Here is a 57,671-nt window from a genome sequence, read left to right as displayed (position 1 = left end):
CTTGCGCGGTTTAAAACTATGATCGCCATCCGCTAAATAACTGACTTGTACCTGTGATGATAAATTATATGAGCCAATATCTTCTCGGGTACCAAAGGTGTCCCGTTCGCCTTGCAATATTAATACGGGTTTATTCATTACCAACAAATGTTCAGTACGTAACTTCTCAGGTTTACCCGGAGGATGAAAAGGGTATCCCATACAGATACAGCCTAATGCACTCGACTCTTGCAATAACATACTGGCCATTCTGCCCCCCATCGACTTGCCACCAATAAAGATGGGTAACCTATCGTCAATTTCACTCAGTACTGTTTTAAAGTGAAGCAGTAATTTCTCGGCTCTATCCGGTGGTCGCCTTTTACCCAAGTCTTCAGCCAATTGCATGTAAGCAAAATTAAAACGCACTACGTTAATATTGTGTTTGGCCAAGCCCTCGGCCATTAGTTGCATAAAGTCACTATTTTGCCCGGCACCCGCGCCATGGGCGAAAACAAAAGTTGCAATAGGGTTTGTTGCTTTATTAAGTAGGGGCTGTTGATCTATCATATATCACCGAGACTGAGGTCATTTATTTGGATACCAAGGCGTTTGCCTTGAAGTTTAGTCATTCTAAACGAAAGATAAACAACGAAGGTAGGCGAATAAATGGCCCAGCCCGCAGGGTTTTCCTCAAAACGCCCTCACTCATCGTTAAAACCTGTTTATTTGGATGACCAAACTTCACAGGTTTCGCCTTGATTGAGGACATTTTGAGGAAAATCTCGATGACATATGAAAGATCAATAGCCCCTTAAGTATTGATCATCTTGCTCTTCTTTTACTTGTGCCAATAACCATTCACGAAATGCAGTGATTTTACCTAAATCAGCCTGAGACTGATGGCAGACTAAATAATAAGCACTTTTAGTGATTAACTTTTCCTCGAATGGACATATTAATCGTCCCGCCTCAATTTCTGGTCTGGCTAAAAAACTGTAACCTAGAGCGATCCCTTGCCCTAAAGCCGCCACTTGTTGAACTAATAACGAATGACTAAAAATCGGCCCATGATTAACATTCACTCCCAATACGTTGAAATGTCGTATCCACTCCTGCCAAGCGTCTCTAGAGGAGTCGTGTAATAACGTATGTTGCGACAGATCGTCCAACTTCTTTAGAGGTTTACCTCCTTGTATCAATAAAGGGGAACACATAGGGGTCAGATATTCGGTATGTAACTTATCAGCTGCTAGACCTGACCATTTGCCCTTGCCAAAATAAATTGCGACATCCACATCATCGGTTAAAAATCCCTCATCACCGTCTACCGCTTTTATCCGTAGATCGATATCTGGATTTAACTGACTAAATTTGCTGATCCTAGGCACTAACCACTGGATCGCAAAACTTGTTTGCAACGCTACGGTAATGGCTCCCTTCTCCCCTTTTGCCACTAATCGCTGAGTTGCATCATTTAGCGACTGAAAAATGTCTTTTAATTCAAGGTAGTAACTCTGGCCTTCTTCAGTCAAAAATAACGCTCGATTTTTGCGCACAAAAAGTTTCATGGATAAAAACTCTTCTAATGCTTTTATTTGATGGCTAACAGCTGCTTGAGTAACAAAAAGTTCATCTGCAGCCCGGGTAAAGCTGAGATGCCTAGCTGCCACTTCAAAGGCTTTAAGAGAGTTAAGAGGAGGTAATCTGCGGTTCATGGCTAAGCAGTCAACTAATTATATATCAGCTACCATTAAAGCATTAGTTTTTCTAATCTACAAGTACAGAAAAAGTCATTTTATTAGGTTTAAATTTAAATATACAATTCGACTTGTGGTAAATATTTATTGTTTTAAAACAATAAATAACAATCACAAAACAGATTTAATATACAAAAAAACACTTATTATTTTACATTACTAAACTAAAGGTTAACAAAATGAAAACAACTTATACAATAGTGGCTATTTTAGTCTCAGCACTTTTTAATCAAACTGCTACAGCAGAACTGAGATCTACTGGTTCTAGGATGCAACTTGAAAGTACATTTGGAATAGACATTGAAACTGAAATAGTAAACAATATCAATGCGATGCTTGAAAATATTCAAGTTTCAGTTAGTAAAACAGATGTTGTCAAACAACTTAATATCGACACAGTTCAATCACAAACAAATGAATTAGTGCTAAAACTAGGTAAGACACTACCAGAATTCAAATTTAAAGTAGTCATCGCAGAATAATTTATACGTTTTTGTTTACCCGTTGACACCTTTTAGTAAGTTATCGCTGTGCGGGGCACCCCGTGCAGGGCACCCTGTGCTAAGTCCGCCGTAAAAGGCCAAATCAGCCTAGCACAGCAAAACAGTATTCACTTACCTATATATATTAGTCAGCACTCGTATCAAGGGGATCAAAGCCTTTAACCAATTCATCCAATGCTTTCATTTGTTGTAAATACGGTTCCAATTTATCCAAAGCCAAGGCACAAGGTCCATCACATTTAGCTTGATTAGGATTGGGATGTGCTTCAATGAACAACCCAGCTAATCCTAAAGCCATACCGCTTCTGGCAAGCTGTGCCGCTTGAGCACGACGACCATCAGCTGAATCAGTCCGTCCCCCAGGTTTTTGCAAAGCATGGGTGGCGTCAAAAATAACCGGTGCATAAGCTTTCATTTCATCCATAGCCAACATATCCACCACTAAGTTGTTATAACCGTAACAAGAGCCTCGCTCACACAAGATAATTTTGTCATTACCCGCCTCACCAAATTTAGTGATGATATGTTGCATTTCCTGAGCAGCTAAAAATTGAGGTTTTTTAACGTTAATGATAGCGCCCGTTTTTGCCATAGCGACAACCAAATCAGTTTGGCGGGCTAAGAATGCAGGTAATTGGATCACATCAACGACTTCGGCTACAGGTGCCGCTTGGTAAGTTTCGTGTACATCGGTTATCAAAGGCACATCAAAAGTGTGTTTAATTTCTTCAAATATTTTTAGCCCTTCTTCCATTCCTGGGCCACGATAAGAATGAATAGATGAACGATTCGCTTTATCAAACGAAGCTTTAAACACGTAAGGAATACCCAGTTTTTGGGTCACCTCTTTATAATGTTCGGCGATACGCATCGCCAAATCTCTAGACTCCAGCACATTCATGCCGCCAAAAAGCACAAAAGGTTTGTCATTAGCCACTTCAATATTACCAATGGCGAGTTTCTGTAAGTTTTGTTTAATTTGCATATAGGGGTCTTAATATTTTTAAGTTTCACTTAATGAATAGCATACCAAGCAAAGCAATTTGTGGGTATATGAAAAGCACCAGCCATCAATAAATTTGTTTTATAGGCTGGTCATTCAATTATTCACTGTTTACTGAGTATTTATTAGGCATATAATTCGTGTAAAAGTAGCGATTAGTTCAAATAACACGTAAGATTGCTGGTTCGATTTTAGTGACTTATTAAGACTTCATATCTTTTAAGTGACAGCACAAAATGATTGCCAAAGGTAAATACGATCCGCTATGACAAAAAAGCTATTTATTAAAACCTGGGGTTGCCAAATGAACGAGTATGACTCGGAGAAAATGGCCGACCTATTGAACTCGACTCATGGTTATCAAGCCACAGACACAGCTGAAGACGCGGATATCATATTGCTTAATACCTGCTCAATTCGTGAGAAAGCTCAAGAAAAAGTATTTCATCAATTAGGCCGCTGGAAAAACCTGAAAAAAGACAAACCAGACCTCATTATTGGTGTAGGCGGATGTGTAGCATCACAAGAAGGTAAAACCATCCGTAAACGCGCGCCTTTTGTTGACCTTGTTTTTGGTCCTCAAACTCTGCATCGCTTACCAGAAATGATCAATCAAATTAAAGGTGGTAGCAAGTCTGTCATCGATATTAGTTTTCCAGAAATTGAAAAGTTTGATCGTCTACCCGAGCCCAAAGCAGATGGTCCAAGTGCTTTTGTATCGATTATGGAAGGCTGTTCAAAATACTGTACTTTTTGCGTAGTGCCCTACACTCGCGGCGAAGAAGTCAGTCGCCCAGTAGATGACGTATTGCTAGAAATTGCTCAGTTGGCTGCCCAAGGCGTGCGTGAAGTCAATATGTTGGGCCAAAACGTGAACGCATTTCGCGGCCTGAATTACGACGGCAGCATTTGTACGTTTGCTGAATTATTAGAATTAGTCGCTTCTATTAATGGTATTGATAGAATTCGTTATACCACCTCTCACCCGGTAGAGTTTACTGACGACATTATCGATGCTTATGCACAAATCCCTGAATTGGTTGATCACTTACATCTACCGGTACAATCTGGTGCAGATCGTATTTTAAACTTGATGAAACGCGGACATACTGCGATTGAGTATAAATCTAAAATTAGAAAGCTTAAAAAAATACGTCCTAATTTGAGCATGTCATCTGATTTTATTATCGGTTTCCCTGGCGAAACTAACGCTGATTTTGAAGCCACTATGGACTTAATTCAGGCCATGGATTTCGATTTGAGCTTTAGTTTTATTTATAGCGCTCGCCCCGGCACACCTGCCGCTGACTTACCCGACGATGTAACTGAAGAGACCAAAAAGCAACGCTTAAGTTTGTTGCAACAACGTATCACCCAGCAGGCATTACGTATTGCTCGTAACATGGTAGATACCGAGCAACGTATTTTGGTGGAAGGTCCAAGTAAGAAAAATCCAATGGAGTTGTCAGGACGTACAGAAAACAACCGCGTGGTGAACTTTGAAGGTACACCAAAAATGATTGGTCATTTTGTTGATGTTAAGATAACAGATGTGTTCGCCAATTCATTAAGGGGTCATGTGCTCAGAACCGAAGATCAAATGGACTTGCGTAACGAATTGGCACCACACACTATACTAGCTAAAAATCCAAATAAAGTTGACGACTTAGGTGTCGGTCAAGTTGCCGTCGTTTAGGCGGTTACACTAACAAACTTATACAGCAAAGAGAGTAACCATTTGAGTAACCTTGTAAGCAGTGAAATTGTATTAGAGCCCTCAGATCACAAACGTTTATCCAGCTTGTGTGGGCCACTAGATGACAATATCAAACAAATTGAACGTCGCTTGGGCGTAGAAATTACTTATCGTAACAACGAATTTAAAGTGACGGGGCAATCGCAACAATCCAGCGGTGCGGCAGAGTTACTCAAGTTATTGTATATGGAAACGCAGCCAATCCGTGGCGTGATCCCAGATATCGAACCAAACAAAGTACATTTAGCCATTCAAGAAGCAAAATGTTTGGAGCGTGCCGAAGCCGGTCAATATGGTAAAGAAGTCCATATCAAAACCAAACGTGGGGTGATCAAACCTCGTAATCCCAATCAGTCTCAGTATGTGAGTAATATCATTAATCACGATATTAGTTTTGGTATAGGCCCTGCAGGTACCGGTAAAACCTATTTAGCCGTTGCTTGTGCGGTGGAAGCCTTAGAACGTCAAGAAGTGCGACGTATATTATTGACCCGCCCTGCGGTAGAAGCCGGTGAAAAATTAGGCTTTTTACCTGGCGACTTATCACAAAAAGTTGATCCTTATTTACGCCCATTATACGACGCATTATTTGAAATGCTTGGCTTTGAAAAAGTTGAAAAATTAATTGAACGTAGTGTGATTGAAGTAGCGCCTTTAGCTTATATGCGTGGTCGTACCTTAAACGACGCCTTTATTATTTTGGATGAAGGACAAAACACCACAGTCGAACAAATGAAAATGTTTTTAACCCGTATTGGTTTTAATTCCCAAGCTGTGATCACCGGGGATATTACGCAAGTAGATTTACCTCGTGGTGTACGTTCAGGTTTACGCCATAGCATAGAAGTATTAAAAGATGTCAATGACATATCATTTAACTTTTTTAGTGCTAATGATGTCGTTCGTCATCCAGTTGTAGGACGTATCGTAATGGCTTACGAGGAATATGAAGGCAAACAAGAAAAAGAACGACTAGAAAAAAAAGCGCAACAAGAAGCTATTTCCCGTGAAGTTATTGCCAATAAACATGAAGATCCCATTAAGTGAAAATCCGGTGAGCGCCATTCTAGATTTACAACTTGCCAGTGATTGCTCTGATATCCCTACACAACAGGATATTCAATTATGGCTAGACTCGTTGTTGTCTTATCAGCAGCTTAATAACAAAGAAATCACTGTGCGTATTGTTGACGATGCAGAAATTCAACAGCTTAATCAACAATATCGTGGCAAAGACCAGCCAACGAACGTGTTGTCCTTCCCTTTTGAATTGCCTGAACTAGTCTTACCTGACGGAGTTCATTTAGATGAATCGATATCTAATTTTTTAGGGGATATAGTGATTTGCGCCCAGGTCGTCAAACGGGAATCAAAGGAACAAAACAAGATTATAGGTCATCACTGGGCACATATGTTGATACATGGCACCTTGCATTTGCTTGGGTATGACCACATTAGAGAACAGGATGCAGAAGCAATGGAAGGCATTGAAATCGCTATTTTACAAAAATTAGCCATTGACGACCCCTACCAAAATCATTAATGATGCATTTTGGATAATTCATAAAGTTTTTAAGCTTTACTAAAACTAACCTAAATAACGAGATCATGAGCGAAGATACCCCCCCATCAACAAGCGGTTCTGCCAACAAAGGCTGGATTGAGAAAATAGTCCAGTCTTTTACGGGAGAGCCGAAAAATAAAGAAGAGTTGTTTGACGTCATTACTGATGCGGAGCAACGAGAGGTCATTAACCCTGAAACCAAAGCAATGATTGAAGGGGTAATGGAAGTCAGTGAGATGCGTGTCAGGGAGATAATGATCCCACGAGCTCAAATGCGTACCATTGAAATTGACCAAACTGTAGAAGAGTTTCTACCTATCCTCCTTGACTCTGCCCATTCCCGCTTTCCTGTTATTAACGAAGACAAGGATCATATTGAAGGCATTTTGCTAGCCAAAGACCTACTTGAATATGCCTTTATTCCTGCCAAAAATTTTGAACTAAAGAATATTCTTCGCCAAGCTGTCATCGTTCCCGAAAGTAAACGTGTAGATGTGCTACTCAAAGAATTTCAACAAAAACGTTATCATATGGCCATAGTAGTAGATGAGTATGGTGGCGTGTCAGGATTAGTGACTATTGAAGATATTCTCGAACTGATAGTTGGTGAAATTGAAGATGAACATGATGTGGAAGAAAACGTGAACGAAGGTATCCGTCCACTTAATAAATACACTTACTCGGTTAAAGCCCTCACATCATTGGAAGATTTCAATAAGTTTTTCGAAACCAAGTTTGATGAAGAAGAAGCAGATACTATAGGTGGCATTGTGTTAAAAGCGTTTGGCCATATGCCAGAGCGAGATGAAAACGTCACTATTGATGAGATTAAATTTAAAGTGACTAACTCAGATAAAAGACGCTTATTGCAGTTAAAAGTGACTTTACCAGAAACGGAAGAATAGCTCTGAGTATCATAGACAAGGGGCGTGACATGTCACTCTCTTTAAAAATGCTTTTAGCATCTTTATTAGGCGCTTTGCTTACATTGGCATATGCGCCGTTTTCATTTTGGTTTGTTACCTTCCTAAGCCTCACTGGCTTTATTTACTTACTAAGCAACGCTTTACCCAAACAAGGCTTTAAACTAGGTTTTGCCTTTGGTTTAGGTTGGTTCGGTGCAGGTGTGAGTTGGGTGCATGTGAGCATCGCTGATTTTGGTGGGATCCCGCTGATTGGCTCTATTACTTTAATGTTGCTGCTAAGCGCATATTTAGCCTTATTCCCTGCTTTAAGTTGTTATCTCATCACTAAGTACTTTACCAATAAGTTATGGCCTATTGCCCTGCCCTTTATTTGGCTGGTTGTTGAGTGGCTAAGAAGTTGGTTTTTAACGGGTTTTCCATGGCTTTCATTAGGTTATAGCCAAATACAAAGCCCACTTGCAGGGTGGTTCCCAGTCATTGGCGAGTTTGGTGTATCAGGTTTGATTGTACTCATTTGCACGGTACTTGCTATCTGGTTAGCTGACACAAGATGGCTACCTAGTGTTATTGTTGTCACAGTACTATTTGTTTCAGGTGTAGCGTTAAACCAATATCAATGGGCCAAACCAACGGGGAAAAGTGCCCGTATTGCCATGGTCCAGGGCAATATAGAACAAGCGCTGCGATGGACACCACAACAAGATCAGCCAACCATGGACAAGTACAAAAACATGACTGCCGATCATTGGAATAATGACGTGGTTATCTGGCCAGAAGCCGCCATCCCTAAACTTGAACCTTTAGCCGCAGAGTATCTTAGTGAAATGGATAACATAGCCGCACAAACAAACACAGGGCTCATCACGGGTATTGTTAACTACAACTTTGAAACACGAGAAGCCTACAACAACTTAATTGGTTTAGGTCAAAAAAATAAAGACGCTACAAATAAGGACACCAAGGAACCAGGTCACTACCATTACTTTCATGCTAATCGTTTTGCTAAACACCACTTGCTGCCCATAGGCGAATTCATTCCATTAGAAGACTGGATACGGGGTCTAGCACCTATATTTGATTTGCCTATGTCATCCTTTAGTCGCGGCGATTATCAACAAGCTAATTTAGAGGCAAAAGGTTATCACTTTGCCCCAGCCATTTGTTTTGAAATTGCTTTTCCTAGGCAGATATCCGCCAACCTATACTACAACACTGACTTTATTATCACTGTTAGTAATGATGCTTGGTTTGGTGGCTCCCATGGCCCAGCCCAACATTTAGAAATTGCCCAAGCCCGGGCCAAAGAGTTCGGTTTGCCAGTATTACGTGCCACCAATAATGGCATCACCGCTTTTATCGATCACAGAGGTCAAATTCAAAGCCGATTACCCCAGTTCGAAGCCGCGGTGCTCAGCGACAATATTCAACAAGTTAAGGGATATACCCCATACCGCTCCTTTGGTGATTGGCCAATTTGGTGTTTGTCTGTTGTGATTTTTGGTTTTGCTAGCTGGAACCAAAAAAAATCCAAGAAAAACTAAATGAGCTCGCAAACCCGTGATCCTAATTTTATAATCCGCCCCGCTACCGTTGCAGATACCGCACTTATTTTAACCTTTATTAAAGAGCTGGCCGATTATGAAAAGTTATTACATGAAGTAGTTGCAGACGAGGCCACATTAAAAGAAAGTTTATTTGGCGAGACACCACATGCCAAAGTGGTAATTGGTGAATATGACGGCGCTCCAGTGTCCTTTGTATTGTACTTCCATAATTTCTCAACCTTTCTCGGTCGCCCTGGCATTTATTTAGAAGACTTGTACGTGCAGCCCCATATGCGTGGCAAAGGCTTAGGCAAAATACTATTAGGTTACTTAGCCTCCCTTGCCATCGAACTAAACTGTGGCCGTTTAGAATGGTGGGTATTGGATTGGAATAAACCCGCCATCGATTTCTATCAATCTTTAGGCGCACAGTCTATGGACGAATGGACTGTCAATCGTGTGACGGGTGAGGCATTGGATAAACTTGCTGCACAACTCTAGTTTCTCGTAATGAAACCATCAACAGAACCACATCAGTATTGCTGGTGACTCACCAAAAATCTTGTTTGAGGTAACATTCATCCCTCTATTCATGACATTCACCCCTCCATATGCACAATTGAACCTTTAACTTCTCCCTTATAAGCTTTACGATGAGCAGTAAGACTAGTGTAAATTAGTTGATCCTCAAATCTAAATAAATAAAAAATCACATTAGGGAACACATGAAAAAATTTAAGAATAGTATAACTGCTTTTGCAGTTGCAGCAGCTCTTGGTGTCTCGGGAACAGCGTTCGCATTAGATACTGGTGGTTTGAAAATAAAAGTGACTGACGCAAATGGTAGCCCAATCGCAGGTGCCACTGTATTAGTAAAAGCACCAGATGCTTTAGTGAGTAAAAACTCAATAACCGATGCAGACGGATTTGTAACACTGAGGGGCTTAGACGCCTCAAGCCAATACACCGTGAGTATTAACGGCGCTAACCTTCAATCTTTTGAAGCAACAAACGTTCGTGTTACTACTGGAAAAAGCTTAAACCTTACTTATCAAATAGGCGACATGTCTTCTGATATGGAGACAATAACTGTTTCTGGTCGATCTATGGCTGCGATTGATACAACGTCGGCTACAACCGGTTTAGATATTACACTTGATATGACTGAGTCACTTCCGACTGGTCGTTCTTATCAAAGTTATCTACAACTTACCCCTGGTGTAAAACCTAGTTCTGGGGGGAATCCCTCTTCTAAATCTGGTGTTAACTACTCAGACGGTGGCGGTACAACAGGTGCATCAACTGACAACGTTTATTATATCGATGGGGTAAACGTTACCGATAATTCTTCAGGTACCTTTGGTGGCAACATCAACTCAGAAATCATCCAGGAACAGCAAGTTATAACCGGTGCATTACCTGCTAAATACGCTGGCGGCGGAGGCTTGGTCTCAAAAGTTGTCACTAAGTCAGGTGGTAATGAGTTTCACGGCTCTGTCAATTATTACTTGCAAAATGATAGCTTAGTCGGTGACTACGATAATGCTGAAAAAGCCAGTGCTGGTTTTTCAACCTTCGATACTGCCGTCACATTAGGTGGTCCAATTATTCAGGATAAATTATGGTTTTTTGCTTCTTACCAAGTAAAGAATCGTAAGGATGATGTGGCTAATCCTGATACAGGCGAAATTTCACGCTCAGTTGAAAACGAGAGCACATTGGGCTTTGGTAAGTTAACCTGGCAAATAACTGAAGATGATCGTTTCGTTGCTACTTATTTTAATGATCCTGCAGACATTTCTGGTCGCCGAGACTTCGACGTATTGACAAACCGTGACCGTTCACGAACTTCAGGTGGTGACAATTATAAAATCGATTACTCACACACTTGGGATGATTTGGTTCTTAATGCTGGTTTTATGAGCCACGAATCTGAACTATCGGACCTTTCTAAAGATAAATCTACTCGTAATGATGTCGCTTATCTAGCAAACGCCGCATCAGTAACCCAAACGGATACCGATCTTGGCGGTCTTGGCTCTGATACACTTCGGGAGCGTAATAAATCAAGTTCTTATATTAACGTAGAGTATTACCTGGATACAGATTTTGGTTATCATACGATTGAAGCGGGTTATTCAACGGAAACCAATGAAAATATAACCAACTCTGTTTATACCGGCGATTCAGCTCAATATAACTCTATAGCATCCGCTGATGCAGGTGTTACCTTTGCTGACTATACTGATGGTGGTAGTGGATGGGTCGGCGATATAGCCCTTTCAACTGATGATACTCCGCGTATTGCTGAAGGTGCTGGTATAGATGAAGCTGACGTTGCATCAATTGTATTTAATAGCACTGTTGGTAACCCTACTAATGATGTTAACGCCTATCGTATTATTCAAACTCAGCAGGCCGAATCGAAGCTAGAAACCAAAGGGCAGACGGTCTATCTTCAAGATAAAATAATTATTGATGACCTTACCCTTAATATTGGTTTTCGCGCAGAAAAATGGGATCACTATGCGTCAACAGGGGCTAAAATATTCAGCTTCGATTGGGATATTGCTCATCGTTTAAGTGCCGTTTATGATATTGATGGTGATGGCGATTCAAAAGTTTGGGCTTTCGCAGGTCGTTATTATGACCCTGTCCGTACTAACATGACCTCATTTGCGGGCAACCTAACCGGTTCTGTTCGTGAAGAGCAAGTTTTCGTAAATGGCGCATGGGAAACCTTCCGTACGCGTGGCGGTGTCGGGACTCAAGATGCATTCTTCTCACCTACCACTAAAACACCTTATACCGATGAATATTTAATTGGCTATTCAAAAAATCTGACTGAAGATACCAATGTTTCTGTTACTTATACCAATCGTAAAACAAGAGATATCTTGGAAGATTATGATTTAGGTGTATATACGGAAGGTGGCCAGTTAGATGGCACAAGTTTGGCATTACCACTGTCGTACTTCGGTTACACTGAAAACCCCGGTTCAAACTATGTCCTAGCCACATTGGAAGGTGGTAAACGTGATTATCAGGGGATAGAAGTATCCTTTAATAAATTACGCTCAGACAACTGGACCATGCGTGCGTCATATACATACAATGATGCCCAAGGTAACTCAAACTCTGATAGTAACGCCGACTTACAAGGTGATTTTTATTACTTAGATCCCCGCGCTCCAAACATGTACGATAATCAGCCTGGTAATATTGAACATTCTGCCAGAGTATTTGGTACGTATTTCTTCGATAATGGCTTTGAAATGGGTGCTGTTTATAACTGGAACTCAGGAACTTTGTATAACAAAGCGACTAACGTTTACGGTCGTTATGTACCTTTACGTGAAGAAGCAAGTTATGATTTTGGTGGCTATGACGGTACCTGGATTGCACCCGGTAATGTAGCCAGTGAAAGCACTCCGGCATATGGCACCTTAGACTTGCGAATTAAATACAACTATGATTTTGCTGACGACTATAGTGCAGAATTCTTCTTAGATATCTTTAACGTCTTAGATGATCAAGCAACTATTAAAGAAGAGGCATTTATAGCTGGTAGTGGTTCATTCGACTTTGGTCAAGCAAAAGATTGGGTTGAACCTCGTCGTTTCTACTTAGGCGCTAAATTAATATTCTAAATTTCATTTAAAATATTAATTGCCTAAAAAACCAGTAGTTAATAGCTACTGGTTTTTTTATTAACTAGATTCAAAGCTTATTCAATCAATACCGATTGAACAATTAACGAAGAATGACTACCAACTAAAAAAATAATTCGTGTAATATTTAAACACTCCTGTTGTCCTAGCCCTGTTTTAATGGTTTATCAGATGCGAATAACCTTCTAAGTCTGTGAACTGGTGTTAACACGACTATATTGCCAGTTAAAACCAAAACAAAACCAATCATAGTGCTGGTTTGCCAAACAAAACCTTCAAACATCATACTTAATGTCACAGCCACCACTGGGAACAACACCACAGAATAACTGGCTTTTTCAGGGCCGATGTCTTTTAACAATACAAAGTAACAAGCAAAAGCGATGACAGTACCAAATATGCTTAAATACAGCAGAGATGCAATATAGGGAAGCCTAGTATCTAAGCTAAATTCAGAGCCGCTGATCAAAGTAAAAATGAACAGGAATACGCTACCGTATAACATGCCCCATGCATTGCCCTGCATAATGCCAATATTGTTTCTTGAGTTACGCACACTGGTCATATTACCTAACGAGGCCACAAAGGTGCCCGCTAACGACAGCCCTAAACCAATGATTGCTTCACTGGCAAAATCTAAGGTTTTAACGTCTTGCCAAAACAGTCCAACAATACCTGCAAGGCCTAATATTGCACCGATAAACATACGGGGAGCGATAGGTCTGCCAAAAAATATTCGGGTATTGATAATGTTCATTATCAATAATGTAGAGAACGCTATGGAGGTCATGGCTGAGGAGAGGTAATTTTGTGCCCAATACAGAATTAAGTAATTAAAGCCGAAATTACAACAGGCTAAAGTCATAAAGAAAAAATGATTTTTAATACTAAATTGCATGGGTAACTGTTTAATTAAGCAATATGCCCACATCAATAATGCAGCAATTGAGAAACGATAAACTAAGGATACTTCAGGTGCTACAACACCTAGCTGATATTCGATGGCAAGCCATGTAGAACCCCAGATCAGTACTGTCAGAACATATAAAACTGTGCTTCTCATTTTGTTTAAAAATTCCACTCAAAAACTTAACTGCTAATTTACGTTATTCGTCCCTCAGATCCGGCAACTTCTCACTCAACATGAAAATTGATAATCATAAGTTTTGTTTGCCAACACTTGGGTATATACCCATGCCACCTCAAAATGCCGGATTCAGCGGGAGTTTAAAGTGATTTAGGCAAGTGTATAGATGATAAAGCATTACATGAATATAAGCTCACAACTAAAAACATTAGGTTGATGTGGATAATAAATTGGCATTAATTGATATGCCCAATACCCACCTCACTGTTAAAGTTATGTTACGCATAAGTAAAAAGGTCCTTTTATGGAATTTGACTATATCATCGTTGGTGCGGGTTCAGCCGGCTGTGTATTAGCTGCTCGCTTGTCACAGAACCCTGATAATTCAGTGTGTTTACTCGAAGCAGGTGGCCCAGATAATAGTGTGTTAATTCATGCTCCAATAGGTGTGGCAGCCATGATGCCCACTAAAATTAATAATTGGGCCTTTAACACTATTCCTCAAAAAGGCTTAAATGGACGCCAGGGTTATCAACCAAGAGGGAAAACCTTAGGGGGAAGCTCATCCACTAATGCCATGTTATACGTACGTGGAAATAAATGGGATTATGATACCTGGGCCGCCTTAGGTAACGAGGGTTGGGCATATCAAGATGTACTGCCTTATTTTAAAAAGTCAGAAGGCAATGAAGTTTTTTCTAATGAGTTTCATAATAGCGACGGCCCCTTAGGTGTGTCTAACCCATCTGATGCCAGCGATCTAAATGATATGTTCATTAGTGCCTGCGAAAAAAATGGCATCCCATTTGTAGAGGATTTTAATGGTGCTGAGCAAGAGGGTGCATTTTTTTATCAAAGAACGGTTAAAAATGGTGAACGTTGCAGTGCAGCTAAAGCGTTTCTAACCCCTAATTTATCTAGACCTAACCTGACGGTTATCACTCACGCTGTTACAGAAAAAATTCTGTTCGAAGATAAAAAAGCCGTAGGAGTGCGGTATAAAAAAGATAATCAATCGGTGGAAATCAAGTCCACTAAAGAGGTTATTCTTAGTGCGGGCACCTTTGGCTCTCCCCAAGTATTGATGTTATCTGGCGTAGGAGCGGCGCAACATTTATCCGATAAGGGCATTACCACTATTCATGATTTAGCTGGGGTTGGACAAAATTTACAAGATCATATCGATTATGTCCAGACTTACAAAGTATCCAGTAAAGCGGATACTTTCGGCATTTCTTTAACTGGTGGATTCAGGATAATTAAATCCATGTTTCAATGGAAAAAAAGTAGGACTGGCAAAATCACCAGTACCTTGGCTGAATCAGGTGCTTTTTTCCATACTAAAGAGGGCTTGAGTGCCCCCGACGCTCAGTTTGTTTTTGTCCCTGGGATTGTTGATGATCATGCTCGAAAAATAAATATGGGTCATGGATATAGCTGTCACATTACGGTTTGTCGCCCTGAAAGTCGCGGAGAGGTAAAATTAAACAGTACCGATCCAGATGATACCCTTTTAATAGATCCTAACTTCCTGGGTGACGAAAAAGATATGCAAACTATCTTGGCCGGCGCCCTAAAAATGCAGAGTATTTTAGAAGCAGATACTTTCAGTGGTATACGAAAAAACATGCTTTATTTTGTCGAAACAGGTAATACACAGCAATTAGAGCAGGACATACGTAACCATGCAGACACGCAATACCATCCAGTTGGAACCTGTAAAATGGGGCCTGCATCAGATAACTTGGCGGTCGTTGACTCTCAACTTAGGGTTCATGGTTTACAAGGATTAAGGGTAGTCGATGCCTCTATTATGCCGAACCTAATAAGTGGCAATACCAATGCCCCAACTATCATGATTGGTGAGAAAGCAGCTGATATGATCTTAGCAGCTAATACCTAAGCATAAGGTAAAGTTAATGGCTCATAAAAAAGCGAAGGTTAATACCTTCGCTTTTTTATGAGCCAGATAGCATCCAATATATTGTTTATTTACGCAATTCTCTACGTAATAATTTACCTACTGATGACTTAGGCAACTCTTGCATAAATACGATTTTTTTCGGAACTTTATAAGCAGTTAACAGCAATTTGCAATGGGCTAAGATATCGCTTTCTGACACCTCAGATTTAACTGTAATATAAGCACAGACTTTCTCGCCCGTTTTTTCATCTGGTTCACCGATAACTGCGGTTTCTAATATTGCATCGTGCTGAGACAGTACATCTTCAATTTCATTCGGATAAACATTAAAACCAGATACAATTATCATGTCTTTTAATCGGTCGACAATTTTAATGGTGCCATCATCTAAACGTATGCCCACATCCCCTGTTTTGAAAAAACCGTCTTTGGTTATTGCCTTCGCAGTTTCTTCGGGCATATTCCAATAGCCAGCCATAACTTGTGGGCCCCTAACCACAATTTGGCCTTCTTCAACAATTTGATCGTTTTCATCCCATAGTTGAATTTCAGTATCTGACACTGGTTTGCCTACTGTACCAAGGCGTTCCTGCCCAGGTAGATTAAAACACACAACAGGCGAGGTCTCAGATAGGCCATAACCTTCTGAAATAGAACAGCCGGTGGTTGCTTTCCATATATCAACCGCAGATGAAGTGAGAGCTGTGCCACCGGATATGGTTATTTTTAAAGCAGAAAAATCTAATGCTTTAAATTTCGGATGCATACATAACCCAACAAATAAGGTGTTAATACCGGCAAACCCAGTAAATTTAAAGGGTTTTATAGCCTCTACAAAAGCATCTATATCCCGTGGATTAGGGATCAGTATATTGAGATTACCACTAGTGGAAAATACCAACATATTTACGCTGAAGGCATAGATATGATAGAGGGGTAAGGGGCATACAAAAATTTCTTCTCCTTCAGTACACCCATGCTTGAGAACTAATCGGTCAATAAAATAATCGCTTTAGCACCCGAATCTTTAAATTGATGCTGCATTTCTCTTGGGGTATACAAAGGGTTGGTGTTAACAATGACTAATCCTGCACGAAACGCGGCGTAAGCGGCAATCGGATATTGATTCAAATTAGGTAATTGGATCACTATTCGGTCACCCGGTGACAAGTTTTCTTGCTGTTGCAGCCAGCAAGCTAGAGCCTTAGATTTTGCGTCAATTTGAGCGAAACTCAAGGTTTGGCCTAAACACGAGAAAGCTGGTTTGTCGGCATATTTTAATAAACTATCTTCAATAAGGTCAGCAATATTGTTGAACTTAAGATTGATTATTGTCTGTGTCATAGTTTTTCTTCTTGATTAGTGACTAACGAATATAAAGTTTGTAGATAAGATTATGGATGGCCGTTCCAAAAGGGGGAAATAATAATTTTCCAAAGCTGATCCGACCGCGGGACAAAATCGATTTTGCATGAGAAAAGGTCTTGAATCCTTCTGAACCGTGATAACTCCCCATACCAGAGGAGCCAACGCCTCCAAAAGGCAAGTCTTCAGCCGCCACATGAAAAGCCGCGTCATTAATACAGACCCCACCTGAATGGGTACTTTTCAATATTTTGTTTTGGCAAGCTTTGTCAAAACTATATATATACAAAGCAAGCGGCCGTTCGCCTTCGTTTATATAATCAATCGCTTGGTCTAGGGTGTCGTATTCAAGGATAGGTAGCAGCGGACCAAAAATTTCTTGCTGCATAACCAACATTTCATCGTTCACACTCTGTAATAAAGTCAGCGGCATTTGTCTAGTTTTTGTACAGCCCAGATCACCACCCAAAGGCTTAATAACGGCCCCCTTTGCTGCTGCATCGTCCAGCAATGATTGTAAACGTGCATGTTGAGCTGAGTTGACCACACTGGTGTAATCTTTATTATCTTTTACCGAAGGATACATACTCGTAAATGTTGCATCGATGGCATCGACTAACTCTTGGGTTTTGCCTTTTGGGCACAAAATGTAATCAGGGGCTACGCAGGTTTGGCCTGCATTCAGTGTTTTACCTAGAATAAACCGTTCAACTGCCGTTTTGATATCCATATCATCAGCAATAATAGCTGGCGATTTACCGCCAAGCTCTAAGGTGACAGGAACCAAATTCTCGGCTGCAGAGCGCATAACCAATTTCCCAACATTAGTAGAGCCGGTAAAAAACAGGTGATCAAGAGGCAGTGAGGAAAATGCTGCTGCGACACTTGCATCGCCTTCGATAATACTTATTTTGTTAGCTTCAAAATATTTGTCTATTAACTGTTTGAGAAGACTAGCGGTATGAGGGGTGTATTCGGACATTTTAATCATGGCTTTATTACCCGCCGCCAGCGCAGCAGTGAGTGGCCCTAAGCCTAGAAACACCGGGTAATTCCAAGGGACTATGATGCCTACTACGCCCAAAGGCTGATATTCAACTCTGGCTGATGCAGGCTGCAGTAATAAACTTAAATGTCGTTTACTGGGTTTCATCCATTTTTTTAAATGATCAAGGGAGTAATTAATCCCTTGGACTGTGGTAAGGATATCGCCAATCTTAGAATCATCACTAGAACGGTTGCCAAAATCCTGATCCATTGCCTGTATTAAGGCATCCTGATTATCTAAAAGTAAGGCTTTTAATGTGTTTAAATCTTGCTGTCTTTGCTTTATATCTGGAAAAGGCGTTTTTTTAAAAGAATTTTTGAGGGTTTTTAGAATGTCAGTTAAATCGGTTTTTATAGCGTCTTCAGTCATTAGTTAGCCTTTCCGAATGAGTTTTATCAAGTGTGATATACACTTGGGGAATGATATGGAATAGTTATCAAAATAAACACAAAAATTATAACTAATTGATGACAACCTATTAATTGAATTTATGCCAAATGTTTATCTTTACGGTATTCCCCTGGAGCATAATTGGTCCAACGTTTGAAAGCTCGGTTAAAATTACCAATATTTGCAAAGCCAACCAGATAACCCACTTCACTTAATGACAAATGCACTTGTGTAATGTATTCCAATGCGAGTTTTTTTCTTGTTTCCTCTAATAAGTCTCGATAACAGGCATCTTGTTCGTTTAATTTTCTCTGTAGATTTCGCAGACTCATACCAATCTGTTTGGCAATATCGGTTTGTGTAGGCGTGCCTAAAGGCAACATGTCATAAATATTATTTTTAACGGTTTGAACAACGTCATTCTTATCTAATCTTGATAGAAATTCATTTAACATCTTTTCGTGTGCTTGAGTGACCATAGGGTTCCCCCCAAGCAGAGGCGCTTTAAAAATAACCGTATTACAACTAAATGAAATCTCATTTTGGTCAAAATTCACTGGGCAATTAAAAAAGTCATTCAGAAACTGAAACTTTTCTTCAGTATTAGACCAATTCAAATTGACTTCCAGAGGTTTAAAATTATGGCTCGAGGTCTCTCGTGCAAATTTAACTAACGTGGCAATAAAAGTGATAATAGAATTGTGGGATAAAACGGGTCTGTTAGTTGACTCATACAAAAATGGCGTCAGTACTAATTTACATACCTCAGGACTTTCTTCTATCTTAATAGAGCAAGTATTGGAGACCACTTTTTTATAGCGCACAATACGTTTAAACGCATCATATAAGCTGTCAGACGCCATCATTGCATATCCTAGAACATGAAAAGTACCTGGATGAAAATTTTCAGCGACCGTTATAGCAAAATCATGACGGTTTTTTACGCGATTGCAGTATTCGATTAATTGAGCCACTCTGTCAGCAGAGAGTCTAGATTCTTTATCTTTAAAATCAGATGTTTTAATACCGCATCCAGCTAAAGCTGTATGAAAATCAATTTCCCATTCATCCATGGCTCGTTTTATGGGTATAAGCCAACCACTAAGCACTGAAAAATAATCTGTCATATTATAAAAAAACCGCTTTTACAAAATCATAATCACCATATTGCATCATATGATAAGAGATTGGCACAGTGTGTTATATATTTATTATTTTTATTTGTAGTATTAATGTAGGTTTTTTGTTTAAAATCATCCTGGTCAGACCTTTGGAGTTAACAATAACAAACATGGGAACTATCATGTCATCTCACAAACACACTAAAAAATTACTTGCTGGTGCGATAGCAACGGCATTATTGAGTCATGCTGCTGTCGGTGCTGAGTTTTACTTCGGCGAAGACGACGACATTAGTCTTCAAATCAATTCACGACTTTCTATTGGATCTAGTTGGCGTCTTCAGGATGCCGACCCTTTTTATATCGGTACGTCTAATGGAGGAACGGGCGCTACAGCTACTACAGACGATGGCAATCTTAACTTTGGAAAACACGACGCCTTTTCAACAATAATTAAAGGCTCTCATGATTTCAACTTAACCAAAGGTGACTTTGGTGCATTTGTTAGGGTTAAATATTGGCATGACTTCGAATTATCAGATGGTGACAGACCCCATGGTAACTCTGGTAATGGCTATACCCCTGGTGAGCCATTAAGTGATGATGGCTTTACTGAATTTGGCCAGTTTTCTGGTATCGAATTAATGGATGCCTATATTTTTGGTGCATTTAATATAGGTGATGTTCCGTTAGATGTGCGTTTAGGTCGTCAAGTTGTCAGCTGGGGTGAAAGTACTTTTATCCAAGGTGGTCTTAACTCATCGAACCCATTCGATGTAAACGCATTACGTCGCCCAGGCGCTAGCCTTAAAGAAGGTTTATTACCCGTTGGCATGTTGTTTGTTAATGCAGGTTTGACTGCAAATTTAAGTGTTGAAGCCTTCTACCAGTACGAATGGGAAAAAACCCAAATTGATGGCTGTGGTACTTACTTCTCTGGCGCTGATTTTGCGGCAGATGGCTGTAACTATGTATCAATTGGCCCGGCCGATCAGGTTGGTTTGGCAGCAGGCTTTGCGGCTAAACGTCAAGCCGATAATGAGCCAGATGATGGTGGTCAATATGGAGTGGCTTTTCGTTATTTTGCACCTGAATTGAATGATACTGAATTCGGTTTTTACTACATGAACATTCATTCACGATTACCGCTAATCAGTGCTATTCGTGGTTCTTGGCGCGGATTTAATCAGGCATTACCCGTATTTTTACCATGGGCTAATGCGGTTGTTTTAGACGCGGCATTCCCTGCACTAGCGGCGGGTGCTGAAGCAGGTGTGTTAACGCCTGAACAAATCGGACAGTTTGGTTTGGCTAGCTTGTTACAAATCACAGGTGTAGAGCGAGATACTATTGATGCCCTTAATCCCGGTTACAAGATTGAATTTCCAGAAGACTTGAAATATTACGGTCTTAGCTTTGCCACTAATGTTGCAGGGTTTGCCTTATCCGGTGAAGTGTCTTACAAGCCTGACACGCCGATTCAGATAAGTGGTCCAGAAATTTTGAATGCGGTGCTATCTGAACAACCCTTCCTTCGATACTCTTCTCGCGTTAAAGCTGTCAACCCAGGAGAGCTTTCCAGTGGTTGGGATGAATTTGATGTGACCCAAATTCAAGTGACTGCATTACAGTTTTTTGATCGAGTATTAGGTGCTTCACGCTTAACCGTCATCGCCGAAGCAGGGGTTATTTTGACCGATGATATTGAAGCGTCGGATCAAAAATATGGTCGTAACTCAGTATTTGGATTGGGAGATTTTGATGCAGGTAATGGCATAAACTGTACTAATTTAGTTGCCGCAGGTGCACTTTCAGGTGACTGTAAAGATGATGGTTACGTAACGGATACTGCTTGGGGTTATCGTGTTAGGGCCGCACTTGAATATAATAATGTTTTTGCCGGTGTGTCTCTTTCACCCACAATCGATTGGCAGCATGATGTGTCTGGTTACTCTCCAGATCCAGGTCAACAATTTAATGAAGGCGCTAAATCATTTGGTGTCTCACTCGAAGCCGTTTATCAACAAACTTATTCAGCCTCTTTGAGCTTTAGAAGCTTCAGTGGTGGCGATTATAATATTTTGTCAGATAAAGACTTTCTTGCCGTAAGTATTGGCATTACGTATTAATAGGATAAAAACAATGAAAAAATTATTTACTTCTGTAAGTGTGTTGTGTTTGAGCCTAGCGGCTCACAATGCTGTTGCTAAAGTATCACCAGAAGAAGCTGCAAAACTAGGTACATCCTTGACACCGATTGGAGCAGAAATGGCAGGTAATGCCGCGGGCACTATCCCTGCTTGGACCGGTGGACAAAACAGTAAAAATACAAAACCAAGCGAAGATTCTGGTCGTCCTGCAAACCCCTTCGCCTCAGATAAGGTTTTATTTGAAATAACGAATGCGAACCTGTCTACTTACCAAGCAAATTTAAGCCCTGGTCAAATTGCCATGTTTAACAAATATCCTGATTACAAGATGCCAATTTATCAGACACATCGCTCAGCTGCGTATCCAGAAAATCTATATGGTGTGATCAAGAAAAACGCAGAAACTGCAGTGCTAGTGCAAGGTGGTAATGGTTTAAAAGACTTTGACACCACTATCCCTTTTCCTATCCCACAAAATGCTAACGAGGTGATATGGAATCATATTACACGTTTTCGTGGAGGTACTGCTAAACGAGAATTTACCACTATACCTGTTCAAGCTGATGGCTCATTTGTAGAAGTAAAAATGAATGACCAATTAGTTTGGCCTGAATTTTTGGAAGGTGGCAGAGATGCCGAGAAAGATGCCAATATTCTTTTTTATTACCTCCAAGTGATTACAGCTCCTGCACGTTTAACGGGGACTGCGTTATTAGTTCATGAAACCATTGACCAAGTAGCAGAAGCTCGTAAAGCTTGGGTATATAACTCTGGACAGCGCAGAGTTCGCCGTGCACCTAATGTGTCTTACGATGGACCAGCAGCCGGTGCCGATGGTTTAAGAACCACAGACAATTATGATATGTATAACGGTGCACCAGACAGGTACAACTGGAAATTAGTGGGTAAAAAAGAAATGTACATCCCGTACAACTCTTATAATTTAATGAGCACCGACATTACCTATGAAAACGCGGTACAGCCGGGTCATTTAAATCCTGATAATTTACGTTATGAATTACATCGCGTCTGGGAAGTAGAAGCGACCCTAGCTGAAGGTGAGCGTCATATTTATGCCAAGCGATCTTTCTTTATAGATGAAGATACTTGGGGTGCATCGGTTATTGATCATTATGACGGTCGTAACGAATTATGGCGTATGTCTGAAGCTCACAATGTGATGTTTTATGACGTAAATACTCCTTGGATGGTGGCTGAAACGTTGCATGACTTAAATTCTGGACAGTATTTAGTGACAGGTCTTAGTAATGAAGAACCTAACTTTATGACTTGGGGAGGAGTAGAACAACGTACAGCGTTTTCTTCGTCAGCCCTAAGACGACTCAGTCATTAAATTATAAAATTCAAAAAGGCTGAAATACTCAGCCTTTTTTTATAGATAAAATTCACTTGAACATCAGTTTAATACTTCTATTCTTAAGTACAAAACGTCTATTTTTTAGATCTTATTAAAGAGAAATCTATGTTTACAATTCGACTCTCAGTTGCACTCGCCTTACTTGTTCTATTAGCTGGGTGTAATAAAAGCGATTATTCTGCCACTGAAAAAGCGGCTACCAGTAAGACTCTAGAGCAACAAAACTTGGTCAGACAAAATCTACCCTTTATTGATGATTTAGATTTTGAACTAGCAGAGAAAGGCTTAATTAAGCGACCTGAACAATTAGAGATATTAGATAATAATGGCAATGTGGTTTGGGAGTTGGGTAATTATGACTTTTTGACTGACGAGGCCTACCACAATACGATTAACCCAAGCTTAGAGCGTCAAGCACGTCTAAACATGTCTTATGGCTTATATCAGGTTACAGAGCATATTTATCAGGTTCGTGGTTATGACTTATCCAATATTTCCTTCATCAAAGGGGATACAGGTTGGATAATATTCGATCCTTTGCTCACGCCAGCCACATCAAAAGCCGCATTTGCCTTGGTGACTCAAGAACTAGGTGAGTTTCCTGTCAAAGCAGTCGTTTACAGTCATGCCCATGCAGATCATTTTGGTGGTGTAAAAGGCGTGATCACTCAAGAGCAAGTGGACTCAGGTGCAGTACAAGTGATCGCCCCTAAAGATTTTATGGAACACGCCATTAAAGAAAACATCTTGGCTGGTAATGCTATGACCAGACGCGCATCTTACCAATATGGTAGTGTCCTTAAGAAAAGTCCAACTGGGCAGGTTGATGCTGCTATTGGTAAAGGTTTATCAACTGGCTTCATTGGCTTGATTGCACCTACAAGAGTTATAGAGAAGGACATAGAAACGCTCACTATAGATGGGATAACTATGATCATGCAAAATACCCCTAGCACCGAATCACCTGCCGAAATGAACACATACTTCCCTCAATTTAAAACCTTATGGATGGCTGAAAATGTGACAGGCACGTTACATAATGTCTACACCCTTAGGGGAGCAGAAGTGCGGGATGCACTTGGTTGGAGTAAATTTATTAATCAAGTTATCTTTGGTTTTGCTAAAGATGCAGAAGTGATGTTTGCCTCTCATTCTTGGCCTCGTTGGGGCAACGAATATCTGATTGAAGTATTAGAGAAACAAAGAGATTTATATGGATTTTTACATGACAGAACCCTGAATCTAGCAAATAAAGGTATCACCATAAGTGAAATTCACAATGAACTAGAAGTCCCCGATGCTTTATCACAGCATTGGTACAACAGAGGTTATCATGGCTCTTATTCCCACAATGTACGAGGCATAATCAATAAATACCTAGGCTTCTTTGATATGAACCCTGCCAATTTAAATAAATTGAGTCCAGTGGACTCAGCACCTCGATATGTAGCAGCCATGGGAGGCTCAGATAAGGTGTTGTCCTTAGCCCAGCAAGCCTTTGATAAGGGAGAATACCGTTGGGGTGCTGAACTGCTCAACAACCTGATATTTGCCGATCCGACTCATAGACAAGCATTGTTATTACAAGCCGATATCTTTGAACAGATGGGCTATCAAGCAGAAAGTGCTGGGTGGCGAAACACTTACCTTGCAGGCGCATGGGAGCTTAGAAACGGTGTACCCACAAATGCGGCTTCTACCCAAGCGGGTCCAGATATGATCCAAGCGATGTCTTCAGAAATGTTATTTAATTTGTTGGGTGTAAAGTTAGATATAACCAAAGCTCAAAACAAAGCGTTTAAGATCAATATTATTATTCCAGACCGACAAGAAACATTTGCTCTGGAGCTCAAGAATTCTCATTTAAATAATATTAAAGCACAACAGTTTGAGGACCCTATCGTCACAGTCACTGTTGATCGTGAGGACCTTGATCGGGTGCTAATGAAAAATATGACATTTAAACAACTTATTGCCAATAACCAAATAGCCTTTGAGGGTGATGCCAATGCATTCTTTGAATTAATGCAAATGATGGAAGACTTTCCTTTCTGGTTTAATATCGCCACGCCCTAATCCAATCTTACATAATCATCTCTACCTGCAGGGATAAAAACTAATACTCACAAAAAAAAGAGGACCGATAGTTACCTACCGGTCCTCTTTTTATTGGTTATTGGTTCTACTCTTGAGTCGAGTTAACCTCAAACAACAGACTCTCATGTTTGAGGTAAATCATAAGGTTATCCCTAACGGTAACCTTATTGATTGACTCGCTACTTATCAGACACCTTATTGCCAATTCTTAATGCCCATGCCAAGGCCGGTATTAAGGTCAGGGCACCCAACATATTCAGTAAAAACATAAAGGTTAATAATAACCCCATATCGGCTTGAAACTTAATGGGTGAAAACACCCATGTTGCAACACTTATCGCTAAGGTGATACCCGTGAACGCCACAGCCTTACCAGTTTGGTTAAGGGCATAAAGATAGGTGTCGTACAGCGACTTGTTCATGGCTAAGGCTTCTTTGACTTTACTAAATATGTAAATACCGTAATCCACCCCTATACCGACACCTAAGGCGATAACAGGTAATGTAGCTACTTTCACTCCAATGCCTAAGACTGCCATCAGCGCTTGGCTTAAGATTGAAGTTAAGACTAATGGCACAACAATACTGATAACCGTGCGTACAGATCTGAACGTGATCATGCATAGAGCAATCACCACTGAATAAACCCATATCAACATTTCTGTTTGCGCTTCTTCTATCACCATATTAGTCGCAGACTCAATGCCAGCATTACCTGCAGCCATTAAAAATTCGACACCTTGCGGTGGATTTTCTAGAATAAAAGCATTAACGGCATCAACCACATTTTGCAAGGTGTCGGCTTTATGATCATTCAGAAATATCAGAACTGGCGCCATACTACAGTCCTGATTAATTAACCCAGGTGGGGTTCTGGCTAAAGAAGCATTGGTTACAAATTGATTACGGTTCAGTCCAAACCACTTTATAGAGCCTTCATTCATTCCAAATATGCCAAATTTAGATACATCTGCAATGGATTTAACATCTTGTACGCCAGGGGTGTTTCTGATGTTCCATTGAAATTGATCAATCCAAACTAAGTTGTCATATTTAATACATTGTTGTTGTGCCGTTTTTGCCATCACCACAAATACATCAGTACTGGTACTATAGTTTTCTACAATATAAGCATTGTCTAAGTTATAGACTGAATCAGGCCGTAATTCTGGAGCACCTGCGTCTAGATCGCCAATTTTCATAAACTGAGAAAAATATAATCCAACCACAAATAACAGGGCGCCAATTGCCAGCGCGATTTTTGCCATAAAGGGTTTTGCGAAGTTGGCAAAAAACTTTTCTACAATGGAAATATGCTCTAATGATTTTCGCGCATGATTGACTGCTGACTGGGTTACGCCCACATAACTCATGATAATTGGCAGAGCTATCAGGTTGGTCACTATAATCACCGCCACCCCAATACTGGCAGCTATCGCCAACTCTTGAATAACACCAATATCGATTACCATCAAAGTAGTGAAGCCTATTGCATCACTTACCAGAGCCGTCATACCCGCCACAACTAATGAACGAAACGCCAGCTTTGCTGAATCTGCTTTGTTATGGCCACTTACCGCATGATAAATAATCGAATTAATGATTTGAACCCCATGGCTAACACCAATCGCAAACACCAAGAAGGGTACCAACATTGAATAGGGGTTAATTCCAAAGCCTAATAAATTAAGAATACCTAGCTGACAAATAACAGCGAAGATAGAAAAGAATAAAACAGCAAAGGTACTTTTTAAGCATCTAGAGTATAAAAACAACAGAACAAAAGTGATGGCAACAGCTATCCCAAAAAAGATGACCACTTGTAAAGCACCATCAATTAAATCGCCTACTACTTTTGCAAAACCAACAATTCTGATTTGCACTGTATCAGTTTGATATTTGTCTCTTATTTCTGATTCTAACTTGCTGGATAAATCCCGATAATCTAAGGGCAGTCCAGTCTCTGGGTTGATATCTTGAAGTGGAGCCAAGATCATAGCTGATTTAAAATTATTACCCACTAATACGCCTACTTGGCCTGATTTTAGGGTGTTGGTTTGTAGTTGCCTTAAAGACTCTTCTGAGCCATCGTAGCCATCAGGAATGACGGCTCCACCTACAAACCCTTCCTCTGTGACCTCTGCCCATCTAACATTAGGTGTCCATAATGACTTTAGCTCATTTCGATAAACGCCAGGAATAAAAAAAACTTCATCCGTGACTTGTTTCAATATTTCCTGAAATTTTGGTTCGAAAATGTCACCGTCTTTGTTTTCAACCACAACACGAACCACATTGCCCAGTCCTGCTAATTCTTTGCGGTAGGTTAAAAAATTATTAACAAATTCATGTTGGCCAGGGATCATTTTAGTGAAGCTGGCTTCTGGCTTAACCTGCACTGCCTGAATAAATAGAAAAACAAATAAAACACTTATTATGCCCAGAATAGTAAGCCGTTTATTGAATAAAACATTTTCGATCATGTGTGCAAATTTTGGTGAAGACTTTTCCATAAATATCCTTATTTAACCAACCAAGTAGTCATGCCAAATTGGCCAGCTAACACTAAACTATTATCACGGATAAGCACCGACGAAAGAACGGCGCTCGACGGATGTCGATAAAGACTTAGGTTTGACATGTCATTTACATTAAACCTAACGATGACACCACCATGCCCTACTAAGCTAGCAGTCATGTCATCAGCAATTACACCGCCTAATAAACTGGCACTGCTTCCTATATTTGAAGCCTCCCATGAATCACCATTATCCTTTGATACCATGAAATTACCTTGTAGACCAAAAGCCACAAGGGAGTCTTTTTTAGTGGCGATACCAAACAAACTACCATCATAAGGCATGTCCATTGTTTGCCAAGTTTGTGCATTATCTTTTGACAAAAATCCAATCCCACTCTCACCCACAATGTACATAAAACCATTATCGGCTGTAACAATTGAATTCAAGTGGTATTGGTCAGGATTCTCAATTTGACCGTCGATCAACTGCCAAGTAATGCCCAAGTCTACACTGGTAAGTATTGTGCCATATGCACCGACAGCAAATAGCTTATTGTTGTCACTAACAGTGATGGCTAATAATGGTTTATTAGGCCCATCGTCTAATTCAATCTGAGCATCCTCAAGATTAAACTCAAGATCTTCGATGTTAAATTGAAGATCGGCAATTTCATCTTCATCCGTTAGCTCATCAAGCTGTGCTTGAAAGGTAGCAATCTTTTTGCCGATATAGATGATTTTTAATTTGGTTAATTCATTACCATCAAACACCTTGGACCAACTGTCACTTTGTGGATCACTTTTCAAAATAACCCCGTTGTGCCCGACCACAAACCTAGTACCATCTTTCAAAGTAGTGATACCAGTCAAAGTCAAACTGACCGGTACGCTCTGCTGTTGCCAATTGTCTATATCCGACCAAGTCAAAATATGCCCACGTTCACCTACCGCGAGAATTTGATCTTGGTGCTTGATGATATTGGTAATAATACTTTTGTTAGCGATACCACTTGTTAGTGAAGGGATCTGTAATAAATCAAATTGCCCCTGAGCATGCACACTGGTGGCTATACTCGGAAGCAAAAAAACTAAAAATAGACTCAATTTTCTCATATATGTGTTCTTATCATGTTAATAACTTATTAAGTATTGAATATTCCAATCCAAACTAATAGATATTTTATGCCAAAACGTTATCTTTTCTGCAATAGACTATATTTGGTGGATTCGAATTTTTGGATAGGATAGTCATCTGAAGGCTTGCAGTGGCAGGAATAACTAATCTAAAATATTTGACCCAATTCAATACATTTTGCAGAGAGATAAAAATTCATAAGGATGATGTTGTTGAAGGCTCATACAAAACCATAAAAAGCAGGAAAGATTTTCATCATTCCTGCTTTTTCTTGAGGCTAACCTACTTGTCTAAATGTATTCCACCGCAATTATCTCAAACTCAATCGTACCTTTAGGCGTTTGAATTTTAGCTACATCATCTAAAGATTTACCAATCAAACCACGCGCTATAGGCGAGCCCACCGAAATCAAGTTATTCTTAATATCAGCTTCATCCTGACCCACTATTCGGTAAGTGATTTCTTCATCGGTCTCCAAATTGATAATAGTCACAGTAGTACCAAAAATAACCTTGCCATTATTGGTCATTTTAGTGACATCAATAATTTGTATATTGGATAGTTTACCTTCAATATCTTGTAAACGTCCTTCACAAAAACTTTGTTGTTCACGGGCAGCGTGATACTCAGCGTTTTCTTTCAGGTCGCCATGTTCTCTTGCTTCAGCAATAGACTTAACAATTTGCGGTCTTTTTACCGATTTTAAATATTTCAACTCTTCACGGAGCAATTCTGCTCCCTTGGCTGTCATTGGATATAGGGTCATATCAACAACTCTCTTATTTTTTTGTTATGTGGCTTATGATTTAATCAATAAGGGCTAAATATCTATTTTCAACTAATAAACATTCAGTCCTTATTCTGATTATGATGATTGGATACGCTTGTGTAAATCCTGAACCGATGTCACTCGCGCTCTATCGTCAGCTTTATTAGCATTAACCGTTGCAAAGGCAGCGTTCATAGTCGTGGTATACGCCACTTTATTTAACAGTGCTTCTTTGCGAATATATACAGAGTCATCAATTGCTTGACGCCCTTCTGTGGTATTAACAATGTAGCAGTATTCACCATTTTTAATGGCATCCACAATATTTGGTCGACCTTCGCTAAGTTTATTGACCACGGAGCATTCAACACCTGCATTATTTAATACCGTCGCCGTACCTTTAGTCGCCTCTAAAGTGAAACCTTTAGACACCATGGCTTGGCCTAGCTCTATTACCCGATTCTTATCGTTTAGACGAACAGATAACAAGGCTTTACCACCAACAGGAATTGGCTGACTGGCACCTAAGTTTGCTTTTGCATAGGCTTCTTCAAAACTATCACCCACGCCCATCACTTCACCCGTTGAACGCATTTCAGGGCCAAGTAATGGATCAACACCTTGGAACTTAGCAAAAGGTAATACCACTTCTTTCACCGAATAAAACGGTGGGATAATTTCTTTGGTAATACCCTGTGAAACTAATGATTGACCAACCATAACTCTTGCACCAATTTTGGCTAGTGGCATGCCTGTAGCTTTTGACACAAAAGGCACTGTTCGCGCAGCACGAGGGTTTACTTCGATCAAATACACTTGACTATCTTTAACAGCAAACTGGGTATTCATTAAACCTATCACACCCAACTCTAACGCCATGGCTTTTACTTGCTGACGCATCACATCTTGAACTTCCGGGCTCAAAGAATAAGGAGGCAATGAACAGGCTGAGTCACCAGAGTGCACGCCTGCTTGTTCGATATGTTCCATTATGGCGCCAATTACTACGTCTTTGCCGTCACAAATGGCATCAACATCCACTTCGATAGCATCGTCTAAGAAACGGTCTAACAATACTGGCGAGTCATTGGATACTTTGACTGCATTGTTTAAGTAGCGTTTAAGGTCGTTAATATCGTAAACAATTTCCATAGCACGGCCACCTAATACATAAGAAGGGCGCACCACTAATGGGAATCCTATTTTGTCAGCAGCGACTATGGCTTGTTCCATATTTCTAACCGTCGCATTAGCGGGCTGTTTCAAGTTAAGTTTATTAACCATTTTTTGGAAACGTTCACGGTCTTCCGCTTTATCTATTGCATCTGGCGAAGTGCCGATGATGGGCACGCCAGCGGCTTCTAATTCGCGGGCTAATTTAAGAGGGGTTTGCCCACCGTATTGTACAATCACGCCTTTGGGCTTTTCAATGCGTACAATTTCTAATACATCTTCTAAGGTCACTGATTCGAAGTACAAACGGTCAGAGGTATCATAATCGGTAGAAACTGTTTCTGGGTTACAATTGACCATAATGGTTTCATAACCATCTTCACGTAACGCCAGTGCTGCATGAACACAGCAATAATCAAACTCAATGCCCTGCCCTATCCTGTTTGGCCCCCCACCGAGCACCATGATTTTATCATTGTCAGTTGGGTTGGCTTCACACTCTTCATCATATGTTGAATACATATAAGCTGTGTCAGAAGAAAATTCAGCGGCACAAGTATCTACTCGCTTGTAAACCGGGTGAATATCATAACCACGACGAAGTTCGCGCACATCAGCTTCATCAACACCGGTTAACTCCGCAATTCTAGAATCAGCAAATCCCTTACGTTTGAGTATTTTCATCAAGTCTTCGTCGATTGAAGATAAACCAGACGCATGAATCTGTTGTTCAAGGATGATCAATTCTTCAATCTGCACCAAGTACCATCTGTCGATATTGGTTAATTCAAAAATTTCTTCCACTGACATGCCCATACGCATGGCATCTGCAATGTACCAAATACGTTCAGCACCCGGCTCCCGCAATTCACGGATGATTTTGCTTTTCGCTTCTGGCGCAGTAATATCGATAATAGAGTCTAGGCCATTCACACCGACCTCCAATCCACGTAGGGCTTTTTGTAATGACTCTTGTTGGTTACGACCAATGGCCATTACCTCACCCACAGATTTCATTTGGGTGGTCAAACGGTCATTGGCACCAGCAAATTTTTCAAAGTTAAATCGCGGTATTTTAGTCACTACATAATCGATAGTAGGTTCGAACGAGGCTGGAGTTAATCCGCCAGTGATATCATTCGCCAATTCATCAAGGGTGTAACCTATGGCTAATTTAGCGGCAACTTTCGCAATTGGGAAACCTGTGGCTTTTGACGCCAATGCAGAAGAGCGAGATACCCTTGGGTTCATCTCAATAACCACTAAACGGCCAGTTTTGGGATCCACACCAAACTGCACGTTTGACCCCCCAGTTTCTACGCCAATCTCACGTAATACCGCAATGGCAGCGTTACGCATGATTTGAAATTCCTTGTCGGTCAAGGTTTGTGCTGGGGCTACGGTGATAGAATCACCTGTATGTACACCCATAGGATCGATATTTTCTATGGTACAAACAATGATGACGTTGTCAGCTTTGTCTCTGACCACTTCCATTTCATATTCTTTCCAGCCAATTAATGACTCGTCAATCAATAGTTCGCTAGTAGGCGATAAATCTAATCCGCGACGACATATCTCTTCAAACTCTTGTTTATTATAAGCAATACCGCCGCCTGAACCGCCCATTGTGAAAGATGGGCGAATAATACAAGGGAATCCTATGCGGGTACTGACATCAAAAGCTTCTTCTATTGTATGAGCAATTTCAGCATACGGGCATTCTAAGCCAATTGACTTCATGGCTTTATCAAAACGTTCTCGGTCTTCTGCTTTATCAATTGCATCTGCTGTGGCACCGATCATTTCAACGCCAAACTCTTCAAGCACGCCATATTTGTTCAAATCAAGGGCGCAGTTTAAAGCGGTTTGTCCACCCATAGTGGGCAATACGGCATCAGGACGTTCTTTCTCGATGATCTTTTTCACCACTTCCCAGTGGATAGGCTCAATGTAGGTGGCATCAGCCATTTCAGGATCAGTCATGATGGTGGCTGGGTTTGAGTTAACCAAGATCACGCGGTAACCTTCTTCGCGCAAGGCTTTACAAGCTTGTGCACCTGAATAGTCGAATTCACAAGCTTGGCCTATTACGATAGGGCCAGCGCCTAAAATCAAGATGCTTTTTATGTCGGTACGTTTTGGCATGTCACTAATTACTCTACTAATTCTTGTACTTTAAAAGGTGCTTACTTCAGATGATACGTGCTTTATTGGCTCTGCTGCATCAATTCTATAAAATGATCGAATAATGGCGCTGCATCATGTGGCCCTGGGCTTGCTTCTGGATGCCCTTGGAAACTAAAAGCTGGCTTGTCTGTACGATGAATACCTTGTAAAGATTTATCAAATAACGACACATGCGTCACTTCTAAGGTATCCGGCAAATTACTTTCATCTACCGCAAACCCATGGTTTTGACTGGTGATCATAACCCGCTCGCCTTTAATATCCTTAACAGGGTGGTTTGCACCATGATGTCCGAATTTCATTTTAACTGTTTTCGCACCACTCGCTAACGCTAGAAGTTGATGACCTAGACAAATTCCAAAAATTGGAATATTGGTATCTAACAATTGTTTAATGGCGGAAATAGCGTAATCACAAGGTTCAGGATCCCCCGGGCCGTTTGACAAAAACACCCCATCAGGTTTTAAAGCGAGTACTTCTGCAGCTGTCGTTTTGGCTGGCACTACTGTGAGTTTACAGCCACGGTCGGCTAACATACGTAAAATATTACGTTTCACACCAAAATCATAAGCAACCACATGAAAAGCGGGGTTATCTAACGTAGTTTGATATCCCTCACCTAACACCCAACTTCCGTCGGTCCATTGATAAGCGGCATCACAAGTTACTTCCTTGGCTAAATCCATTCCTTTAAGACCAACAAAAGCCTGAGCTTTAGCTAAGGCTAAGGATTCATCTAATGGAATGTCATCAAGGGTATTACTGGCAATGATACAACCATTTTGTGCACCTTTGTCCCGCAAAATTCGAGTCAACCTGCGAGTATCAATATCCGCAATCCCAAGAATGTTATTTTCTTCTAGGTATTCAGACAAGCTTTGTTCACTACGAAAGTTACTGACAAGAAGTGGCAAGTCACGAATAACAAGGCCTTTGGCCCAAATTTTATGTGATTCACAATCTTCAGAATTGATCCCCGTGTTACCAATATGTGGGTAAGTGAGGGTGACAATTTGTTCTGCGTAGGACGGGTCGGTTAGAATTTCTTGATAACCTGTCATAGAGGTATTAAACACTACCTCGCCCACCGACACACCAGAAGCTCCAATAGCAGTACCTTTGAAGATAGAACCATCTTCAAGTACTAAAAGGGCAGAATTAGCCAAATCAACCTCCAGGTTAGATATTAAAAGATTTTAACCTAGGGCTCTGACTTTTCAGATGAGTTAACAGAGCCCATATATATTTACATAAACATTTGATTTACATGAATATTTAGTCGATTTGCACATTATAAAAAAGTGAAACAAGTACCACCTCACTAAATTTTGACAAATCCGGAATATTATACATACAAGGGCGTTTCAGGTCTATTCACAATTAATAAAATGCATAAATAAGCATTTGATTATACTTTTTATACATAAGGACTAAAAATAGCTATTCACAAATTATTGAATACCATTATTTAAAGCCTAAAACATCTTCCATATCGTATAAACCTGCTGGTTTGTCAATAATCCAATTCGCAGCTTTGACGGCTCCTTTGGCAAAGGTTAATCGACTTGAGGCCTTGTGGGTTATTTCTAACCTTTCGCCTATATCGGCAAATAATGCCGTGTGTTCGCCAACTACATCGCCAGCCCTTACAGTAGCAAAACCTATGGTTTGATGATCTCGTTCACCGGTTTCACCTTCTCGGCCGTATACGGCACATTCAGACAAATCCCGACCGATTTCATCTGCAATTGCCTTCCCAATTGCCATCGCGGTGCCCGAAGGTGCATCTTTCTTAAATCGATGATGAGATTCCAAAATCTCAATATCGGCTGTGTCCGCCATTACCGCAGCTGCTTTTCTGACTAAATTCAGCATCAAATTGACACCCACACTATAGTTAGCCGCAAAAACAATAGGAATATGTTTTGCAGCAGAATCTAACGCCGCTTTTTGTTTAGTATTTAATCCAGTTGTGCCGATTATGATAGGTTTGTTGTGGGCTACACAAAAAGCCAAATTTTCAGTTAGGGCAGCAGGTAAGGTGAAATCAATTAACACCTCTATTTGTTCAATATGTGAATACAAATCATCACAAATCAACAAACCATTTTTACCAATTCCTGCGAGTTCTCCCACATCAAAACCCACGAAGGAAGAGGTGGATCTCACCGCAGCGGCGGTCAATTTGTCTCCCACACTTTGTTCGATGGCATCAATCAAGACCCTTCCCATGCGGCCATTGGCACCGAAAATAGCTATATTACTCATAGTGATTCAATCATTTTTTCTTGACAATTTATGTGCAGATTGTGCCTGAATTATGTCTTTGTTGCAGCAAAGTCAAAGGTAATTTTTTTGTATAACTAACCTCAGCTTCGCATAAGGGGCCCAAGCAATTCAGCACTTAGGTATAAAGTCAGATAGTATTACTCTTTGAAACCACAAAGTTCGCCATTGTCATCACTCTTTTTTGGAATACCATGTTAGCACCTAATTTCAGCAACCCAACCATGCCTATTGAGCAATTACCTTCAATATTGACCCTAGATAAACAATCACTATCTGAGCAATATGCACCGTTAAATCGTTTAATTAACTTAGGCTTTACCCTGCTTGTTTGTATGTTTGGCATGACGCTTTATTTTCAGCCTTTTATCGATTTACCAAAAGGGTTACTCAATTCACTACCTTTCTTCATTTGGGCTGCCGCTATATTAGGCTTTTTGTTCACATGGTTAAGTTATGCTCGGGATCTAGTCAGATCCTATGCCCTGAGAGAATTAGATTTACATTATACAAGTGGCCTATTTTTTCGAACGGTAGTCAGTCAACCCATTACCCGCATTCAACATATAGAACTAAAACGGGGTCCTATCGAACGAAAAGTAGGTTTAGCCACATTGCAAGTATTCAGTGCCGGAGGTGAGATGCACACTTTCCAAATTCCCGGTTTACCTGTAGATACAGCCCAACAACTTCGACAATTTATATTGCAGCATAAAGATGTGATTAAACATGGATAACCTGCCCTCTGCATCTGCCACCGATAGCAGAAATCCTCAAGAGACATTACAAACCATTGACGATTGGCAAGTTTTATCACCTATTGCTATTTTGTATTTCACGGCTAGCGTATTCAAACATATGTTTGGCAACCTTATTTATCTTATACCCGCATTAGCGGTCAGTTATAAAAGTGTACTCGAGCACCCTTTTATCTGGTTACCCAGTATTTTAGTGGCTTTTGCGCTGTTAACGCTTTTCGCTTTTGTCAGCTTTAAAGTGTATCGCTACCGATTAACCGCCGACAATATCGAAATACGTTCTGGGATATTCAGTAAGAAATATTTAAACCTACCGTTTTCTCGAGTGCAAAATGTCAAAATAGAGCAACCTCTATATTATCGTTTAACGGGCCACGCATGTTTACAGTTGGATACCGCAGGATCAGCTAAAAACGAAGCTAAATTAGTGGCCATCAAATTAGAATTTGCCCAACAGCTAAAAACACGTATTCAGAGTCAAGTTCAAAATAACACAATAGAAACTAATCAAGAAAACGACTGCGCCAATGGGAAAGAACAACCAGGTCAATCAGCTGACAGCGCAGTTACCAAAGAAACGCTGCTCAATACAAGAAAGTTATCTGACTTAGTGATCCATGGCATTACCAGCAATAGGATATGGATTTTACTGGGTGGCCTTGCCCCATTTTATGACAACATTTTCGACTCGGTTGGCGAATGGTTAAATTCCTTAGGAATTGATTTTACAGAATTATTTAGCCTACAAACCCATTCGCTACTCGAAGTGGGGTTGTTTGCGTTATCACTCACTATGTTAGTCATGCTTGTTTTGGTCAGCTTTTCTGTAGTCGGCGCTATTGTAGGCTTTTACGGTTATACCTTGAGTAAACTCGATGACAAATACATCAGGCGCAGTGGATTATTCACTAAACACGAAGTCAGTATGGGTTTAAGTCGTTTGCAAATGATAGTACAAAAACAAGACTGGTTAGACGTATTACTTAAACGCATTAACCTACAGTTTGAACAAAACAATTCCTTTGGTAAAAATCAAAGTTTATCAGCAACCAGTAGTAAAATTATTGTGCCATCCATCAAGCCTCATGAATGCCAAGCACTAATAGACGATGCCTACCCCGACAATTCCCTGAATACTCTAGTCTGCAATGATGGGTTTGAACCCATTAGTAAGCGTTTTATTTTACGCAATATTCTATTGGTGTTAATGCCTCTTTGGCTAATAGCAACCAGCATCACACTGTTGAATGACAGACTTATGATAGCAGCGCTGGTCAGTATTTTGTTTGTAGGTTTATGTGGATTAGTTGTTTTACGCTGGAAACGTTGGGGTATTGCTAGAGATCAAAATTTTATATATCTAAGGAAAGGCTTAATTGGCGTCGATTATTATTGTTTTCCCACCTACAAATTACAGCAAACCCAGTTCAAACAAAATTTACTCATGAAAAAACGACAATTAGCCACAGTGAAATTTGTGCTGGCTTCTGGGTCACTTAAGGTGCCGATGATAACTGAAAAATTAGCCTACAAGCTGATTGACGAAGGGCTTTATAAAGTAGAGTCCTGTCAGCAGTCTTGGATGTGATGGCAGATTGTCGAGTTTTGCTGGTTTGATTATTCACTAGAAGGTCTTGATACCATGTCCTGCTTTGGCTAGGCCGATATTTTTGACCTGATGACAGCAACTTCTGTTGAGTCTAAAAGACAACCGGGAGCCGCTCTGCATAATCAATGGAGTTTGCTTGCGCCTGAGTTGAGCACACAAATTTTATATGGATACTCATAATTAAAAAGGAACCTAAACTTCTCTTTAAAAAACAAAAAGGCCGCTTTAAAGCAGCCTTCATACATAAAATATTATAGCATCCCCGCCTGTATTTGTTTATGGGTACTGATTTCTTCTCGCGACACTTTGCCTTGATTAGGCATATCCCATTTATCCAGATGGGCCTTTGGATAATCACCATGTTGCACCATAGCTCCACGCTCTAATATTAGGGTTTTGTAACCTTTAGTGCACAACTCCATTGCCGCATAACCGCCTCTGATGCCTGAGCCAATTACAATCGCATCAAATTTATTATTATTCATAGTTATACTGCCCATGCTTTACCACCCAACTCAGCAAGAGGCACACAGGGTTCGTACTCGCTAGGAATGGGTAAATAGTTGAGATAATTCTCAGCAATATCTTCCGTTGAAAGATAAAACGCCACAGTTTGTTGTTTTATATCGATATACGCCCAGTAGGCGTTGTTACGCTTATGTTCAGGCAATGCCTCAACACCTAACAATAAGGCTTCACGTTGTTTATCATCCAGTAAGTCGAAATCACTTGAAATCAAAAAAGATTTAAGTGCGTTAAAATGATCGGTAAATCGTTGCTGATAGTCGGGCTTATAAACTAAGCCAAACATATTATCCAATGCAGGTTATAGATAGTTATTATTCGCTCTTCATCGTGTGACATATACACTTATAACGAAAGTAAATAAGCGGTATTATTGCCTTTCAAGAAAAAAGATAATGACGTAATAAAATACAATAACGATTAAGCCCTATTAATCAAGACTGGCAATTAATTTGGATTTTATTTTTCGTATCTATTTATTCCAATTTTAAATTGTGTGTTTATTTAACAATGCTTCAGATTTGAACCGTCTTTCTCAGTAATTTATAGGGAATAAATTTAAACAGCTTCTGCTGGAATTGCTGAATTTAAAAAAGCCGCTAAAAAAGCGGCTTTAGGGTCAAACTAGATAACTTTACTAATTAGTTAAATCATCAAAAAACTTCTTCACACCATCAAAAAAACCACTTTCTTTAGGGCGGTTTTTGGCGGTATCTTTACCCGTTCCCATAGAGTTTTCTAGTTGGTCTAATAGTTCTTTTTGACTGGCACTTAAGTTAACCGGTGTTTCGATGACCACTTTACAAATTAGGTCTCCTACACTGCCACTGCGCACAGACTTAACGCCTTTGTTACGCAATCGGAACATTTTGCCCGTTTGGGTTTCAGCGGTGACTTTTAACTTAACCTTACCTTCTAAAGTAGGTACTTCAATTTCACCACCTAACGCCGCGCGAGTGAAACTTAAGGGCACTTCGCAATACAAGTTATTACCTTCACGGGTAAATATCTTGTGATCCCGCACATGTACTTGCACATACAAGTCACCTGCTGGCGCGCCCATTTCACCGGCTTCGCCTTCACTTGACAGACGAATTCTATCGCCGGTATCAACACCGGCTGGCACTTTAACCGATAAGGTTTTCGTTTTTTCAACGCGGCCTTGACCATGACAAGGTTGACAAGGGTCAGAGATAATTTTACCTCGACCAGAACAAGTTGGACAGGATTGCTGAACCGCAAAGAAACCTTGGCGCATTTGCACTTGACCTTGACCATGACATGTTGGGCAAGTTGTTGGGCTTGAGCCTTTTTTCGCACCAGAGCCATCACAAACTTCACAGCCAGCAAGGGTTGGCACACGAATTTCGACACTTTTGCCTTTTACTGCTTCTTCAAGAGATAGCTCTAAATTATAACGCAGATCGGAGCCTTGACGAGCACGGGATTGACGGCCACCGCCTCCACGTCCGCCACCAAAGATATCACCGAATACATCACCAAATATATCGCCAAAGTCTCCACCTTGGCCACCGCCGCCGCGATTAGGATCAACGCCAGCATGACCATATTGATCATAGGCTGCGCGTTTTTGGGAGTCCGTCAGCATTTCGTGTGCTTCTTGCACTTCTTTAAATTTTTCTTCCATAGCTTTATCACCCTGTGTTCTATCTGGGTGATATTTCATCGCTAGGCGCTTATAAGCCTTTTTTATCTCGCGTTCGGTGGCACTTTTCTCCACACCCAACACTTCATAATAATCTCGCTTCGACATCTCGATTCGTTACCCTGCGGTCTTTAGTTACTTATTTTAAACAACAAACATCGTTATTCTTTTTGTAAATTCTTAAAACAAACAAGGCGCAGTCAGTGTGACCTGCTGCGCCGAGTTAAACTATTGAGTCACCTCAACAGACAATTCATCTGAAAAGATTTACTTTTTTTCGTCTTCTTTAACTTCTTCAAATTCAGCGTCAACCACATCATCATCTTGTGATTTTGCACCTGCATCAGTTGGCTCGCCACCTTGGGCCGCGCCTTCAGCAGCAGCTTTAGCTTGAGCCACTTCCATTAACTTGGCAGAAGCTTGTATCAGTTCTTGAGTTTTTGTTTCAATCGCATCTTTGTCACCTTCTTTCACTGCTTCTTCAAGAGCAACTACAGCGGTTTCAATTTCAGTTTTATCTTCTTCACTCAATGCGTCACCAGCTTCTTCAACTTGTTTACGCGTACTGTGTATCATGCCATCGGCTTGATTACGAGCTTGAACAAGTTCTTCAAATTTCGCGTCTGCTTCTTTATTCGCTTCAGCATCTTGAACCATTTGTTCCACTTCTTCTTCACTCAAACCCGAAGATGCTTTGATGGTGATTTTTTGCTCTTTACCTGTGTCTTTGTCTTTCGCAGACACATGTAAAATACCATCAGCATCAATATCAAAAGTGACTTCAATCTGAGGAGCACCACGTTGAGCAGCTCTTATACCTTCTAGGTTAAATTGACCTAAAGATTTATTACCTGTAGCTTGCTTACGCTCACCTTGAAGACAATGAATCGTTACTGCAGCTTGATTATCTTCAGCTGTTGAGAAAGTCTGAGATTTCTTAGTAGGTACAGTAGTGTTCTTCTCGATGAGAGTAGTCATGACACCACCCATTGTTTCGATACCTAAAGAAAGAGGCGTTACATCAAGTAACAATACGTCTTTCACATCACCTGATAATACGCCAGCTTGGATGGCCGCACCAACAGCAACGGCTTCATCGGCGTTAACGTCTTTACGTGGCTCTTTACCAAAGAATTCAGTTACGTACTTCTGAACCATAGGCATACGTGTTTGACCACCCACCAAGATAATATCGTTGATATCACCTACAGATAAATCTGCATCGGCTAACGCTTGTTTAAGTGGCTCAAGAGTGGCTTTAACCATTGATTCAACTAAAGACTCAAGTTTTGCACGAGTAAGCTTAATGGTAAGGTGTTTAGGACCCGATGCATCAGCTGTAATGTAAGGCAAATTCACTTCAGTTTGCTGAGCAGAAGACAATTCAATCTTAGCCTTCTCGCCAGCTTCTTTTAGTCGCTGCATGGCAAGTGGATCTTTACGAAGATCCATGCCTGAGTCTTTCTTAAACTCTTCAACTAAATAGTTAATCACTTTGTTATCAAAATCTTCACCACCCAAGTGAGTGTCACCGTTAGTCGCTAATACTTCAAACGTATGCTCACCATCAGCTTCGTCGATTTCGATGATAGATATATCGAACGTACCACCACCTAAGTCATAAACGGCAACAACACTATCGCCTTTTTTCTTATCCATACCATAAGCAAGGGCAGCAGCAGTTGGTTCATTAATAATACGTTTTACTTCAAGTCCAGCAATACGACCCGCATCTTTAGTTGCTTGACGCTGAGAATCGTTAAAGTAAGCAGGAACAGTAATAACAGCAGCGGTGACTTCTTCGCCAAGATAGTCTTCAGCAGTCTTTTTCATTTTTTTCAAAACTTCAGCAGAAATCTGTGGCGGGGCCATTTTTTCGCCTTTTGCTTCAACCCATGCATCACCATTGTCAGCTTTGACAATTTTAAAAGGCATGATGTCGATATCACGCTGTACTTCTTTATCTTCCCAGCGACGACCGATTAAACGCTTAATTGCGAATAACGTGTTTTGAGGGTTGGTTACAGCTTGGCGTTTAGCGGGTTGACCCACTAATATTTCGCCATCTTGAGTATAAGCGATGATAGAAGGAGTCGTACGATCCCCTTCTGCATTTTCCAATACTTTTGCTACGCCGCCATCTAACACTGCTACACATGAGTTAGTTGTACCTAAATCGATCCCAATGATTCTACCCATTAGTTTATCTCCAAAAATTGTTCTTAAAAGCTTGTACACTTTGTGGGGTTATTATTGTTTTTTTCAATATCTTGATTGAAAAAAACCTTCACAAAACTGTAATTATTTTGCCTATTCATTACTTTAAAAATGAAGAGTAATTAGGCTTGAGTATCCACTGTGCCTTCGGGCGCTCGAGTAACCAGGACCATGGCAGGACGTAATAAACGGCCATTTATCTCATAGCCCTTTTGCATCACCGCTAACACTGTATTAGGTGGCAACTCGGCGTTTTCTTGCATCGACATAGCTTGATGCTTTTCTGGGTTGAAAGGTTGACCTTGGGGGTCAATCACTGACATACCAAATTTTTCAATTGTGCTCAAAAAAGACTTAAGCGTCAGTTCAACACCATCAATAATAGGTTTAATGGCTTCGTCTTCTGGGTTAGCCACCTGTAATGCACGTTCCAAATTATCGGCTACAGGCAATAACTCACCGGCAAATTTTTCTAAAGCAAATTTGCGGGCCTTGTCGATTTCTCCTTGAGCACGTTTACGAGCATTATCTGCATCAGCAATAGCGCGCATCACTGAGTCTTTTTGATCAACTATCTTAGTTTCTGCTGCAATAACAGCGGCTTCTAATTCAACAATACGTTGTTGTTCTTCAGTCAACTCAACAAACTCTTGATCAACGTCTTGTTGCTCTATGTCTATATCAGTTTCTAATTCTTCACCTTGCTGAGGTGTTTGTTCATTTGACATGCTTAGCTCCGTATACTCTTTAAGCAAATATTTAACTGCACTAATAATGGGGTTATATTTATAAGCTTCAAGGGCTGAGAATTGATGTTTTTTGATTTACCTATATTCATGAATCAACCATGGGCCTTCTTTCATATTTGACTCGCTACAGGTAAAGTACTGAATAACCCTTTTATTCTAAAAAACACATGATTAATGTTTGGACAGTTTCGGCACTAGTACTTTGTTACTTATTAGTTCTGTTTGCTTTAGCGTTTTGGGCCGATAAACGTTACAAAGGCCAACAGCAGCACCCTGTTATCTACAGTTTAGCTTTAGGTGTACACTGTACTTCGTGGGCATTTTTTGGAACCACAACTCAAGCAACCCAATATGGATGGGCATTTGTTCCTACTTATTTGGGGGTGATCCTAGTCTTTCTATTCGCTCATCCGGTGTTACGTAAAATCAGTGAGTTATGCCATCAGCACCAAGTAAGTTCCTTAGCAGATTTTATCAGTTTACGTTTTGAAAAATCATATTTACTCGCGGCTTTAGTCACATTATTGTGTTTAATTGGCGTCATTCCCTATATTGCATTACAACTCGATTCAGTTAGCCAAAGTGTAGCCATATTAGTTGGTATAGATGTAAGCTGGAGTGGTAATGTCGGTGCCTATGTGGCGTTCTTAATGGCACTTTTTGCTATTTTATTTGGCACTCAGTCATTAAGTGCCAGCGACAAACACCCTGGTTTAATGCTGACTATCGCTTTTGCATCTCTGGTCAAGTTAGTAGCGTTACTGATGGTTGGTGTCTACGTGTGTTATGTGATGTTTGACGGAGTGTTAGACTTATTTGGTCAAGCACAATTACATCCTAGAAGCCTGCAAGTCATTCAGTCTGACTCAGCCATATGGGTTTACCTAAGCCATATGTTGTTAGGTGTGTGTTCGATGTTTTGTTTGCCCCGACAGTTTCATGTCAATTTTGTTGAAAACAATGGTAGCGAAGAACTAAGAACAGCTCGTTGGTTGTTTCCGTTATATTTGTGCCTGATGACGGTATTTACCCTGCCTATAGGTATTGCTGGTCACATAATATTTGACGCAACCACCCCAGTCAGCACAGATACCTACGCTCTGGCATTGCCCATACAAGGTGGTAACACTGGGGTCGCACTTATTTCTTTTATAGGTGGGTTATCTGCTGCAACCAGTATGGTGATAGTTGCAACGCTAGCTATGGGGATCATGATATCTAATAACTTAGTGACACCCCTGCGTCTAAAAATCCAATTACAAAGATTACAGCAACATAACCTGACCCCCAAAGCCGTGTTATTTACCCGCCGTGCGACTGTTGTGGTAGTCATGGGTATTGCCTATTTGTATCACTTAGATATAAGCAAAACCGCACCATTGGTAAAAAGTGGCACTATTGCCATCGCCCTTTTGTCACAAACTTTACCTATTATTATTGGCGGTTTATATTGGCAAAAACGCAATAAAACAGCCGCTATGATAGCCTTAGTAGCAGGCGCATTATGTTGGGTTTACTGGTTACTTTGGCCTAGCATTACCGCTAGTTATTATTTTGATCCGCCCCCAGATGATTTGCAACTCGCCTCAGGTTTTGTACTCAGTTTATTAGTCAACCTGTTATGTTTTGTGGTATTCAGTTTGATTTTACCTGGGAGTAAAGAACAACAAATCAACAACCAAAAAGAACATGGGTTTTCAAGGCTGAATCAAGCCACTAAGATATCTAAGTTACTCGCCGTCACTGAAAAAGTGTTAAATAAAGACCGCCATCAATTTCTACTTAACAACTTGCCAATCGAACAACGATCAGCTTATGCCAGCCCGAAGTTGCTCGCCAACATAGAAAACGAGATAGCCAATCAAGTGGGTAATGTGAGTGCTAGAATTTTACTCTCTGCAATTTCCGAGAAAAAAGATATTGCCCTTGCCGAGTTAGTCGAATTAGTTGAAGAAGCTAGCCAAACCTTTCATTTTAATCATGAAGTATTGCAATCCTCAGTTGAACATATTCAACAAGGTATATGTGTAGTAGATGTGAATTTGTCTCTTTTGGCTTGGAACCAACGTTACGTAGAGTTATTCGACTACCCTTCCAGTTTGATTAAGGTGGGTATTCCAATTAAAGAGTTACTACTATTTAATGCGCAAAGGGGATTATTTGGTAAAAAAGAACAAATAGAAGAAGAAATTGAAAAACGTATGCAGTACTTGCGTATCGGAAGTCATTACAAATATGTAAGGGAGCAAAAAAACGGCCAAACCATTGAAGTCAACGGCAGCCCCTTGCCCGGTGGTGGCTTTGTTACCACTTATAGCGATATTACCGACTACATTAATATTCAGCAGCAGTTACAGCAATCGAAACAGCATTTAGAAAGCAGAGTGATTGAGCGCACAGAACAATTACAAACCGCCAATCTTGCTCTTGATGAAGCGCGACAAGAAGCCGAAAAAGCCTACGACAGTAAAAGTAAATTTCTTGCTGCCGCTGGCCACGATTTAATGCAGCCCTTTAACGCAGCTAGTTTGTTTGCTTCACTCATAAAAGAAAAAGCGCCGAATCAAGAGTTGGCTGATATGAGCCAAAATCTAATACAATCCCTTGCTAACGCAGAGGAGCTTTTATCCACACTACTGGATATGACACGACTCGATTCCGGTGTACTCATCACTAATATTCAAGACTTTAAACTAAGTGATTTATTAACACCACTGGTAAAAGAATTTACCATACTAGCTAAACGTAAAAGTATTGAGCTTGCCTATGTTGAAAACGCATGTTTTATTCAATCAGACAAAAAGCTGCTAAGACGAATACTCCAAAACTTGATTTCCAATGCCGTACGTTACACCGAATCAGGCAAAATATTGATAGTAGCAAAAAGGCAAAACCAGCAACTTAAAATTAGAGTCTATGACACAGGCCGAGGTATCGCTCCTAGTCAACAAAAAGCCATATTCGAGGAATTTAATCAGCTTGATCAACACAACAACAACAAAGGTTTGGGACTCGGCCTAACCATAGTAGAACGTTTCAGTGCCCTACTTCACCACGCAATAGAAGTTAAATCGGCAATTAACCAAGGCAGTTGTTTTGAAATAACAGTGCCTAGAGGATTAGCAGTGTCTAATATTGATGCCATACCTAGCTATTCAACTGCTGACGCTGCTATTTTACTTAAAGATAAAGTCGTAGTGATCATTGAAAATGACGTAGATACAATAGAAGCTGTAAGCCATTTGTTACGCAGTTGGGGAGCAACGGTTTATGCTTTTGATAAAACACAGGATGCATTATCACTGTGTCCAACATGCCCAGATTTATTGTTTTTAGACTACCACTTAAATAACGGTGCAACCGGTACTGAGGCTGCAGCAGCACTGCGCAAAAAATGGCAAGTAAGCATACCTGCTGTATTAAGCAGTGCAGATAGAACGGAAGAAGTGCGTACCCAAGCGATAGATGCCCAGTTGCATTATTTACCTAAACCAATTAAGCCCGCTGCATTAAAACGATTTATAAAACAGGTCATGCGTTAGCCTCGACTTGTAGACTTTACACATCAGTAAACTAGACGTTTTTAGGTGTGATTCACATATGAACAGGAACCAAAGCAATGAGTATGATTACACTACTTGATGGAGGCATGGGGCAAGAATTATTGCGCCGAAGTGCACGTATTATAACACCAATGTGGTCTGCTGATATCATGTTGAATGAGCCGATACTGGTGAGAGATTTACATCGGGAGTTTATCGATAGCGGTGCGCGCGTCATCACGCTCAATACCTATACTGCCACACCACTACGCCTACAACGCGAAAATGAACTGGGTCAATTAGAAAACCTTCATCAGCTCGCCATGAGTGCAGCCCAAGAGGCCATTCAACTGGCCCAGCGCAATGATGTTGCCATAGCAGGCTGCCTTCCACCATTGGTTGCTAGCTATCGCCCAGAAGTATCCCTGTCATTCGAAGACTCGCTTGCTACCTACCGTCATCTTGTTGAACTGCAATCGCCCGCTAGCGATTTGTTTATATGTGAAACCATGTCTTCAATTACCGAAGCACGTGCAGCCTGCACTGCTGCGCTTGAAAGTGGTAAACCAGTATGGGTGGCATTAACGGTCAGTGATAAACAACCAGAACAATTACGCAGTGGTGAATCCTTAGAAGATGCTTTGCAAGCACTCGCATCTTTTAATACCCAGGCAACACTATTAAACTGCAGCCAACCTGAAGCAATCACGGGGTGTTGGTCGCTGTTAAAAATGCAACATCGCAAGGTGGGTGCTTATGCAAATGGTTTCTTATCGGTAGACAAATTGTACCCTGGGGATACAGTCGAGGAGCTAGAAACTCGTCAAGACATGAGCCCACAACAGTATGCGGAACACGCAATGAATTGGGCAAGAAACGGCGCGTCAATTATTGGAGGCTGTTGCGAAATTGGACCGGCACATATCAAAGCGTTGCATAGCAGATTATGCCAAGAAGGATTTATCTAGCTAGACGCTTCAATTTTCCTAGATAAAAAGCTCGGGGCACGTTAAATAACGTACCCCGAGATACTGAGATTTTAAAGGAGGGGCTTATGCGCCCTCCTTTTCCTCACTTTTTTTATCCGTATTCAAAACGCCACGGTTAATTTGGTCACGTTCAATCGATTCGAATAATGCTTTGAAGTTACCTTCGCCAAAGCCGTCATCACCTTTACGTTGAATAAACTCGAAAAACACTGGACCTAATTGGGTTTCAGAAAATATTTGAAGCAACAATCTTGGTCCATCTTCTGTGGTTCCGTCCATTAAGATGCCCCGTGTTTGCAGGTCATCAACAGACTCTCCATGGTTAGGTAAACGACCTTCAAGCAACTCATAATATGTTTTCGGAGGCGCTGTCATAAATGGCATTCCCATGCTTTTCAAGCGATCCCAACATGCCACCAAATCATCGCAACTGAATGCGATATGTTGAATACCTTCACCATTAAATGCCCGCAAGAATTCTTCAATTTGACCTTTACCACCTTCACCTTCTTCATTCAAAGGAATACGAATTTTGCCATCAGGTGCGGTGAGTGCTTTAGATGTCAAACCTGTGTATTCACCTTTAATGTCAAAGAAACGAACTTCTTGAAAATTAAACAAGGTTTGGTAAAAGTCAGCCCAATATTTCATACGACCGCCATAAACGTTATGGGTTAAATGATCAATCACATTAAAGCCGGCGCCTACTGGATTGCGATCAACGCCATCAATGTAGTCAAAGTCGATGTCATAAATAGAAAGTTCATCACCATAGCGGTCAATCAGATAGATAATAGCGTTACCGATACCACGAATAGCGGGTAAACGAAGTTCCATAGGACCCGTTTCAACGTTAACAGGCTCAGCCCCTTGTGCTAATAAATAGTTATAAGATTTAACCGCATTCTTCACCCTAAAACCCATGCCACAAGCAGATGGACCATGTTCACGGGCGAAATACCAAGCCGCTGATTTTGGCTCATAGTTAGCAATTAAGTTGATGCCACCTTGACGCCATAATTGGGCATCCTTGGTACGGTGATTTGCAATTTGAGTAAATCCCATTACAGTAAATACTTGTTCTAATTGCCCTTTTTTAGGAGAAGAAAATTCAATGAATTCAAATCCGTCTAAGCCCACTGGATTTTCAAATAAGTCAGCCATTATTTACTCTCTTTAGTCATGTCTAAAACCTATAATAGGTGTGTCCCTCTAAGGACATCTAATTCATGTCACCCGACGGTTTTAGCGAATTAATTTTTTAATGTGGTTACACCGCGAAATTTGGACGCCAGCAGCTTAGGGTATTTCAATAAAAAATGCCAAAAAGAGCATTCTGAATAAAACTAAAAATTGCTGTTAACAAGATGTAAGTGTAAATAAATTGATACGAATTCATTGCTCTTAGCCATCCTTTAGGTTTTTAACAAGCTCAACGTTTGGCTTGCCAAGTATAAACAAATGAAAACTACCCCTCCTAAAAACTCAGCCCAAAAAACAGTGAAATGGCTTATAAACTTATTTAATAAATATGTATTAAAAAACATCTAAATTAGTATTTATTCTAGTACTTGCCAAAATGGCCAGATTTAGCAATTCCACAGTCAAAAAGATGCCTTTTATTGCTTGTGTAGATACCGTATTGAATATTCACAATTGGCAAAAATGTGGGCTTTCATTGTACGATAAATCATATTTTTCAGAGAGTTGCGAACAGTGTTTTGCTAATAGATTTGATACCGCAAATCCACCCGCATATATTTGTGAAAATTACTTGTCACAAACGTTGTCCCCACTGACTTCTGTCTATATACTCCGCAAATGTTAGGTAGGCTTAAAAAGACCCTATCTAGAGATTTAATTTCCAGCTATTTGGAGTTGTATAATGTTGTTTAATGGTAACCTAGTCACTGAGTCTGCCACTCGTCAAAAAATTCGCGATTTTTATCGAATTGATGAAAATCTTGCCGTTGAACACATTTTGCCAGATGCAGAAGTTAATATGCGTGCCCGCAGCCGAGCTTGGGATCGCGCACGCAAGATGGTGCTGCAAATTCGTAACGATCAAGAAGGTACTGGGGTGGTTGAGGCCTTGCTCAATGAGTACTCCCTGTCTTCCGCCGAAGGCGTAGTATTGATGTGCCTAGCCGAAGCGTTATTGCGGGTACCGGACAAACGTACCCAAGACAAATTGATCAGCGATAAGCTATCCAAAGGTCAGTGGAGCTCTCATTTGGGCAACAGTGACTCATTATTTGTTAACGCTTCATCGTGGGGTTTGCTAATGACCGGTGGCTTGGTTAATTATGCAAATCAGCGCAATAAATTTGGTTTCCTGAAAAAAACCTTAGGTAAAGTTGGCGAGCCTGTTATTCGTAAAGCCATGAACATAGCGATGAAGGTTATGGGCCAACAGTTTGTCTTGGGTGAAACCATCGAAGATGCGGTGCGCCGCGCTGAAGAAAAAGAACGTAAAGGTTATGTGTATTCTTATGACATACTCGGTGAAGGTGCCAGAACTCAAAAAGATGCCGACGACTATTTTAATGCCTACGCAAAAGCGATAAAAGTGATCGGCAAAGCGGCACAAGGTAAAGGCCCCAGAAAAAGCCCTGGTATTTCAGTCAAACTATCGGCCATTCACCCACGTTTTGAATTCACACACAGAGAAAGGGTCATGGCAGAAATCCCACCCAGACTCAAACAATTGTGTCTGCTGGCCAAACAATTCAATATTGGTTTAACTGTTGATGCCGAAGAATCAGAACGTCTGGATATCTCGTTGGACATTATTGAACACGTATTCAGTGACTCTGAGTTAAGTGACTGGGACGGTTTTGGTTTAGCTGTGCAGTCTTATCAAAAACGTGCCCTGTATGTTATTGACTGGTTGCGTGAACTGACCGAAAAAGTCGGCCGTAAAATGATGGTACGCCTGGTTAAAGGTGCATATTGGGATACTGAAATAAAAAATGCGCAAAAAGATGGCCTAGAACATTTCCCTGTCTTTACCCGTAAGTCATCTACAGATGTGTCTTATCATGCCTGTGCCAACCGATTGTTGGATTATCGTGACACTATATACCCGCAATTTGCCACCCACAATGCTTACACGGCCTCAGTTATAATAGAACTGGCCGGTGATGACAAAGAAGGCTTTGAGTTTCAGTGCTTGCACGGTATGGGTGACAGCCTCTATGATCAGATTGTTTCATTAGAAAGTATCCAATGCCGCATTTACGCCCCTGTGGGTGAGCATGAAGATTTATTAGCGTATTTAGTGCGTCGCTTGCTTGAAAACGGTGCAAATTCATCTTTTGTTAATGCCATAGTTGACGTATCAAGACCGGTTGAGTCCTTACTCGAAGATCCGGTAGAAAAGACCCAACGCTTAAAATTTAAATATAATGATCAAATTCAAAAACCTATTAACTTATACGGTGTAGAAAGAGACAACTCAAAAGGTATTGACGTCACCGATATAAATCATATCACCCCGCTTAAAGCGGCCATTGATAGCTGGTTTGAAGAACATTTATTAACTGAAGAACAAGTGCCACAAGGCAGTCATGCCGTTCGTAACCCTGCCAATTTAGATGAGATTATTGGCTTTCATCACTACGATACCCAACAGCAGATGGCGGATAAGTTAACAACTGCCCACAATACTTTTGCTAGCTGGTCAAAAACGCCTATGACTGAAAGAGCGGATTTGCTACGCCGCACCGCTGACATCCTCGAACGCCATATGGATGAATTGATTGCACTGTGTATAAAAGAAGCGGGGAAAGTCACCTCAGATGGAGTGGACGAGGTCCGTGAAGCAGTCGATTTTTGTCGCTATTATGCCGCTAGGGCCGAAGAACTCGCAGAAGATGACAGATTAGCACCCCGTGGTGTGGTGTTGTGTATCAGTCCTTGGAATTTCCCTTTAGCCATATTTTTAGGACAAGTAGCTGCCGCGATAGTGACCGGTAATACCGTCATTGCCAAACCCGCAGAGCAAACCAGTTTAATTGCCCTGCGCGCTTTAGAGTTAATGGAATATGTTGGTTTGCCGGCAGGTGTGGTGCAATCTGTGATCGCTGCAGGACCGGATGTAGGAAAAATCCTGTTGCCAGATGAGCGGATCAAAGCAGTTATGTTTACCGGTTCCACCGTTACCGGTAATGTCATTGCTAACGCTTTGGCACAAAGAGGTGGTGAGCAAGTCCCTTTGATAGCTGAGACGGGTGGCCAAAACTGTATGATTGTTGACTCAACTGCCTTGCCAGAACAAGTGGTTGATGACGTTATTGCCTCTGGTTTTCAAAGCGCAGGCCAACGTTGCTCAGCTCTGAGAGTCCTATTTTTACAAGAAGAAATTGCTGATACCGTAATCGAAATGTTGATTGGCGCAATTCATGAATTAAGTGTGGGTGATCCTGCCTATCTGGCCACCGATATTGGCCCGGTTATTGACCAGAAAGCCTTGGCTAATTTGCAAGCCCATGCTGAAGATATGCAACACAATGGAACCTTGTTATATGAGTGTAAAGTGCCCGCAAACAAGGGTACATTTTTTGCTCCTAAACTTTATGAAATTGCAGATATATCAGTACTCAAACGTGAAGTATTTGGACCTTGTGTCCACGTAGTACGATTCAAAGCGGATGATCTTGAAAAAACAGTGGAAAAAATTAATGCCACTGGTTTTGGTTTGACCATGGGTATTCATACTCGAATTGATGCCAGAGCCATGGAATTAGTTAAGCTGTCTCGCGCCGGAAACGTTTATGTGAACCGAAACATGATTGGAGCCATAGTGGGTGTTCAGCCGTTTGGTGGCCGGGGACTGTCTGGAACTGGTCCGAAAGCAGGTGGCCCAAATTACTTAACACGCCTGATGTTTGAAAAATCGACGCCACGGGCAGTTAGTGAATTATTGCCTGACACCGATAAAGCGCTACAAAGCAACGAAGAAGACAAGTTAGAAGCAGCCACATTTATGAAAACTGCCCGTACTTCTGAGCATGAATGGCGTTTAACGGATTTAAATACTCGGCTATCGTCATTACGACAATTACTTGCAACTATTGCCAAAGTGGACATAGTAGAAGAACTGGCTGATGATTTAAATTTCACCTTAGCGGCGGCGCGCTCTCAGTTGATCAGCATCGAAAGACGTCTCAAAAGACCCAAGTTGTTACCTGGACCAACAGGCGAATCCAATGTGTTGTATTTAGAACCCAGAGGAGTCCTAGTGTGTTTCGCAGATAAAGATGTCACCTTTGAGTATTGGATGTTATCCATTGTTACCGCGTTGGCAACCGGGAATGTGGTAATTTCAGTGGTATCTGAGCTGTTTTATGCTGAAGCGATAGAATTTCGCGAACAGTTTATTGCAACGGGTGCACCTGAAGGCGTATTCCAAGTTGCTAAGCTACATCACTTAGAAGCATTGTTAGCAGAGGAATCTCTAGCGGGTGTAGTTATAGACAGTGAAAGTGATCGTTCTAGCTATATGGTACAAATGCTAGCTAAACGGACTGGGGCAATACTTCCCGTTATCACCGCTGAGTATTATGACCACTTGATCCAGCGTTTGTTAACCGAAAAAACGGTGAGCATAGATACAACTGCATCCGGCGGTAATACTTCACTTATGACATTGGTAGAAGAAGACGAATAAAGTCACAACCATAAAAAACCCGCCACATAGCAGGTTTTACTGAACCTCAACAAAACCCCAGCTAGTTAGCTGGGTTTTTTTTGGATGTTTTATACTAATAGGTCTTTAACACCAATCAGTATAACTCCGGCAACAAGAATATCGCTCATTTCTAGATAAATCTTTACCTTTAGATTGAAATGGACACTCATTAATATAGCGGAAAAATCAAACTAAAAAATGGCTCAGTGGATTATCAAAACGATTGATTTTAAATGGATTTTCTTTTATCAGGCTGACATTTTAAAAATGTACATTATGCAATTAGCCGCTAATTGACTAATGATCCTAATAGTAATACTGTCTGCTATTACCTACTCTCGCGAATTGCGAACGACAGTCATACAAGGTTATTGGTGGAGTGAGCATAACAACAAGTGAAGTAGACGTACTAATTATTGGCGCTGGCATTTCCGGTATCGGGACGGCCTATCATCTTCAGAAGCATTGCCCGACCAAATCATACGCTATTATCGAAGCCCGTAGCGAAGTTGGAGGCACTTGGGATCTATTTCGCTATCCCGGCATTCGTTCTGATTCAGACATGTTTACTTTTGGCTTTAACTTCAAACCTTGGCGCTCACCCAAAGCCATTTCCCCTGGGCAAGATATCAAACATTATATCTGTGAAGCCGCAACTGAAAATGGCATCAATAAACACATATTATTCGAACACAAAGTGGTCTCGGCCAATTGGGATAGCACAAGCGCAAAATGGCATACTGAGATCCAAAACCTAAAAACAGAGGAGTGTTGCCAGTATGTCAGCCGCTTCTTTTTTTCTGGTGCTGGTTATTATAATTACGCTAATGGTTACACTCCAGCTTTTAAAGGCGTTGAGAATTTTTCAGGTGAAGTAATTCATCCGCAACATTGGCCAAAAAACATCGATTACGCGGGTAAAAACGTGATTGTCATTGGTAGTGGTGCGACTGCCGTTACTATTGTTCCGGCCATGGCAACCACTGCTGGTCATGTCACTATGTTACAGCGCTCTCCTACCTATATAGCCTCAAGATCTTCACAAGATGCCTTTGCTAATGTGATGCGCCGCTATCTGCCAGCTAAACTCGCTTATAGTCTCAGCCGTTGGAACAAAATACTACAAGGCATGTTTATGTATAGCATGGCTAGGCGACGCCCTGAGACTGCAAAGAAAGCCATACGAGACGGCGTAATTGATGCTCTGGGAGAGGATTACCCTGTTGATAAACACTTTAAACCCAGCTATCAACCTTGGGACCAACGGGCTTGCCTAGTGCCTGACGGTGATTTATTTGATGCCATAAAAAACGGTTCGGCCAGTGTCGTCACTGAACATATAGACTCCTTTACCGCTACTGGGATTAAGTTGCAGACCGGCGAAGTACTGGCAGCAGATATTATTGTGACAGCAACCGGACTCAATTTAGAAATACTCGGTTCATATGAACTAAGCGTTGATAACAAACCATTTAATGCCGCTGACAGTTATTGTTACAAAGGCATGATGTTGAGTGGTTTACCTAACTTTGCATTTTCAATGGGTTATACCAATGCGTCTTGGACCCTGAAGTCAGATTTAGTCGGACAGTATCTATGCCGTTTGATTAACCACATGGATAAGCATCAACATCATTACTGTCAGCCGGTCCTTCCCGTTAATAGCATTGAGGCTGAGCCTTTCATTAATTTCACCTCAGGCTATATTACTCGTGCATTGGATAAGATGCCCAAACAGGGTCGGAATAAGCCTTGGAGACTCAATCAAAATTATATACTTGATCGCATGAGCTTAAGCTATGAGTCAGTAGTTGATGACAGTATTGTTTTTTCTTCGATTGGACCTAAATAAACGGGATGACGCTAGCTACATATAACGTTCGAATATTTTTTGATGATGATATTGCCCTGTAAATTTTAGCATATGTAATTGCTTATTAAATGGGTCGCGCATTTTTCTGCAGGGCAATCGCATTAAAAATGGCTTGACACAGATCCCCTAATTTGATCTATTACTTCGCTTTACGCGACGTAATATGACCAAATACAAGCCCACACTTATCGAACATTTCAAAGACATTGAAGATCCTCGTCTTCTAAGAAAACAATTACATAAATTAGATGACATCTTTTTTATTACCCTATGTGCCGTTATCTGTGGCTGTGATGGCTGGGTTGCCATTGAAAAATTTGCCAACATTAAACGCACTTGGTTTGAACAATATTTATCCCTAGAAAATGGTATTCCGTCTCATGATACTTTGGGACGTATTTTTTCCTTAATTGATCCTGAGCAATTTCAAACCTGTTTTTCTAGCTGGATCAAAGAGATAGTAAAAAATGTCACGGGCGATGTGATCGCTATTGACGGTAAATGCCTTCGACGCACTCATGATAAGTCATCTAATAAATCAGCTATTTATATGGTTAGCGCATGGTCACATGATAATCAGCTGGCACTTGGACAAGTGAAAGTTGATGAAAAATCGAATGAAATAACCGCCTTACCTTCCCTACTCAAAAACTTAGACATCACAGGCAGTATCATCACAACCGATGCATTAAACACACAAAAGAAATCGGCTGAACTGATCGTGAGTAAAGGCGCTGATTATTTAACCGCACTGAAAGGAAATCAAAGCACCCTACATGATGATGTGATTTTATTCTTTGAAAATACCCCTAAAAGTTATGAGGGCACGTTAAATACTTATAAGAGTATTGATTCAGGGCATGGCCGTATTGAAGAAAGAACAGTGACTTCCTGCAACCGAATTGACTGGCTTACTGAGCATCATACTCACCCACACCTTGCCAGTATTGTTAGCGTCAAATCAAGAAGATTTCTTGCGAACGAATGGTCAGAAGAAACGCGATACTTTATTAGTAGCGTTAAGCATAACGATGCAGAGAAATTTGCTCACTATGTACGTGCTCATTGGGGTGTAGAGAATAATCTTCACTGGAGATTAGATATGGCATTTGACGAAGATCATTGTCGAATTCGTCAAGGATATGCAGATCAAAACATGGCAATATTACGCCACATATCTTTGAATTTATTAACGTCAGATAATGATAATAAGGTAGGTATTAAGATTAAGCGGCAAATGGCAGGTTGGGATAATGATTACTTGCTGAAACTGCTACAAATATTTTAATGCGATTGCCCTGCATTTTTCTGAATTAAGCCGCGGACAACTGGCTATTACTCTTCTACTATGGTCATGACACTTTTAAACATCACTCCTGCCTGAGTGCGGTTATTGAATCCAAGTTTATTGAGGACCGCAGACACATGTTGTTTAATGGTGGACTCACTCACTTGCAATTCGTAGGCAATTTGTTTATTAAGCAGCCCATCGGCCATCAATTGCAACACTCTAAATTGATGCGGCGTGAGCAATTCGATTCGAGTAGCAAAATTTTTGTATTCGGAGTTATCGAGATGTTTAACATCGTTTAGCATGTCCTCTGGCACCCAGATTTGGCCATCTAATATTTGCACCACAGCTTGAGTGATAATGGGCAACGGGGTCGATTTAGGAATATAACCGCTTGAGCCAAAGTCGATAGCTTTTTTAATGATATCTGGGCGTTCCTCTGCTGACACTATTACCACTAATACATCAGGGTAATTGTTACGTAGAATAGTCAGCCCCGTGAGTCCTTGATTACCTGGCATATTTAAGTCTAAAAATACCAGTTCGATATTTTGATGAATGTTTAATAGATCTAAAGTTTCATCAAAACTCGCAGATTCTAATATGTTGTCACCTAACGTACCTAAAACCGCATGTTTTAATGCACTTCGGAATAAGGGGTGATCATCTGCAACAATGGCTCGTGCTTGCATCAATTTAACCTTTATGAACTAGAACTGATTGAGTTAACAACAAGGCGTAAGGGTATGATTATTTTAGAGTTAAGCCAATGGATAAACGTAAAAAGGCAGCCGAAGCTGCCTGAAACGTTATCAGTTTAATTTAAAATCTATAACCGACTGTTAAGCTAACTGTCCGAGGGTCGCCATAATAACCAATTAGAGTGGTATCTCCACCCAATCCTGGTCCAAAGGTTCCATCGCCATTGTCTACAGCAAAATTATAACCACCAACTAAATACTCTTCATCAGTTAAGTTTTTAAGGTGTAAGCCGCCGTACCATTGACCACCATCACTTTGCCAATTAACGCTGGCATTGAGAATACCGTAACCTTCTTCTTGAAGCTGATCACTGTCTTCAAACAAGCGATAATCACCTCGATAATAATAATTAGCGTTAAAGGTAAAGGCCCCAATATCACTTTCTAGCACATAATTTGCAGCAAGGTTATAGGTTAAGTCCGGTGTATTCGAAATTCCGATAAGGGGTGGAACCGCGTTATTTTCTTCAATTTTAGAATTAATCGTACCTAATGAGAAATCAAAGGTTAGATTATCCGTCGCTAAGTAGGTTATTTCTGCTTCTATGCCAGTTGCTGATGTCGCCGCCACGTTAGACAAAAATTGGTTTAACACTGTGACATCATCAGTAGGGAGTAAACCAATATACTGGCGATCTTCGTGATCCAGAGAGAACAA

The 57,671-nt window shown here is 40.7% G+C and carries 39 protein-coding genes and 1 pseudogene (2 of these 40 cut by a window edge); 19 read left to right on the top strand and 21 right to left on the bottom strand.

Annotated features, from left to right (window positions below):
* Together CXF95_RS23245 and CXF95_RS23240 are read right to left on the bottom strand one after the other, a co-directional pair.
* Positions 1–549 carry the 5' portion of an alpha/beta family hydrolase gene (locus CXF95_RS23245; RefSeq protein WP_101200915.1) on the bottom strand. The gene continues 78 nt to the left of window position 1, outside the view, so the window shows 549 of its 627 coding nt (coding positions 1–549); it begins with the start codon at positions 547–549; the stop codon falls past the left edge of the window.
* 233 nt (positions 550–782) lie between these two features.
* Positions 783–1,697 carry a transcriptional regulator GcvA gene (locus tag CXF95_RS23240; RefSeq protein WP_101200914.1) on the bottom strand — a complete coding sequence of 305 codons (915 nt, stop codon included), beginning with the start codon at positions 1,695–1,697 and terminating at the stop codon, positions 783–785.
* 221 nt (positions 1,698–1,918) lie between these two features.
* On the opposite strand from CXF95_RS23240, the gene CXF95_RS23230 reads away from it, so the two are divergent.
* Positions 1,919–2,221: a hypothetical protein gene (locus tag CXF95_RS23230; protein WP_101200912.1), complete on the top strand. Its 303-nt coding sequence runs from the start codon at positions 1,919–1,921 to the stop codon at positions 2,219–2,221.
* 145 nt (positions 2,222–2,366) lie between these two features.
* Here the strand turns inward: CXF95_RS23230 and kdsA are convergent, their stop codons facing one another.
* A complete protein-coding gene (gene kdsA / locus CXF95_RS23225) occupies positions 2,367–3,227 on the bottom strand; it encodes a 3-deoxy-8-phosphooctulonate synthase (protein ID WP_101200911.1) in 861 nt (286 codons plus the stop codon).
* Between the two features lie 283 nt (positions 3,228–3,510).
* On the opposite strand from kdsA, the gene miaB reads away from it, so the two are divergent.
* From miaB to CXF95_RS23190, 7 genes are all read left to right on the top strand, one after another.
* Positions 3,511–4,941: a tRNA (N6-isopentenyl adenosine(37)-C2)-methylthiotransferase MiaB gene (gene miaB, locus CXF95_RS23220; protein ID WP_101200910.1), complete on the top strand. Its 1,431-nt coding sequence runs from the start codon at positions 3,511–3,513 to the stop codon at positions 4,939–4,941.
* Positions 4,942–4,983: 42 nt separating this feature from the next.
* Entirely contained in the window at positions 4,984–6,048 is a 1,065-nt protein-coding gene (locus CXF95_RS23215) for a PhoH family protein (protein ID WP_101200909.1), read from the top strand.
* Between the two features lie 7 nt (positions 6,049–6,055).
* On the top strand, positions 6,056–6,544 hold the full coding sequence (gene ybeY / locus CXF95_RS23210; RefSeq protein ID WP_101201008.1) for an rRNA maturation RNase YbeY: 489 nt from the start codon (positions 6,056–6,058) through the stop codon (positions 6,542–6,544).
* Positions 6,545–6,609: 65 nt separating this feature from the next.
* Complete coding sequence (gene corC / locus CXF95_RS23205) at positions 6,610–7,470, top strand: CNNM family magnesium/cobalt transport protein CorC (protein WP_101200908.1); 861 nt, start codon at positions 6,610–6,612, stop codon at positions 7,468–7,470.
* A 29-nt stretch (positions 7,471–7,499) separates the two neighbouring features.
* Complete coding sequence (gene lnt / locus CXF95_RS23200; RefSeq protein WP_101200907.1) at positions 7,500–9,032, top strand: apolipoprotein N-acyltransferase; 1,533 nt, start codon at positions 7,500–7,502, stop codon at positions 9,030–9,032.
* Positions 9,033–9,536 carry a GNAT family N-acetyltransferase gene (locus tag CXF95_RS23195; RefSeq protein ID WP_101200906.1) on the top strand — a complete coding sequence of 168 codons (504 nt, stop codon included), beginning with the start codon at positions 9,033–9,035 and terminating at the stop codon, positions 9,534–9,536. It abuts the gene before it with no gap.
* Positions 9,537–9,760: 224 nt separating this feature from the next.
* Positions 9,761–12,685 carry a carboxypeptidase regulatory-like domain-containing protein gene (locus CXF95_RS23190; RefSeq protein WP_101200905.1) on the top strand — a complete coding sequence of 975 codons (2,925 nt, stop codon included), beginning with the start codon at positions 9,761–9,763 and terminating at the stop codon, positions 12,683–12,685.
* 166 nt (positions 12,686–12,851) lie between these two features.
* On the opposite strand, the gene CXF95_RS23185 is transcribed toward CXF95_RS23190, so the two are convergent.
* A complete protein-coding gene (locus tag CXF95_RS23185; RefSeq protein WP_101200904.1) occupies positions 12,852–13,769 on the bottom strand; it encodes a DMT family transporter in 918 nt (305 codons plus the stop codon).
* A gap of 328 nt (positions 13,770–14,097) precedes the next feature.
* On the opposite strand from CXF95_RS23185, the gene CXF95_RS23180 reads away from it, so the two are divergent.
* Positions 14,098–15,696 carry a GMC family oxidoreductase gene (locus CXF95_RS23180; protein WP_101200903.1) on the top strand — a complete coding sequence of 533 codons (1,599 nt, stop codon included), beginning with the start codon at positions 14,098–14,100 and terminating at the stop codon, positions 15,694–15,696.
* 85 nt (positions 15,697–15,781) lie between these two features.
* On the opposite strand, the pseudogene CXF95_RS23175 reads toward CXF95_RS23180, so the two are convergent.
* From CXF95_RS23175 to CXF95_RS23165, 3 genes and pseudogenes are all read right to left on the bottom strand, one after another.
* Positions 15,782–17,061, bottom strand: a pseudogene (locus tag CXF95_RS23175) (long-chain fatty acid--CoA ligase).
* A gap of 22 nt (positions 17,062–17,083) precedes the next feature.
* Entirely contained in the window at positions 17,084–18,499 is a 1,416-nt protein-coding gene (locus CXF95_RS23170) for a coniferyl aldehyde dehydrogenase (RefSeq protein ID WP_101200902.1), read from the bottom strand.
* Positions 18,500–18,618: 119 nt separating this feature from the next.
* Positions 18,619–19,647, bottom strand: a complete 1,029-nt coding sequence (locus tag CXF95_RS23165) for an AraC family transcriptional regulator (RefSeq protein WP_101200901.1) — start codon at positions 19,645–19,647, stop codon at positions 18,619–18,621.
* 176 nt (positions 19,648–19,823) lie between these two features.
* Here CXF95_RS23165 and CXF95_RS23160 point away from each other — a divergent pair, with 176 nt between their 5' ends.
* From CXF95_RS23160 to CXF95_RS23150, 3 genes are all read left to right on the top strand, one after another.
* Positions 19,824–21,770 carry a DUF1302 domain-containing protein gene (locus tag CXF95_RS23160; RefSeq protein ID WP_101201007.1) on the top strand — a complete coding sequence of 649 codons (1,947 nt, stop codon included), beginning with the start codon at positions 19,824–19,826 and terminating at the stop codon, positions 21,768–21,770.
* Between the two features lie 13 nt (positions 21,771–21,783).
* Positions 21,784–23,145, top strand: a complete 1,362-nt coding sequence (locus tag CXF95_RS23155; RefSeq protein WP_101200900.1) for a DUF1329 domain-containing protein — start codon at positions 21,784–21,786, stop codon at positions 23,143–23,145.
* Positions 23,146–23,274: 129 nt separating this feature from the next.
* Positions 23,275–25,245, top strand: coding sequence for an alkyl/aryl-sulfatase (locus CXF95_RS23150; RefSeq protein ID WP_101200899.1), 1,971 nt, complete (start codon positions 23,275–23,277; stop codon positions 25,243–25,245).
* A 200-nt stretch (positions 25,246–25,445) separates the two neighbouring features.
* Here the strand turns inward: CXF95_RS23150 and CXF95_RS23145 are convergent, their stop codons facing one another.
* The 6 genes from CXF95_RS23145 to dapB all read right to left on the bottom strand — a co-directional run bounded on the left by CXF95_RS23145 (position 25,446) and on the right by dapB (position 35,323).
* On the bottom strand, positions 25,446–27,779 hold the full coding sequence (locus tag CXF95_RS23145; protein WP_101200898.1) for an RND family transporter: 2,334 nt from the start codon (positions 27,777–27,779) through the stop codon (positions 25,446–25,448).
* 8 nt (positions 27,780–27,787) lie between these two features.
* Complete coding sequence (locus CXF95_RS23140; protein ID WP_101200897.1) at positions 27,788–28,900, bottom strand: YCF48-related protein; 1,113 nt, start codon at positions 28,898–28,900, stop codon at positions 27,788–27,790.
* Positions 28,901–29,212: 312 nt separating this feature from the next.
* Positions 29,213–29,689, bottom strand: coding sequence for a transcription elongation factor GreA (gene greA, locus CXF95_RS23135; RefSeq protein ID WP_101200896.1), 477 nt, complete (start codon positions 29,687–29,689; stop codon positions 29,213–29,215).
* A 99-nt stretch (positions 29,690–29,788) separates the two neighbouring features.
* The gene (gene carB, locus CXF95_RS23130) at positions 29,789–33,013 is read right to left on the bottom strand and encodes a carbamoyl-phosphate synthase large subunit (protein ID WP_101200895.1); all 3,225 of its coding nucleotides are present in this window, start codon (positions 33,011–33,013) and stop codon (positions 29,789–29,791) included.
* A 62-nt stretch (positions 33,014–33,075) separates the two neighbouring features.
* The gene (carA, locus tag CXF95_RS23125) at positions 33,076–34,221 is read right to left on the bottom strand and encodes a glutamine-hydrolyzing carbamoyl-phosphate synthase small subunit (RefSeq protein ID WP_101200894.1); all 1,146 of its coding nucleotides are present in this window, start codon (positions 34,219–34,221) and stop codon (positions 33,076–33,078) included.
* 298 nt (positions 34,222–34,519) lie between these two features.
* Positions 34,520–35,323: a 4-hydroxy-tetrahydrodipicolinate reductase gene (gene dapB / locus CXF95_RS23120; RefSeq protein WP_101200893.1), complete on the bottom strand. Its 804-nt coding sequence runs from the start codon at positions 35,321–35,323 to the stop codon at positions 34,520–34,522.
* 212 nt (positions 35,324–35,535) lie between these two features.
* Here dapB and CXF95_RS23115 point away from each other — a divergent pair, with 212 nt between their 5' ends.
* Positions 35,536–36,078 carry a PH domain-containing protein gene (locus tag CXF95_RS23115; RefSeq protein ID WP_101200892.1) on the top strand — a complete coding sequence of 181 codons (543 nt, stop codon included), beginning with the start codon at positions 35,536–35,538 and terminating at the stop codon, positions 36,076–36,078.
* Entirely contained in the window at positions 36,071–37,687 is a 1,617-nt protein-coding gene (locus CXF95_RS23110; protein WP_101200891.1) for a PH domain-containing protein, read from the top strand. Before CXF95_RS23115 ends, CXF95_RS23110 begins: the two co-directional genes overlap by 8 nt.
* A 272-nt stretch (positions 37,688–37,959) precedes the next feature.
* Here the strand turns inward: CXF95_RS23110 and CXF95_RS23105 are convergent, their stop codons facing one another.
* The 5 genes from CXF95_RS23105 to grpE form a co-directional block, all read right to left on the bottom strand.
* Positions 37,960–38,193, bottom strand: a complete 234-nt coding sequence (locus CXF95_RS23105; protein WP_198556683.1) for a hypothetical protein — start codon at positions 38,191–38,193, stop codon at positions 37,960–37,962.
* 2 nt (positions 38,194–38,195) lie between these two features.
* Complete coding sequence (locus CXF95_RS23100) at positions 38,196–38,519, bottom strand: hypothetical protein (protein WP_101200890.1); 324 nt, start codon at positions 38,517–38,519, stop codon at positions 38,196–38,198.
* 351 nt (positions 38,520–38,870) lie between these two features.
* Positions 38,871–40,007, bottom strand: a complete 1,137-nt coding sequence (dnaJ, locus tag CXF95_RS23095) for a molecular chaperone DnaJ (protein ID WP_101200889.1) — start codon at positions 40,005–40,007, stop codon at positions 38,871–38,873.
* A 159-nt stretch (positions 40,008–40,166) separates the two neighbouring features.
* The gene (dnaK, locus tag CXF95_RS23090; RefSeq protein WP_101200888.1) at positions 40,167–42,098 is read right to left on the bottom strand and encodes a molecular chaperone DnaK; all 1,932 of its coding nucleotides are present in this window, start codon (positions 42,096–42,098) and stop codon (positions 40,167–40,169) included.
* 140 nt (positions 42,099–42,238) lie between these two features.
* Positions 42,239–42,844 (bottom strand): nucleotide exchange factor GrpE, encoded by a 606-nt coding sequence (gene grpE / locus CXF95_RS23085; RefSeq protein ID WP_101200887.1) that lies wholly within the window; start codon positions 42,842–42,844, stop codon positions 42,239–42,241.
* A 188-nt stretch (positions 42,845–43,032) separates the two neighbouring features.
* On the opposite strand from grpE, the gene CXF95_RS23080 reads away from it, so the two are divergent.
* Both CXF95_RS23080 and CXF95_RS23075 read left to right on the top strand, forming a co-directional pair.
* Positions 43,033–46,407, top strand: coding sequence for a PAS-domain containing protein (locus tag CXF95_RS23080; RefSeq protein ID WP_101200886.1), 3,375 nt, complete (start codon positions 43,033–43,035; stop codon positions 46,405–46,407).
* A 77-nt stretch (positions 46,408–46,484) separates the two neighbouring features.
* Positions 46,485–47,375 (top strand): homocysteine S-methyltransferase family protein, encoded by an 891-nt coding sequence (locus CXF95_RS23075; protein ID WP_101200885.1) that lies wholly within the window; start codon positions 46,485–46,487, stop codon positions 47,373–47,375.
* An 84-nt stretch (positions 47,376–47,459) separates the two neighbouring features.
* Here the strand turns inward: CXF95_RS23075 and hppD are convergent, their stop codons facing one another.
* Complete coding sequence (hppD, locus tag CXF95_RS23070) at positions 47,460–48,560, bottom strand: 4-hydroxyphenylpyruvate dioxygenase (protein ID WP_101200884.1); 1,101 nt, start codon at positions 48,558–48,560, stop codon at positions 47,460–47,462.
* Positions 48,561–49,281: 721 nt separating this feature from the next.
* Between hppD and putA the strand changes: the two genes are divergently transcribed.
* The 3 genes from putA to CXF95_RS23055 all read left to right on the top strand — a co-directional run bounded on the left by putA (position 49,282) and on the right by CXF95_RS23055 (position 56,249).
* Entirely contained in the window at positions 49,282–53,067 is a 3,786-nt protein-coding gene (gene putA / locus CXF95_RS23065) for a bifunctional proline dehydrogenase/L-glutamate gamma-semialdehyde dehydrogenase PutA (RefSeq protein WP_101200883.1), read from the top strand.
* A gap of 400 nt (positions 53,068–53,467) precedes the next feature.
* On the top strand, positions 53,468–54,940 hold the full coding sequence (locus tag CXF95_RS23060) for an NAD(P)/FAD-dependent oxidoreductase (RefSeq protein WP_101200882.1): 1,473 nt from the start codon (positions 53,468–53,470) through the stop codon (positions 54,938–54,940).
* Positions 54,941–55,124: 184 nt separating this feature from the next.
* The gene (locus tag CXF95_RS23055; protein WP_101197148.1) at positions 55,125–56,249 is read left to right on the top strand and encodes an ISAs1 family transposase; all 1,125 of its coding nucleotides are present in this window, start codon (positions 55,125–55,127) and stop codon (positions 56,247–56,249) included.
* 47 nt (positions 56,250–56,296) lie between these two features.
* Here the strand turns inward: CXF95_RS23055 and CXF95_RS23050 are convergent, their stop codons facing one another.
* Both CXF95_RS23050 and CXF95_RS23045 read right to left on the bottom strand, forming a co-directional pair.
* Positions 56,297–56,944: a response regulator transcription factor gene (locus CXF95_RS23050; protein ID WP_101200881.1), complete on the bottom strand. Its 648-nt coding sequence runs from the start codon at positions 56,942–56,944 to the stop codon at positions 56,297–56,299.
* 130 nt (positions 56,945–57,074) lie between these two features.
* On the bottom strand, positions 57,075–57,671 hold the end of the coding sequence (locus CXF95_RS23045) for a TonB-dependent receptor (RefSeq protein ID WP_101200880.1). 1,713 nt of this gene lie beyond the right edge of the window; only the last 597 of its 2,310 coding nucleotides appear in the window; the start codon falls outside the window, past its right edge; its stop codon occupies positions 57,075–57,077.

Source organism: Paraglaciecola sp. MB-3u-78, from assembly GCF_002835935.1.
GTDB lineage: Bacteria > Pseudomonadota > Gammaproteobacteria > Enterobacterales > Alteromonadaceae > Paraglaciecola.
Note: the sequence above shows the minus strand (reverse complement) of the source record. Positions and strands in the feature narration are given on the sequence as shown.

What these genes read in the sequence shown, in the direction of transcription:
- CXF95_RS23240 (WP_101200914.1), bottom strand. Translation starts at nt 1,697, where the DNA reads ATGAACCGCAGATTACCTCCTCTTAACTCTCTTAAAGCCTTTGAAGTG.
- CXF95_RS23230 (WP_101200912.1), top strand. Translation starts at nt 1,919, where the DNA reads ATGAAAACAACTTATACAATAGTGGCTATTTTAGTCTCAGCACTTTTT.
- kdsA (WP_101200911.1), bottom strand. Translation starts at nt 3,227, where the DNA reads ATGCAAATTAAACAAAACTTACAGAAACTCGCCATTGGTAATATTGAA.
- miaB (WP_101200910.1), top strand. Translation starts at nt 3,511, where the DNA reads ATGACAAAAAAGCTATTTATTAAAACCTGGGGTTGCCAAATGAACGAG.
- corC (WP_101200908.1), top strand. Translation starts at nt 6,610, where the DNA reads ATGAGCGAAGATACCCCCCCATCAACAAGCGGTTCTGCCAACAAAGGC.
- lnt (WP_101200907.1), top strand. Translation starts at nt 7,500, where the DNA reads ATGTCACTCTCTTTAAAAATGCTTTTAGCATCTTTATTAGGCGCTTTG.
- CXF95_RS23195 (WP_101200906.1), top strand. Translation starts at nt 9,033, where the DNA reads ATGAGCTCGCAAACCCGTGATCCTAATTTTATAATCCGCCCCGCTACC.
- CXF95_RS23190 (WP_101200905.1), top strand. Translation starts at nt 9,761, where the DNA reads ATGAAAAAATTTAAGAATAGTATAACTGCTTTTGCAGTTGCAGCAGCT.
- CXF95_RS23185 (WP_101200904.1), bottom strand. Translation starts at nt 13,769, where the DNA reads ATGAGAAGCACAGTTTTATATGTTCTGACAGTACTGATCTGGGGTTCT.
- CXF95_RS23180 (WP_101200903.1), top strand. Translation starts at nt 14,098, where the DNA reads ATGGAATTTGACTATATCATCGTTGGTGCGGGTTCAGCCGGCTGTGTA.
- CXF95_RS23170 (WP_101200902.1), bottom strand. Translation starts at nt 18,499, where the DNA reads ATGACTGAAGACGCTATAAAAACCGATTTAACTGACATTCTAAAAACC.
- CXF95_RS23165 (WP_101200901.1), bottom strand. Translation starts at nt 19,647, where the DNA reads ATGACAGATTATTTTTCAGTGCTTAGTGGTTGGCTTATACCCATAAAA.
- CXF95_RS23160 (WP_101201007.1), top strand. Translation starts at nt 19,824, where the DNA reads ATGTCATCTCACAAACACACTAAAAAATTACTTGCTGGTGCGATAGCA.
- CXF95_RS23155 (WP_101200900.1), top strand. Translation starts at nt 21,784, where the DNA reads ATGAAAAAATTATTTACTTCTGTAAGTGTGTTGTGTTTGAGCCTAGCG.
- CXF95_RS23150 (WP_101200899.1), top strand. Translation starts at nt 23,275, where the DNA reads ATGTTTACAATTCGACTCTCAGTTGCACTCGCCTTACTTGTTCTATTA.
- CXF95_RS23145 (WP_101200898.1), bottom strand. Translation starts at nt 27,779, where the DNA reads ATGGAAAAGTCTTCACCAAAATTTGCACACATGATCGAAAATGTTTTA.
- CXF95_RS23140 (WP_101200897.1), bottom strand. Translation starts at nt 28,900, where the DNA reads ATGAGAAAATTGAGTCTATTTTTAGTTTTTTTGCTTCCGAGTATAGCC.
- greA (WP_101200896.1), bottom strand. Translation starts at nt 29,689, where the DNA reads ATGACCCTATATCCAATGACAGCCAAGGGAGCAGAATTGCTCCGTGAA.
- carB (WP_101200895.1), bottom strand. Translation starts at nt 33,013, where the DNA reads ATGCCAAAACGTACCGACATAAAAAGCATCTTGATTTTAGGCGCTGGC.
- dapB (WP_101200893.1), bottom strand. Translation starts at nt 35,323, where the DNA reads ATGAGTAATATAGCTATTTTCGGTGCCAATGGCCGCATGGGAAGGGTC.
- CXF95_RS23115 (WP_101200892.1), top strand. Translation starts at nt 35,536, where the DNA reads ATGTTAGCACCTAATTTCAGCAACCCAACCATGCCTATTGAGCAATTA.
- CXF95_RS23110 (WP_101200891.1), top strand. Translation starts at nt 36,071, where the DNA reads ATGGATAACCTGCCCTCTGCATCTGCCACCGATAGCAGAAATCCTCAA.
- CXF95_RS23105 (WP_198556683.1), bottom strand. Translation starts at nt 38,193, where the DNA reads ATGAATAATAATAAATTTGATGCGATTGTAATTGGCTCAGGCATCAGA.
- CXF95_RS23100 (WP_101200890.1), bottom strand. Translation starts at nt 38,519, where the DNA reads ATGTTTGGCTTAGTTTATAAGCCCGACTATCAGCAACGATTTACCGAT.
- dnaJ (WP_101200889.1), bottom strand. Translation starts at nt 40,007, where the DNA reads ATGTCGAAGCGAGATTATTATGAAGTGTTGGGTGTGGAGAAAAGTGCC.
- dnaK (WP_101200888.1), bottom strand. Translation starts at nt 42,098, where the DNA reads ATGGGTAGAATCATTGGGATCGATTTAGGTACAACTAACTCATGTGTA.
- grpE (WP_101200887.1), bottom strand. Translation starts at nt 42,844, where the DNA reads ATGTCAAATGAACAAACACCTCAGCAAGGTGAAGAATTAGAAACTGAT.
- CXF95_RS23080 (WP_101200886.1), top strand. Translation starts at nt 43,033, where the DNA reads ATGATTAATGTTTGGACAGTTTCGGCACTAGTACTTTGTTACTTATTA.
- CXF95_RS23075 (WP_101200885.1), top strand. Translation starts at nt 46,485, where the DNA reads ATGAGTATGATTACACTACTTGATGGAGGCATGGGGCAAGAATTATTG.
- hppD (WP_101200884.1), bottom strand. Translation starts at nt 48,560, where the DNA reads ATGGCTGACTTATTTGAAAATCCAGTGGGCTTAGACGGATTTGAATTC.
- putA (WP_101200883.1), top strand. Translation starts at nt 49,282, where the DNA reads ATGTTGTTTAATGGTAACCTAGTCACTGAGTCTGCCACTCGTCAAAAA.
- CXF95_RS23055 (WP_101197148.1), top strand. Translation starts at nt 55,125, where the DNA reads ATGACCAAATACAAGCCCACACTTATCGAACATTTCAAAGACATTGAA.
- CXF95_RS23050 (WP_101200881.1), bottom strand. Translation starts at nt 56,944, where the DNA reads ATGCAAGCACGAGCCATTGTTGCAGATGATCACCCCTTATTCCGAAGT.